Annotated in this window: 55 protein-coding genes and 1 pseudogene (1 of these 56 only partly in view); 40 read left to right on the forward strand and 16 right to left on the reverse strand. The window is 64.2% G+C overall.

Annotated features, from left to right (window positions below; genetic code table 11):
• Nucleotides 1-350 precede the first annotated feature (350 nt).
• Entirely contained in the window at nucleotides 351-1,082 is a 732-nt protein-coding gene (locus tag ABIC09_RS17385; RefSeq protein ID WP_354033885.1) for a Crp/Fnr family transcriptional regulator, read from the forward strand.
• 10 nt (nucleotides 1,083-1,092) lie between these two features.
• Here ABIC09_RS17385 and ABIC09_RS17390 read toward each other — a convergent pair whose 3' ends face one another.
• From ABIC09_RS17390 to ABIC09_RS17405, 4 genes are all read right to left on the reverse strand, one after another.
• A complete protein-coding gene (locus ABIC09_RS17390) occupies nucleotides 1,093-1,752 on the reverse strand; it encodes a flavin reductase family protein (RefSeq protein ID WP_148753180.1) in 660 nt (219 codons plus the stop codon).
• A 111-nt stretch (nucleotides 1,753-1,863) separates the two neighbouring features.
• Nucleotides 1,864-2,343, reverse strand: coding sequence for an MgtC/SapB family protein (locus ABIC09_RS17395; protein ID WP_148753115.1), 480 nt, complete (start codon nucleotides 2,341-2,343; stop codon nucleotides 1,864-1,866).
• Complete coding sequence (locus ABIC09_RS17400; RefSeq protein ID WP_148753114.1) at nucleotides 2,340-2,918, reverse strand: peroxidase-related enzyme; 579 nt, start codon at nucleotides 2,916-2,918, stop codon at nucleotides 2,340-2,342. The genes ABIC09_RS17395 and ABIC09_RS17400 overlap by 4 nt, the downstream gene beginning before the upstream one ends.
• 210 nt (nucleotides 2,919-3,128) lie before the next feature.
• The gene (locus ABIC09_RS17405) at nucleotides 3,129-4,868 is read right to left on the reverse strand and encodes an ATP-binding protein (protein WP_148753113.1); all 1,740 of its coding nucleotides are present in this window, start codon (nucleotides 4,866-4,868) and stop codon (nucleotides 3,129-3,131) included.
• A 440-nt stretch (nucleotides 4,869-5,308) separates the two neighbouring features.
• On the opposite strand from ABIC09_RS17405, the gene ABIC09_RS17410 reads away from it, so the two are divergent.
• Entirely contained in the window at nucleotides 5,309-6,277 is a 969-nt protein-coding gene (locus ABIC09_RS17410; RefSeq protein ID WP_354085359.1) for a catechol 2,3-dioxygenase, read from the forward strand.
• Here ABIC09_RS17410 and ABIC09_RS17415 read toward each other — a convergent pair.
• Both ABIC09_RS17415 and ABIC09_RS17420 read right to left on the reverse strand, forming a co-directional pair.
• Nucleotides 6,274-9,786, reverse strand: coding sequence for a molybdopterin cofactor-binding domain-containing protein (locus ABIC09_RS17415; protein ID WP_354110010.1), 3,513 nt, complete (start codon nucleotides 9,784-9,786; stop codon nucleotides 6,274-6,276). The two genes, ABIC09_RS17410 and ABIC09_RS17415, sit on opposite strands and share 4 nt — an antisense overlap.
• The gene (locus ABIC09_RS17420; RefSeq protein WP_354110011.1) at nucleotides 9,786-10,268 is read right to left on the reverse strand and encodes a (2Fe-2S)-binding protein; all 483 of its coding nucleotides are present in this window, start codon (nucleotides 10,266-10,268) and stop codon (nucleotides 9,786-9,788) included. Before ABIC09_RS17420 ends, ABIC09_RS17415 begins: the two co-directional genes overlap by 1 nt.
• Before the next feature lie 238 nt (nucleotides 10,269-10,506).
• Between ABIC09_RS17420 and ABIC09_RS17425 the strand changes: the two genes are divergently transcribed.
• From ABIC09_RS17425 to ABIC09_RS17460, 8 genes are all read left to right on the forward strand, one after another.
• Nucleotides 10,507-11,964 (forward strand): 6-hydroxynicotinate reductase, encoded by a 1,458-nt coding sequence (locus ABIC09_RS17425; RefSeq protein WP_354110012.1) that lies wholly within the window; start codon nucleotides 10,507-10,509, stop codon nucleotides 11,962-11,964.
• Nucleotides 11,961-12,857, forward strand: a complete 897-nt coding sequence (locus ABIC09_RS17430; RefSeq protein ID WP_354110013.1) for a UPF0280 family protein — start codon at nucleotides 11,961-11,963, stop codon at nucleotides 12,855-12,857. Before ABIC09_RS17425 ends, ABIC09_RS17430 begins: the two co-directional genes overlap by 4 nt.
• A 15-nt stretch (nucleotides 12,858-12,872) precedes the next feature.
• The gene (locus ABIC09_RS17435; protein ID WP_354110014.1) at nucleotides 12,873-13,457 is read left to right on the forward strand and encodes an amino acid synthesis family protein; all 585 of its coding nucleotides are present in this window, start codon (nucleotides 12,873-12,875) and stop codon (nucleotides 13,455-13,457) included.
• A gap of 25 nt (nucleotides 13,458-13,482) precedes the next feature.
• Nucleotides 13,483-14,685: an ABC transporter substrate-binding protein gene (locus ABIC09_RS17440; protein ID WP_354110015.1), complete on the forward strand. Its 1,203-nt coding sequence runs from the start codon at nucleotides 13,483-13,485 to the stop codon at nucleotides 14,683-14,685.
• Nucleotides 14,686-14,871: 186 nt separating this feature from the next.
• Nucleotides 14,872-16,761 (forward strand): ABC transporter permease, encoded by a 1,890-nt coding sequence (locus ABIC09_RS17445; protein WP_354110016.1) that lies wholly within the window; start codon nucleotides 14,872-14,874, stop codon nucleotides 16,759-16,761.
• Complete coding sequence (locus ABIC09_RS17450) at nucleotides 16,758-17,549, forward strand: ABC transporter ATP-binding protein (protein WP_354110017.1); 792 nt, start codon at nucleotides 16,758-16,760, stop codon at nucleotides 17,547-17,549. Before ABIC09_RS17445 ends, ABIC09_RS17450 begins: the two co-directional genes overlap by 4 nt.
• A complete protein-coding gene (locus ABIC09_RS17455) occupies nucleotides 17,546-18,250 on the forward strand; it encodes an ABC transporter ATP-binding protein (RefSeq protein WP_148753103.1) in 705 nt (234 codons plus the stop codon). The genes ABIC09_RS17450 and ABIC09_RS17455 overlap by 4 nt, the downstream gene beginning before the upstream one ends.
• Before the next feature lie 14 nt (nucleotides 18,251-18,264).
• Entirely contained in the window at nucleotides 18,265-18,720 is a 456-nt protein-coding gene (locus ABIC09_RS17460) for a MarR family winged helix-turn-helix transcriptional regulator (RefSeq protein WP_354033903.1), read from the forward strand.
• Between the two features lie 119 nt (nucleotides 18,721-18,839).
• On the opposite strand, the gene ABIC09_RS17465 is transcribed toward ABIC09_RS17460, so the two are convergent.
• Nucleotides 18,840-20,036 (reverse strand): amidohydrolase family protein, encoded by a 1,197-nt coding sequence (locus tag ABIC09_RS17465; RefSeq protein WP_148749359.1) that lies wholly within the window; start codon nucleotides 20,034-20,036, stop codon nucleotides 18,840-18,842.
• Between the two features lie 160 nt (nucleotides 20,037-20,196).
• Between ABIC09_RS17465 and ABIC09_RS17470 the strand changes: the two genes are divergently transcribed.
• From ABIC09_RS17470 to ABIC09_RS17510, 9 genes and pseudogenes are all read left to right on the forward strand, one after another.
• Nucleotides 20,197-20,970: a ferredoxin--NADP reductase gene (locus ABIC09_RS17470; protein ID WP_148749360.1), complete on the forward strand. Its 774-nt coding sequence runs from the start codon at nucleotides 20,197-20,199 to the stop codon at nucleotides 20,968-20,970.
• 106 nt (nucleotides 20,971-21,076) lie between these two features.
• Entirely contained in the window at nucleotides 21,077-21,403 is a 327-nt protein-coding gene (locus ABIC09_RS17475; RefSeq protein ID WP_354033908.1) for a hypothetical protein, read from the forward strand.
• Between the two features lie 124 nt (nucleotides 21,404-21,527).
• Nucleotides 21,528-22,797: pseudogene (locus ABIC09_RS17480) on the forward strand (cytochrome P450).
• 191 nt (nucleotides 22,798-22,988) lie between these two features.
• Nucleotides 22,989-23,399 carry a CBS domain-containing protein gene (locus ABIC09_RS17485; protein WP_354110018.1) on the forward strand — a complete coding sequence of 137 codons (411 nt, stop codon included), beginning with the start codon at nucleotides 22,989-22,991 and terminating at the stop codon, nucleotides 23,397-23,399.
• Nucleotides 23,400-23,449: 50 nt separating this feature from the next.
• Entirely contained in the window at nucleotides 23,450-23,635 is a 186-nt protein-coding gene (locus tag ABIC09_RS17490) for a hypothetical protein (protein ID WP_354110019.1), read from the forward strand.
• 15 nt (nucleotides 23,636-23,650) lie between these two features.
• Entirely contained in the window at nucleotides 23,651-23,851 is a 201-nt protein-coding gene (locus ABIC09_RS17495) for a hypothetical protein (RefSeq protein ID WP_148749365.1), read from the forward strand.
• A gap of 3 nt (nucleotides 23,852-23,854) precedes the next feature.
• Nucleotides 23,855-24,082 carry a hypothetical protein gene (locus tag ABIC09_RS17500; protein WP_148749366.1) on the forward strand — a complete coding sequence of 76 codons (228 nt, stop codon included), beginning with the start codon at nucleotides 23,855-23,857 and terminating at the stop codon, nucleotides 24,080-24,082.
• An 18-nt stretch (nucleotides 24,083-24,100) separates the two neighbouring features.
• Complete coding sequence (locus ABIC09_RS17505) at nucleotides 24,101-24,364, forward strand: hypothetical protein (RefSeq protein ID WP_148749475.1); 264 nt, start codon at nucleotides 24,101-24,103, stop codon at nucleotides 24,362-24,364.
• Between the two features lie 34 nt (nucleotides 24,365-24,398).
• The gene (locus ABIC09_RS17510) at nucleotides 24,399-24,653 is read left to right on the forward strand and encodes a hypothetical protein (protein WP_354110020.1); all 255 of its coding nucleotides are present in this window, start codon (nucleotides 24,399-24,401) and stop codon (nucleotides 24,651-24,653) included.
• Nucleotides 24,654-24,694: 41 nt separating this feature from the next.
• Here ABIC09_RS17510 and ABIC09_RS17515 read toward each other — a convergent pair whose 3' ends face one another.
• The 3 genes from ABIC09_RS17515 to ABIC09_RS17525 all read right to left on the reverse strand — a co-directional run bounded on the left by ABIC09_RS17515 (nucleotide 24,695) and on the right by ABIC09_RS17525 (nucleotide 27,898).
• On the reverse strand, nucleotides 24,695-25,945 hold the full coding sequence (locus ABIC09_RS17515) for a DUF763 domain-containing protein (RefSeq protein ID WP_354033919.1): 1,251 nt from the start codon (nucleotides 25,943-25,945) through the stop codon (nucleotides 24,695-24,697).
• 164 nt (nucleotides 25,946-26,109) lie between these two features.
• Nucleotides 26,110-26,904 (reverse strand): ABC transporter substrate-binding protein, encoded by a 795-nt coding sequence (locus ABIC09_RS17520; protein ID WP_354110021.1) that lies wholly within the window; start codon nucleotides 26,902-26,904, stop codon nucleotides 26,110-26,112.
• 10 nt (nucleotides 26,905-26,914) lie between these two features.
• A complete protein-coding gene (locus ABIC09_RS17525) occupies nucleotides 26,915-27,898 on the reverse strand; it encodes a tripartite tricarboxylate transporter substrate binding protein (protein WP_354033922.1) in 984 nt (327 codons plus the stop codon).
• A 115-nt stretch (nucleotides 27,899-28,013) separates the two neighbouring features.
• On the opposite strand from ABIC09_RS17525, the gene ABIC09_RS17530 reads away from it, so the two are divergent.
• From ABIC09_RS17530 to ABIC09_RS17565, 8 genes are all read left to right on the forward strand, one after another.
• On the forward strand, nucleotides 28,014-28,724 hold the full coding sequence (locus ABIC09_RS17530; protein WP_354110022.1) for a TetR/AcrR family transcriptional regulator: 711 nt from the start codon (nucleotides 28,014-28,016) through the stop codon (nucleotides 28,722-28,724).
• Between the two features lie 74 nt (nucleotides 28,725-28,798).
• A complete protein-coding gene (locus ABIC09_RS17535; protein WP_354110023.1) occupies nucleotides 28,799-29,758 on the forward strand; it encodes an amidohydrolase family protein in 960 nt (319 codons plus the stop codon).
• On the forward strand, nucleotides 29,758-30,642 hold the full coding sequence (locus ABIC09_RS17540) for an amidohydrolase family protein (protein ID WP_354110024.1): 885 nt from the start codon (nucleotides 29,758-29,760) through the stop codon (nucleotides 30,640-30,642). The genes ABIC09_RS17535 and ABIC09_RS17540 overlap by 1 nt, the downstream gene beginning before the upstream one ends.
• The gene (dctA, locus tag ABIC09_RS17545) at nucleotides 30,639-31,940 is read left to right on the forward strand and encodes a C4-dicarboxylate transporter DctA (RefSeq protein WP_354110025.1); all 1,302 of its coding nucleotides are present in this window, start codon (nucleotides 30,639-30,641) and stop codon (nucleotides 31,938-31,940) included. The genes ABIC09_RS17540 and dctA overlap by 4 nt, the downstream gene beginning before the upstream one ends.
• 66 nt (nucleotides 31,941-32,006) lie before the next feature.
• The gene (locus ABIC09_RS17550) at nucleotides 32,007-32,720 is read left to right on the forward strand and encodes a PIG-L deacetylase family protein (protein ID WP_354033929.1); all 714 of its coding nucleotides are present in this window, start codon (nucleotides 32,007-32,009) and stop codon (nucleotides 32,718-32,720) included.
• Entirely contained in the window at nucleotides 32,717-33,400 is a 684-nt protein-coding gene (locus ABIC09_RS17555; RefSeq protein WP_354110026.1) for a 4-carboxy-4-hydroxy-2-oxoadipate aldolase/oxaloacetate decarboxylase, read from the forward strand. The genes ABIC09_RS17550 and ABIC09_RS17555 overlap by 4 nt, the downstream gene beginning before the upstream one ends.
• A 27-nt stretch (nucleotides 33,401-33,427) precedes the next feature.
• The gene (locus ABIC09_RS17560) at nucleotides 33,428-34,297 is read left to right on the forward strand and encodes a substrate-binding domain-containing protein (RefSeq protein WP_354110027.1); all 870 of its coding nucleotides are present in this window, start codon (nucleotides 33,428-33,430) and stop codon (nucleotides 34,295-34,297) included.
• Nucleotides 34,294-35,211: a DUF1932 domain-containing protein gene (locus ABIC09_RS17565; RefSeq protein WP_354110155.1), complete on the forward strand. Its 918-nt coding sequence runs from the start codon at nucleotides 34,294-34,296 to the stop codon at nucleotides 35,209-35,211. The genes ABIC09_RS17560 and ABIC09_RS17565 overlap by 4 nt, the downstream gene beginning before the upstream one ends.
• Before the next feature lie 16 nt (nucleotides 35,212-35,227).
• Here ABIC09_RS17565 and ABIC09_RS17570 read toward each other — a convergent pair whose 3' ends face one another.
• The 3 genes from ABIC09_RS17570 to ABIC09_RS17580 all read right to left on the reverse strand — a co-directional run bounded on the left by ABIC09_RS17570 (nucleotide 35,228) and on the right by ABIC09_RS17580 (nucleotide 38,185).
• The gene (locus ABIC09_RS17570; protein WP_148749378.1) at nucleotides 35,228-35,545 is read right to left on the reverse strand and encodes a hypothetical protein; all 318 of its coding nucleotides are present in this window, start codon (nucleotides 35,543-35,545) and stop codon (nucleotides 35,228-35,230) included.
• 152 nt (nucleotides 35,546-35,697) lie between these two features.
• Complete coding sequence (locus ABIC09_RS17575; protein WP_354110028.1) at nucleotides 35,698-36,903, reverse strand: amidohydrolase family protein; 1,206 nt, start codon at nucleotides 36,901-36,903, stop codon at nucleotides 35,698-35,700.
• Nucleotides 36,904-36,943: 40 nt separating this feature from the next.
• Complete coding sequence (locus ABIC09_RS17580; RefSeq protein ID WP_354110029.1) at nucleotides 36,944-38,185, reverse strand: amidohydrolase family protein; 1,242 nt, start codon at nucleotides 38,183-38,185, stop codon at nucleotides 36,944-36,946.
• A gap of 236 nt (nucleotides 38,186-38,421) precedes the next feature.
• Here ABIC09_RS17580 and ABIC09_RS17585 point away from each other — a divergent pair, with 236 nt between their 5' ends.
• Genes ABIC09_RS17585 through ABIC09_RS17595 form a run of 3 tightly spaced genes read left to right on the forward strand, consistent with a single transcriptional unit; the run spans nucleotide 38,422 to nucleotide 41,539 of the window.
• Nucleotides 38,422-40,473: an FUSC family protein gene (locus ABIC09_RS17585; protein WP_354110030.1), complete on the forward strand. Its 2,052-nt coding sequence runs from the start codon at nucleotides 38,422-38,424 to the stop codon at nucleotides 40,471-40,473.
• Complete coding sequence (locus tag ABIC09_RS17590; protein ID WP_148749382.1) at nucleotides 40,470-40,676, forward strand: DUF1656 domain-containing protein; 207 nt, start codon at nucleotides 40,470-40,472, stop codon at nucleotides 40,674-40,676. The genes ABIC09_RS17585 and ABIC09_RS17590 overlap by 4 nt, the downstream gene beginning before the upstream one ends.
• On the forward strand, nucleotides 40,673-41,539 hold the full coding sequence (locus ABIC09_RS17595) for an efflux RND transporter periplasmic adaptor subunit (RefSeq protein WP_354085334.1): 867 nt from the start codon (nucleotides 40,673-40,675) through the stop codon (nucleotides 41,537-41,539). Before ABIC09_RS17590 ends, ABIC09_RS17595 begins: the two co-directional genes overlap by 4 nt.
• A 27-nt stretch (nucleotides 41,540-41,566) precedes the next feature.
• On the opposite strand, the gene ABIC09_RS17600 is transcribed toward ABIC09_RS17595, so the two are convergent.
• Nucleotides 41,567-42,685, reverse strand: coding sequence for a glycoside hydrolase family 172 protein (locus ABIC09_RS17600; RefSeq protein ID WP_354110031.1), 1,119 nt, complete (start codon nucleotides 42,683-42,685; stop codon nucleotides 41,567-41,569).
• 93 nt (nucleotides 42,686-42,778) lie between these two features.
• Nucleotides 42,779-44,404: a long-chain fatty acid--CoA ligase gene (locus ABIC09_RS17605; protein WP_354085332.1), complete on the reverse strand. Its 1,626-nt coding sequence runs from the start codon at nucleotides 44,402-44,404 to the stop codon at nucleotides 42,779-42,781.
• 225 nt (nucleotides 44,405-44,629) lie between these two features.
• On the opposite strand from ABIC09_RS17605, the gene ABIC09_RS17610 reads away from it, so the two are divergent.
• The 10 genes from ABIC09_RS17610 (at nucleotide 44,630) to ABIC09_RS17655 (ending at nucleotide 53,588) form a co-directional block, all read left to right on the forward strand.
• Entirely contained in the window at nucleotides 44,630-46,519 is a 1,890-nt protein-coding gene (locus tag ABIC09_RS17610) for a flavin-containing monooxygenase (RefSeq protein WP_354110032.1), read from the forward strand.
• 140 nt (nucleotides 46,520-46,659) lie between these two features.
• Nucleotides 46,660-47,478: a lytic murein transglycosylase gene (locus ABIC09_RS17615; protein ID WP_354110033.1), complete on the forward strand. Its 819-nt coding sequence runs from the start codon at nucleotides 46,660-46,662 to the stop codon at nucleotides 47,476-47,478.
• 111 nt (nucleotides 47,479-47,589) lie between these two features.
• Complete coding sequence (locus ABIC09_RS17620) at nucleotides 47,590-47,811, forward strand: hypothetical protein (protein ID WP_148749388.1); 222 nt, start codon at nucleotides 47,590-47,592, stop codon at nucleotides 47,809-47,811.
• A 12-nt stretch (nucleotides 47,812-47,823) separates the two neighbouring features.
• Entirely contained in the window at nucleotides 47,824-48,246 is a 423-nt protein-coding gene (locus ABIC09_RS17625) for a hypothetical protein (protein ID WP_354033948.1), read from the forward strand.
• Between the two features lie 391 nt (nucleotides 48,247-48,637).
• Nucleotides 48,638-49,084 (forward strand): MaoC family dehydratase, encoded by a 447-nt coding sequence (locus tag ABIC09_RS17630; RefSeq protein WP_354110034.1) that lies wholly within the window; start codon nucleotides 48,638-48,640, stop codon nucleotides 49,082-49,084.
• 101 nt (nucleotides 49,085-49,185) lie between these two features.
• Nucleotides 49,186-49,683: a hypothetical protein gene (locus tag ABIC09_RS17635; RefSeq protein ID WP_148749391.1), complete on the forward strand. Its 498-nt coding sequence runs from the start codon at nucleotides 49,186-49,188 to the stop codon at nucleotides 49,681-49,683.
• Between the two features lie 162 nt (nucleotides 49,684-49,845).
• Nucleotides 49,846-50,964 (forward strand): helix-turn-helix transcriptional regulator, encoded by a 1,119-nt coding sequence (locus tag ABIC09_RS17640; protein WP_354110035.1) that lies wholly within the window; start codon nucleotides 49,846-49,848, stop codon nucleotides 50,962-50,964.
• Between the two features lie 110 nt (nucleotides 50,965-51,074).
• Entirely contained in the window at nucleotides 51,075-52,196 is a 1,122-nt protein-coding gene (locus tag ABIC09_RS17645) for a helix-turn-helix transcriptional regulator (protein ID WP_354110036.1), read from the forward strand.
• 219 nt (nucleotides 52,197-52,415) lie between these two features.
• Complete coding sequence (locus tag ABIC09_RS17650) at nucleotides 52,416-52,673, forward strand: hypothetical protein (RefSeq protein WP_354033951.1); 258 nt, start codon at nucleotides 52,416-52,418, stop codon at nucleotides 52,671-52,673.
• 186 nt (nucleotides 52,674-52,859) lie between these two features.
• On the forward strand, nucleotides 52,860-53,588 hold the full coding sequence (locus tag ABIC09_RS17655; RefSeq protein ID WP_354033952.1) for a sulfite exporter TauE/SafE family protein: 729 nt from the start codon (nucleotides 52,860-52,862) through the stop codon (nucleotides 53,586-53,588).
• Here ABIC09_RS17655 and ABIC09_RS17660 read toward each other — a convergent pair.
• Nucleotides 53,585-55,485, reverse strand: the 3' portion of a protein-coding gene (locus tag ABIC09_RS17660; RefSeq protein WP_354110037.1) for an efflux RND transporter permease subunit. Its footprint extends 1,300 nt past the window's final position; 1,901 of the gene's 3,201 nt are visible here — the last part of the coding sequence; its start codon lies off the right edge, out of view — the gene reads right to left on this strand; it ends in the stop codon at nucleotides 53,585-53,587. The genes ABIC09_RS17655 and ABIC09_RS17660 overlap by 4 nt on opposite strands.

A 55,485-nucleotide genomic window follows, 5' to 3' on the forward strand; every position in this document is an offset into this window, starting at 1 on the left:
TGGTCGCATCGTCGACACCTACACGCCCGCAGAATCCACAAACTACTTCGTGGCCGCAGGGTACTTGCAACCTGATCGGCTAACGCTCTAGCGGCATCGCGTCTCGTTGCTGCAAGCAACGCCGCGGCGGAATCACTTCGGTGTTGCAGGGTGGGCGAGGACAGCAATCGCTCGATGTCGGCGGCTGCGTCGCCGTCGCGGGCCTTCTGCAGCAGCGCGTGGCGCTCGGCGCCGGCGTCCTTAACTTTTGTTGGAACCGGGGCGGTGGCTCCCGGGTTTCCCTGTGACGGCGCTATTGCGCTTTCGAAGTCCAATCCGGGTCCCATACTCACGACCGGAGCCAACCCGACGTGCCCAGCGATGAGATCCGCGCGGCGCTCATCAGGCGCCTGCGCATCTCGTCCGCGATCGCGGACGAGGACATCAAGGAGATCGAAGCCCTGCCGATCTCGGTGCGGCAGTACCCCGCCGAGACGGCGGTGGTGCGCGACGGCGAGCGCGCGACCGATTGCTGCCTGATCGCGGATGGATTCTGCGCGCGCTCCAAGACCATCGCGAGCGGCAAGCGGCAAATCCTTTCGCTGGACATCCCCGGCGAAATCCCGGACCTGATGAGCCTGTTCCTGCATGTGATGGACCATGATCTGTCGACGCTGACGCCGGCGACGCTCGGCTTCATCAGCCACGAGGCGCTGCTAAAGCTGCATCGCCGCAGGCCTGTTCTCGCCGAGATGTTCTGGCGCGACACGCTGATCGACGCGGCGATGTTCCGCGAATGGATCGTCAATGTCGGCCAGCGGCCCGCGCCCGCGCGGCTTGCGCATGTCATGGTCGAATTGCGCGAACGCCTGAGGATCATCGGGCGCGTCGACGAGGGCAGCTTCGAGATGCCGCTGACCCAGGAGCAGATCGGCGAAGCGCTGGGCATTACCGCGGTGCACGCCAATCGTGTGATCAGGCAGTTGCGCGAGGAGGGCATCGTCGAGCTGCATCGCGGACGCGTCACCGTGATCGACGAGCGGAGGTTTCTGGAATTGGCGGATTTCGACGACCGTTATCTGCACCAGTCGCCAACGCTTTGATGGATGTCCTTTACGACTCCCGCTGCCTCCAATCATCGAGGGTCGGCGTCGCCATGTCGAAACGGTCGCGAATGGTCGAGCAGGTGCTGCCGCCCAGCCTTGCAACGGCATCGAGCCGCGCCGGATCGATGTGCAGGCGCTCGGCGTCGACGACATCGGCGTGATAATGCGCGAACAGGATCTCGCCCATGATGATCTGCCGCGACTTGCCGAGCTCCAGCGTGATGTGGCGGCGGCATTCGAACGCGGCCGGCGCCTCCTTGATCCAGGGCGACGCCACGGTCTTGCCGGGCATCGCGGTCAGGCCCGCGGCCTTCAGTTCGTCATGCTCCGGCGAGAACGGCACGGCGCAGACATGCATCGCTTCGGCGATTGCGTGCGAGACGATGTTGACGGTGAACACCTCGGTCAGGCGGATGTTGAGACCGGTATCCTTGAACCGCATATCCGGATGGTTCTCGACGCCGAGCGCAAGGATCGGCGGATCGGCCGACAGGCAATTGAAGAAGCTGAACGGTGCCGCGTTGATCCGCCCGTCCGGATCGACCGTCGTCACCAGCGCGATCGGCCGCGGCACGACCGTGCCGATCAGCAGCTTGTATTTGTCGCGCGCCGACAGTTCGCGGAAGTCGAACGTCACGTCGCCGGGGTCGTGAGCACCGCTGTCCATCATGCCTCTCAGGTCCGAACGGCAATCGAACCAGCGACCACCGCGAATTTTTTCGGAACAATTATCAGCGCTTCAGACCAATATGCGAGCGGAAGATTTGAGCAAAGGCCGCTACGTTTTCCGCTGGTCCTCGTGCGGCTCGTCCTTGCCGCCAAGCGCGCGGTGGACGTGGCGCTCGATGCGCCGGCCGACCGTGAGCAGCACAAAGGCCAGCGCCAGCGCGACTGCGACGATCTTCCATTGCCCACCACCGCAGACCACGCCGAGGCAGGCGGCAAAGAAGGCGCAGGCGGCGCTGGTCAAGCCGCGGACACGAAACCGCTCGCTCTCATGGACGATGACGCCGGCACCGAGGAAGCCGATGCCGGTGAGGATGCCCTGGATGACCCGGCTCGTCGCATCGGCGGCCTTGCCGGGCTCCGCGAGTTGCAGCGCCAGCAGGACCATTGTCGCGGTGGACAGGCCGACGATGCCGAGCGTCTTCAGCCCGATCGGCTTGCCATTCAGGTCGCGGTTGAGCCCGATCGCGCTGCCGGCGAGCGTCGCGACGCCGAGGCGCAGCAGGATTTCGGACCAGTCGAGCTCCGTCATTTTTTCGGCAGACGTCCCATCAGGTAAAACTCCTCGTTCGGCCGCATGCCGGTGAAATTCGCCAGCCGGTTCGACAGCGCGAAGAAGGCGGAGATCGCGGCGATGTCCCAGATGTCGTCGTCGCTGAAGCCGTGGGGACCGAGGCTTGCGAAATCCTCCTCGGAGACGCGCTGCGCGTCCGCCGAGATCTTCATCGCGAAATCGAGCATCGCCCTCTCGCGCGCCGTAATGTCGGCCTTGCGGTAGTTGATCGCGACCTGGTCGGCGATCACAGGATTTTTGGCGCGGATGCGCAGGATCGCGCCATGGGCGATCACGCAATATTGGCACTGGTTGGCCGCCGAGGTTGCCACCACGATCATCTCACGCTCGGCCTTGGTGAGGCCGCCGTCCTTCTCCATCAGCGCGTCGTGATAGGCGAAGAACGCGCGGAACTCGTCGGGCCGGTAGGCCAGCGTCAAAAACACGTTGGGCACGAAACCGCTCTTTTCCTGCACGGCGAGGAGACGCGTGCGGATGTCGTCAGGAAGCGTGTCGAGAGCGGGTGCGGGGAAGCGTTGCGCAGGCTTTATCATGGGCATGGATTCCGGCTAGGGGCCGGCAACCATAGTCGATGCGGGAGGCGGGCTCAACGTGCCGGTCTGCGCCCCGGACGCGGCGCAGCGCTTCTTCAGCGGTGCGCTGCAGGGCCGGGGCCCATATTTCCGAGAAAGCAGTGTGTGCGGCATGGGTCCCGGCTCTGCGCAGCAACGCAAGAGCGTTGCAGCGCGTCCGGGACACGAGAGTTACCGCAGTGGCTTCTTCAGCAGCGAGAAGCGGTCCGGATCGAGGCCCATCGAGGGCTGCAGCATCGGTGTCTCGGCCGGCGCCAGCGTCTTGGCCGGCGGCGCCTGGAACACCGGGTCGTTCGGGACGTCGCGCTGCGAGGTCGCACCGCGCCAGCGCTCGAGCACGGCACCGACAAAATGCATGTCGTGACCGGAGGTGACCGACGGCACGCTCGAGATTGTGGCTTCGCCGCGCGGCAATTGATGCGGCGGCACCTCCTTGAAGCGCAGCCGTGTCGGCAGTGCGACGCCTTCGCCGAACGCCAGCACCTCGCGGGTGCCGAGCGATGGCACGAAGGACAGCAAATTCGCGGCCGCATCCGACACCGCGGCGCGCAGCAGCGCCTGGTCGCGCTCGTTGGCAAGACGCATCGTGAACAGCGTGTTGCACTGGGAGATGATGGTGGCGTCGAGCTCGGCCGGGCGCTGCGTGATCAGGCCGAGATAGACGCCGTATTTGCGGCCTTCCTTGGCGATGCGCGACACCGCCTTGCGGGTCGGGCCGAAGCCGACATTGCGGTCGGCTGAGGCATAGCGGTGCGCTTCCTCGCAGACGAACAGCATCGGCGAGACGCCGTCGCTCCACAGGCCGAAATCGAAGGCCATGCGGCAAAGAACCGAAACGACGGAATCGATGACCTCAGCCGGGAAGCCGGCGAGCTGCATCACTGTCATCGGCTTGCCGTTGGCGGGCAGGCGGAACAGATGGCTGATCACTTCGGCCATGGTGTCGCCGCCGACATTGGCGTTGTCGAACATGAAGGCGTAGCGCGGATCGTTGCGGACCGCCTCGATGCGCGAGATCAGCTTGTGATAGATGATGCGCGAAGACCGGTTTTCCAGCTTACCCATGCGCTCGTCGATCAGCGAGATCAGATCGACCAGACGGTACGGCACCGGCGTATCGACGGTGAAGCCGATCTGCTTGGGGTCGATGCGCTTCAGGCCGAGGCGATCGGTGTTCTGGTATTGCGTATAGATGCCCTTGGCGATCGGAATGACTTCGGCGAGGACGTCGAGCTCCTCGGGCACCCCGGCGCGGCCGCCGAACAGCACGTCGACGATTTCCTCGAAATTGAACAGCCAGAACGGCAGCTTCAGGTTTCGCGGGTTGAGCACCAGCGCGCGGTCGCCGAAGCAGCGGCCATATTCGTTGTGCACATCGAGCAGGAAGATGCGCAGGTTGGGCCGCGCTTTCAGGATCTCGTTGAGCAGCAGCGATACGCCGGTGGATTTACCGACGCCGGTCGACCCCAGCACCGCGAAATGCTTGGAGAGCATTTCCTCGATATCGACATAGGCGACGACGGAGCGGTCCTGCTGGAGGAAGCCGACATTGATCTGGTCCGAACCGGTCGGCGCGTAGATGGTGCGCAGCTCCTGGCTGGTGATCAGGTCGACGGAATCGCCGATGGTCGGATAGTTGGTGACGCCGCGCTGGAATTTGGCCTTGTCGGCGGCGTTGAGGATTTCGCCGAGCAGATCGACCGACGCGATCGCGATCAGATTGTCGGTGCTCGAGAGATTTTCGCAGGACACCTCGGTGATCATGGCGACGATGACCGAGCTGGCGCAGCGGATGCTGACGAAGCGGCCGACGGTGGCCCGAACCTCCGAGACCGGCATCTGGCTTGCGGCCAGAAGCCCGACCCGGGCGAGCGACCCGCGAACCGAAATCACGCGTCCAAAGGATGTCACGATGGATGAACCTGGAAAGTCCGAGGAGTTTAACCCCGACTATGCGAGGCGGGGCTGGACAAACGGTTAAACGGCAGGCGCGGGGGCTTTGTTAAATCTGCGACAATTCGGTTGGTAGGTTTGTTCCCAATGCATGCTCGTCGGCGAAATCGGCCGGGAAATGCTGCTTCGCGGGGCCTTCGGGCGCAGAAACGAATTAAGGAAGATTTTACCATTCGGGCAGTCCGTCCGCCATTCGGCGGGACGGCCGTTCACGGCGGCGACGGCGCTCGTCCCGGGCAGGGCACACCTTGGTTTGTTGACGAGACCTAATCATTTGTACATTAGTACAAATGAACCCAGCAGCCTCGGTGCCGCCCCGGCGCATGCGCCAATTGCACCTGGCGCCAGATTGCGCGATTCCGGGAGACGGATCGCAAGCCACATTTTGGAGGAACCCCATGCAGCCCGAACCGATCCTCGATCTCGCTCATCTCGGCCACATGGAGCTGCTGACGCCGAAGCCTGACGAGAGCCTGAAATTCTTCGTCGACGTCATGGGCATGACGGTGAGCGGGCAGAAGGGCGAGTCGGTCTACTTGCGCGGCTGGGACGATTACGAGCGCTATTCGCTGAAGCTGACGGCGTCGAAGACCTCAGGCATGGAGCACATGGCGCTGCGCGCGCGCAGCCAGCAGGCGCTGGAGCGTCGCGTCGCCGCGCTCAAAGGCTCGGGCTTCGACATCGGCTGGATCGACGGCGACATGGGGCAGGGGCCGACCTTTCGCTGCCGCGACCCCGACGGCCACATCGTCGAGCTCTATTACGAGACCGAATGGTATCAGGCGCCACCGGAGCTCAAACCCGCACTCAAGAACCAGGCGCAGCGCTTTCCCGCGCGCGGCGTCAATGTCCGCCGGCTCGATCATCTCAATTGCCTTGCCGTCGACATCAAGGCCAACCGCGAGTTCTTCGAGAACTATCTCGGCTGCCGCCTGACCGAGCAGATCGTGCTCAATGACGGCCGGGAAGCTGCGATGTGGCTGACCATGTCGAACAAGAGCTACGACTTCGCCTATTCGCTTGATCATTCCGGTACGCCCGGTCGCTTCCACCACGTCACTTACGCGCTCGACAGCCGCGAGGAGATTCTTCGCGCCGCGGACATCTTCCTGGAGAATGGCATCCATATCGAGACCGGCCCGCACAAGCACGCGATCCAGCAGACCTTCTTCCTCTATGTCTACGAGCCCGGCGGCAACCGCGTCGAAGTCGCCAACGCCGGCGCCCGCCTCATCCTTGCACCGGACTGGAAGCCGATCGTGTGGACCGAAGAAGAGCGCAAGAAGGGCCAGGCCTGGGGCCTGAAGACGATCGAATCCTTCCACACCCACGGCACGCCGCCGGTGGAAATGAAGAAGCACGCTTAATGCGCTGACGCACGGATTCGCGCGATCGTCTCGCGGACGCCGGTCCATGCCGGCTTGTCCGGCGCAAACTGCCCGCGCAGGAAGGTGATGAGCTCCTCGACCTGGGCGTCGCTCATGCTGCCCCTGAACGCCGGCATGTAGCCGAGGTCGCTCGATGCGGGCTCAGCGATGCCGTGCAGGATCACCTGCACGAGATTGTCCGATGTCGCACTGTGCAGATTGCTGTTGACCGCGAGCGAGGGACGGCTGCCGAACAGCGGCAGGCCGCCGACCTCGTGGCAGACGGCGCAGGCGCCCTGATAGAGCCGTGCGCCGCTGGACGAGGCGACGGTGACCTGCGTCGCGCGCTCCAGCCTCGCTGCCAGGGCGGGCGCGTCGGCCGTCGTGTCGTTGAACGAGCCGAGATAGACAGCCATCGCGCGGATGTCGGGGTCGGGCAGCGCTTTGAGATCCCTGACAACAGGCGCCATCGGCCCGGCGGCGACGCCGTGGTAGCGCGAATGGCCGGTGCGCAAATAGGCGAACAGCTCGTCCTCGCTCCATGGGATCGGCGCGTGCGAGAGCGAGGTCAGCGGCGGCGCCTCCCAGCCCTCGGCAGAGCCGCCGGCGAGATAGGCCTGGCGCTGCTCGGCGCCGAGCGCATTGCGCGGCGAATGGCAGCCGCTGCAATGGCCGAGGCTCTCGACCAGATAGGCGCCGCGATTCCACTGTTCGGATTTGGCGGGATCGGGCTTGAACTCCTTGGTCTGGTGGAACAGCGCATTCCACCCCGCGAGCAGCGGGCGCAGATTGAAGGGGAAGGCCAGATTGTTCGCCGGAGCTCTCGCGCGCGCCGCGGGCTGCGCCATCAGATAGGCGTAGAGCGCCTGCATGTCGGCATCATCAGTCTTCGAGAAGTGCGTGTACGGGAAGGCGGGATAGAGCTGCCGTCCGTCGCGATGCAGCCCGTCGCGCATCGCGCGCTCGAAAGCGGGATAGGACCAGGCGCCGATGCCGGTCTCGACGTCTGGGGTGATGTTGGTCGAATAAATCGTGCCGAACGGCGTCTCCAGTGCGCGACCGCCGGCGTTGAGCACGCCCATGAGGCTGGTGTGGCACTCCGCGCAATTGCCGAGGGCCGCAAGCTGCTGGCCGCGCGCGATTGTCGCGGCGGAATAGACTGATGCGTCGGGCCGCGCGATGGGCGCAATGGCGCGCCCGGGCAGAAGCGCCGCGCCGATGCCGATCGCGGCGGTGCAGACGGCTGCAACCGTTGCGAAAATGCCGGCGCGTTTGGCGAACGGATTTTCCCAGATGCGAGACGGCGGCGGCGTGGCGGGGGCGGGCAGGGCCTGCGGCACGGGCGATGTCTCGCCGTGCAATCCCCTGAGGATCCGCTCCGGCGTGAACGGCGGCTCGCGGAAGCGCACGCCGGTGGCATCGAAGATCGCATTCGCAATCGCCGCTGCGCTCGGGACTGAGGCGGACTCGCCGACGCCGAGCGGCGGCTGGTCCGGCCGCGGCAGCATCAGCACGTCGATCTTTGGCACGTCGGGGAAGGGCATGATCGGATAGGCGCCCCATTCCCGCGCCGCCACGGCGCCGCGCTCGAACGAAACCTCCTCCATCAGCGCGCGGCTGGTGGACTGGATGACGTTGCCGTGGATCTGGTGGCGCACGCCGTCCGGATTGATCATCAATCCGGAATCCTGACCGGCGACAACGCGGGTGACGCTGACGTCGCCGGTAGTCTTATTCACCGCGACGTCGGCGACCCACGCCGACCAGGCTGCGCCATAGCCCGGAAATTTGCTGTGAACATAGAGCGCATAGGCAAAGCCGCGCCCGTGCGCGACCTCGCCGTCTTTCTCCTCGCGGACCGGCCGCGGCGTCCAGCCCGCGCGCTCGGCTACCGCATTGACGAGATCGACGGCGCGCTGGTCTTTGAGATAGCGCAGGCGATATTCAATGGGATCGACACCGGCCTCGGTCGCGGCCTCGTCGATATAGGATTCATGCGCAAACGTGTTCGGCAGCGCCGAGACGCCGCGAAACCAGGACGCGCGCACGATCGGCGCCATGTCATGTGCGACGACGCGCATGTTGTCGTAATCATAGGGCGGGATCGCGGTGCGGTCGCCCATCTCGAGCATGGCAGGTTCAGGCGAGATTCGGCCGGTCAGCAGCAGCGCGAGCGTCGGTGCCGCGTTCGACGGATAGCGCGTGGCGAGATCGTAACCCGCGATGCCGCCGTCGGCATCGAGGCCGCCGTTGACGTCGATGAGCTGCGCGGCGCCCTTGGGCTCCCAGGCGTGCTCCTGCTCGCGCGTCAACTGCACGCGCACAGGCCGGCCGACCGCGCGGGATAGCAACAGCGCGTCGGCGCTGACGTCGTCGGCGCAATTGCGGCCGTAGCAGCCGGCGGCCTCGAGCCGGATGACCTCGACCTCACTCTCCGGCCGCTCGATGAGCAGAGCGAGGTCACTGCGCAGCAGGTGCGGATTCTGCGTGCCCGACCAGACGCGGACATTGCCATCCCGGAAATCTGCGACCGCGCAGGACGGGCCGATCGAGGCGTGCATCTGGTATGGCCAGACGTAGGTGCGCTGCATCGGCTTGGCGGCGCCTGATATCGCCGCATCGACGTCGCCCTTGTCGATCAGCGTGCGTGGCGTCGATGGATGGGCCCGTAGCGCAGTCTCGACATCGGCGAGATCGGCGAGCTCTGGCGTCGGCTTCCAGGTCACCGCGAGCTGTTCCGCCGCGCGAACAGCATTCGCCTCGCGCTCGGCGACCACGCCGACGAAATCGCCGATGCGCACGACGGCCACGAGGCCGGGGATGTCGCGCACGGAAGCTTCGTCAACCGCGATCAGGCTGGTGCCGACGAACGGGCCGGCATCGACGCCGGAGTAGGGCGGACGCACCACGCGGCCGTGCAGCATGCCGGGCAAGCGGACGTCGTGGACGAAGGTCAGCTCACCCGTGGCCTTGGCGGGAAGATCGACGCGCGGCAGCGACTGGCCGACGATAGCGTAGTCGCTGGCGGCCTTGACGGCGACGTCGTCGGCGAGTTCGAGGCGAATGGTCTCGCCGCCGATCAGCTCGCCATAGCTGACGCTGCGATTATGGCCGCGTACGAGGCCGTCTTCGATGCTGAGATCGGCAGCTGGTAGCTCCAGCCGCTCTGCCGCGCGCGCGGTCAGGAAGTGGCGCGCCTGGGCTGCGGCCTTGCGCAGCGGGACGGCAGTGATCTGGATGGTCTCGCTCGCAATCGTCGGGCCCTGGTTCGGCACGATGGCAGTGTCGCCGAGCACCACGACCACGCGCGCAAAGGAGACGTCGAGCTCTTCGGCGACGATCTGGCCGAGTGCGGTACGGATGCCGGTACCGAGATCGACATGGCCGTTATAGGCCGTGACCGACCCATCCGCGGTGATGCGGACGAAGGTTTCGGACGTAATCTCGTCCACGGTGCGGACGACGACGAGCGAACCCCGCTCAGCTCCGTTCGAGAGAGGCGAGGCCATCAGTCACCGGCCTCGGCAAGCTGGCCCGATGCGCGCATCACGGCGCGCAGGATTTCGACGTGCGTGCCGCAGCGGCAGAGATTGTAGCGCAGCGCGGCGAGCGCTTCCTGCTCGGTTGGTTGCGGGTTGATCGCAAGCAGCGCCTTGGTGGTCATGATCATGCCGTTGAGGCAGTAGCCGCATTGCGCGGCCTGCTCGGCGATGAAGGCCTGCTGCACCACATCAGGCTTGTCGCGCGTTCCGAGCCCTTCGAGCGTGACTATGTCGCGCCCGGCGCAGCCGGCCACTGGAATGACGCAAGAGCGTGCGGCCGCGCCGTCGATCAGGACAGTACAGGTGCCACATTCACCGAGGCCGCAACCATATTTTGGGCCGTTGAGGCCGAGATCATTGCGCAGCACATAGAGCAGCGGCGTCTGGCGCTCTGCCGTGACGTCGTGGATCCTGCCGTTCACGGTGAGGCGGATCGGTGTCTGCGTCATCCTCGTTCCCAAGCCCTGCGATCGCAAAAATTGTACGTCGCGACGATACCGTTTGTACACAAACGTGCAAGCGGCCATGCCGCAGTGCAGCGCAACTGCCCGCTTTGTGGACAGAGCTGGGAGGCAAATGGGGTTTTATTCGGCAGGCGCGCCTTTTCGCGCGCGGCGCCGCTTGACAGCACTCAGGACCACGCGCAACATCGTTCGTATACGAATGATAACCGCCGCTGGCTTTGACATGGTGATGGAAACAACGGGCGCTGCCACCGACAAGATCCGCTGCGATGCCTGTCCGGTGATGTGCTACATCAAGCCTGGCGCGGCGGGCGCTTGCGACCGCTATGCTAACCACGACGGCAAGCTTGTCCGCGTCGATCCGCACATCATCCTCGAACGCACGGTTTCGCAGGGCGGCAAGCTCGTGCCGTTCAGCCGCACCGAAGACTGGGACGGCAAGATCGTCCATGAGCCCTCCACCTTCGTGACCGCGATCGGCGCGGGCACGACCTATCCGGATTACAAGCCAGCGCCGTTCATCGTCTCCTCCGAGATCGACGGCGTCGACATGGTGACCGTGGTCACCGAGGGCATCTTCTCCTATTGCGGCATCAAGGTGAAGATCGACACCGATCGCTATCTCGGCCCGGAAACCGCGACCGTGCGCGCGCAGGGCGAGGCGGTCGGTCACGTCACGACCAGCGAATACGGCTCGCAGATGTTGTCGCTCGGCGGCGTGCATCATCTCACCGGCGGCTCCAAGAAGGAGGGCCGCGTCACCTGCGACACGTTGATGGACCTAGCCAATTGCAAGGCGGTGGAGCTGACCATCGACGGCGGCGCGAGCGTGGTGGTGCAGGCCGGCCAGCCGCCGATCGTCAACGGCGTGAAAGAAGAGCGCATGCGCGTCGGTTGCGGCTCGGCGACGATCGGCATGTTCGCCAAGCAATGGCACGGCAAGGTCGACGAGGTCATCGTGGTCGACGACCACATCACCGGCGTGCTCAGTGAACATCAGGCCGGCAAGCTGCTCGACATCGCCGACACCGGCATCAAGATGAAAGGCCGGCGCTCGACGCCCGGCCGCTACTTCCAGGTCGCCGATCCCGGCACCGGCTGGGGCGGCACTGACATCTCCGATCCGCTGGCGATTCTCGGCCCGTTCGATGCGAAGGGGGCCAAGCCCGGCCTCTCGATGCTGATGGTCTCCACGACCGGCGAGCATTCCTCTTACTACGTGCTCGACGAAACCTTGAAGCCGGTCGAAACGGAGATGCCTGATGACCTGAAATTCTCGGTCGAGCGCATCCAGGAGAATTGCGAGCCCGCGCTGTGCACCGTGCTGTTCATGGCCGGCGCGGGGGGGTCGTTGCGCGCCGGCGTCACCGACAATCCGGTGCGGCTGACGCGCTCGGTGAAGGACGCGTTGACGCGTGTCACCAGCGGCGGCGCGGCGGTCTATGTCTGGCCGGGCGGCGGCATCACCTACATGGTCGATGTGACGCAAATGCCGTCAGGCGCGTTCGGCTACGTGCCGACGCCGGCGGTGGTGGCGCCGATCGAGTTCACGATGAAATTGACCGACTATGCCGCGCTCGGCGGGCACATGGACTATGTGAAGCCGCTGTCCGAGGTGAGGGGCGGTGAGGATGTCCGTCAGCTGGCCTGGCAGAACCCGATCCCGGGACGGCGGGCATGACACGGCTCCCGCAAATCGCATTGCTGTCTGATGGCCGGCGGCTGCATTTGCAGGATGGACCGATTGATCTGATCGTCGAAGCGAGGGGGCGCGAGCACGAGGTGCGCGCGGCTTATGAGGCCGCAGTGCGCCGCCTCACCGGCCTGCTCGACGAGCTCTGTGCGGAATTGCCGGAACTGAGGGCTGCCGCCGAGAAGCTGACCTCGCTGAAGGGCGTGGTGGCGCGTCGGATGCACGCCGCTGTCGCGCCTCATGCCGCCGATTGTTTCATCACGCCGATGGCTGCGGTGGCAGGCAGCGTGGCCGAAGAGATTCTCGGCGCGATGCTGGACGCTGCGTCGCTCGACCGGGTCTACGTCAACAATGGCGGCGATATCGCGCTGCATCTCGGGCGGGGCGAGCATTTTTCGGTCGGGCTGATGGATCGGCCGGACCGCGACGGGGTGATGCGCACCATCAGGGTCGATGCGGATGATCCGGTGCGCGGTATCGCGACCAGCGGCCGCCACGGCCGCAGCTTTTCACTCGGCATCGCCGATGCGGTGACGGTGCTGGCGGCGACGGCGTCGCAAGCCGACGCGGCTGCGACGGTTATCGCAAATGCCGTCGATCTGCCGGGGCACCCCGCCATCATCCGGCAACCCGCAAACGAGCTTCAGCCCGACAGCGATCTCGGTGCGCGTCTCGTCACCCGTGCGGTCGGTGAATTGTCGCAGAGCGAGATCGTAGCCGCGCTCGAATCTGGCGCGGAATGTGCACGGCAGTTATTCGATCGCGGACTGATCGAGGGTGCCGTGCTGCGGCTTTGTGGTGATATGCTTGTCATCGGAACCAGGGATATGGAAGAGCAGCGACCGCGTCAGCTTGCGCTGGAGAACGCGGACTGTGCCTGAACAGGGAAGCGAAGCATGAGCGCGATCATCCGCAAGATCGTCACCGTCGTCGAAGAGACGCAGATGGAGATGGGCCGCCAGGTTTCGCCGCCGACCCGGCGCGCCGCGGCGATTGCCGTGATCGAAAATCCCTTTGCCGGAAAATATGTCGAGGACCTGTCGCCGCTGATCGCGATCGGCGAGGAACTCGGCGAGCTCCTGGCGAAACGCGCGGTCGCCGCACTCGGCATCGATGGTGCGAACGCGCAGAGCTACGGCAAGGCCGCGGCCGTCGGCGAGAACGGCGAGCTGGAGCACGCCGCCGCGATTCTCCACCCCAAGATGGGTGCGCCGGTGCGCAAGGTGCTGAGCAAGGGCGCGGCGCTGATTCCGTCGTCGAAGAAGCGCAGCGGCCCCGGCACGACGCTCGACATTCCGCTCGGCCACAAGGATGCGGCCGTCGTGCGCAGTCATTTCGACGGCATGGAAGTGCAGATCAACGACGCGCCGCGCGCCAACGAGATCATGGTCGCGGTCGCCGTCACCGACAGCGGCCGTCCGCTGCCGCGCGTCGGCGGGCTGACCGTTGCGGAGATCAAGGGCGAAGACGGTTTGCGTTAATTCTTTCAAAAAAGTGGAGGTTGGGATGCGAGCAACAAACTATTTCGTCGGGGCGGCTTTTGCGCTTCTGGCGGGCGGCATGGGTCATTCGGCCCTGGCGCAGGACATCAAGATCGGCGAGATCAACAGCTACTCGCTGCTGCCGTCCTTCACAGAACCCTATCGCAAGGGCTGGCAGCTCGCGGTCGAAGAGATCAACGCGGCCGGCGGCATCAACGGCAAGAAGCTTGTCGTCATCTCCAAGGACGACGGCGGCAAACCGGCCGATGCACAGACCGCGGCCAACGAGCTCGTCTCCAGCGAGGGCGTCGCGATGCTGACGGGCACGTTCCTGTCCAACATCGGCCTCGCGGTCAGCGATTTCGCCAACCAGAAGAAAGTATTCTTCCTCGCGGCCGAGCCGCTGACGGACGCCGTGACCTGGGCCAAGGGCAACAAGTACACCTTCCGCCTGCGTCCCTCCAACTACATGCAGGCCGCGATGCTGGTGGAAGCCGCCAGCAAGCTGCCGGCCAAGCGCTGGGCGACGATCGCGCCGAACTACGAATACGGCCAGTCGGCGGTCGCGGTGTTCAAGAAGCTGATGTCGGAGAAGCGCCCCGATATCCAGTGGGTCGACGAGCAGTGGCCGCCGCAGGGCAAGATTGACGCCGGCCCGGTGGTGCAGGCGGTGGCGCAGGCCAATCCGGAAGCCATCCTCAACGTCACTTTCGGCCCCGACCTCGTCAAGCTCGTCCGTGAAGGCAACACCCGCGGGCTCTTCAAGGGACGCGAGGTCGTGTCGTTCCTGACCGGCGAGCCTGAATATCTCGACCCGCTGAAGGAGGAGACGCCCGAGGGCTGGATCGTCACCGGCTATCCCTGGTACTCGCTCAAGACGCCCGAGCATGACGCGTTCCTGAAGGCCTACCAGACCAAGTACAACGACTATCCGCGCCTCGGCTCGATCGTCGGCTACCAGACCATCAAGGCGGCTGCCGCCATCCTCGCCAAGGCCGGCTCGACCGATACCGACAAGATGATCGCAGCGGCCGAAGGTCTTTCGATGCCGTCGCCGTTCGGTGAGATTACCTTTCGCAAGATCGACCACCAGTCGACCCTTGGCGCCTTCGTCGGCAAGACCGCGCAGAAGGACGGCAAGGGCGTGATGGTCGACTTCTCCTACAAGAAGGGCTCGGACTATCTGCCTGGTGATGCCGAAGTCGAGAAGCTGCGGCCGAAGGATTGATGATCTTCTCCCTCGCCCCGCTCTTCGCGGGGAGAGGGCTGGGGTGAGGGGCTCTCTCCACGCCCCGCGCTGGTGGAGAGAGCCCCTCACCCGGATCGCACCGGACGATGCTTCGCATCGCCGAGGGCGATCCGACCTCTCCCCGCAAGCGGGGAGAGGTGACTTCAAACCCAACCCGGACCGCCGATGGCCTTTTACGTCGTACAGTTTCTGACCGGTCTCGCCAGCGCAGCGTCGCTGTTCCTGGTGGCCTCGGGCCTGTCGATCATTTTTGGCGTGACGCGGATCGTGAATTTCGCGCATGGCGCCTTTTACATGATCGGCGCCTATATCGCGTTCACGCTGACCGAGCGCTTCTCAGGCGCGTTCGGCTTCTGGGGCGGGGTGCTCGTGGCAGCGCTCGCCGTGGCGCTGATCGGCGTCCTTGTCGAGATGGTGCTGCTCCGGCGGATCTATCATGCGCCCGAACTGTTCCAGCTGCTCGGTACATTTGGCCTGACCCTGATGGTCGAAGACCTCGTGGTGCTGATCTGGGGACCCGACGATCTCGTCGGCCGCCGCGCGCCGGGCTTCAAGGGTGCGGTCGATTTCTTCGGCCAGAACATCCCGAGCTATGATCTGTTCCTGATCGCGCTCGGGCCGGTCGTGCTCGGCATCCTCTGGCTGCTGTTCCAGCGCACGCGCTGGGGCGTGCTGGTGCGCGCGGCGACGCAGGACCGCGACATGGTCGCAGCGCTCGGCGTCAACCAGAAATGGCTGTTCACCTCAGTGTTCGCGGTCGGCGTCTTCCTGGCTGCGTTGGGCGGCGCGCTCCAGATCCCGCGCGATGCCGTGCATCACGCCATGGATTTGCGCATCATCGTCGAGGTCTTCGTCGTGGTCGTGATCGGTGGGCTTGGCAGCATCATCGGCGCCTTCGTTGCGGCCGTGCTGGTGTCCGAGCTGAACGCCTTCGGCATCCTCATCTTCCCGAAGATCTCGATCATCCTGGTCTTCCTGGTGATGGCGGTGGTGCTGATCGTTCGCCCGTGGGGCCTGTTCGGCAAGCCCGAGGCGCCCGCGCGCAAGACGCCGGGTCTCACCGTCAATCCCTGGCGGCCGCTGACGTCGAACGAGCGGCTGGCGGCGCTCGCAGCCCTCGTCATCGCGGCGACGTTGCCGCTGTTCGCCGGCAATTACGCACTCACCGTCGGGTCCGAGATCGCGATCTTCGTGATCTTCGCCGTCAGCCTGCACTTCCTGATGTCGGTCGGCGGGCTTGCGTCGTTTGGCCATGCGGCCTATTTCGGCCTCGGCGCCTATGGCGTCGCCTTCCTCGCCAAGATGGCGGGGCTGCCGATGATCGTCTGCCTGTTGCTGGGGCCGCTGCTCGGCTGCATGGGCGCTGCCGTGTTCGGCTTCTTCGCGGTGCAGCTCTCCGGCGTCTATTTCGCCATGCTGACACTCGCCTTTGCACAGATCGTGTGGTCGATCGCGTTCCAGTGGGTGAGTGTGACCGGCGGCGACAACGGTATTTTGAGCATCTGGCCGGAGAAATGGGCGGCGAGCCCGTCGCATTTCTACTGGCTGGCACTCGGTGTCGCGGCGCTCGTGACCATTGCGCTCCGGATCGCGGTGTTCTCGCCGTTCGGCTATGCGCTCCGCGCCACGCGCGACTCGGTGCTGCGCAGCGAGGCGGTCGGCATCAACGCCAAGCGCATCCAGTGGACGGCCTTCGTGATTGCGGGCACCACCGCCGGCATCGGCGGCGCGCTGTTCGCCTACCTCAAGGGCAGCGTCTTCCCGGATAATCTCGGCATCTCGCTCTCGGTCGATGCGCTGGTCATGGTGCTGCTCGGCGGCGTCGAGACGGTGTCGGGCGGGGTGATCGGCGCGATTGTTTACAAAGCACTCAATATCTGGCTGGTGAGCCAGACCGATCTGTCAAAACTGGTGCTCGGCGGCTTCATCGTGCTGATCGTCGTCGTCTTCCCCAAGGGTATTGTCGGCATGCTGGAGCTGCTGGCGCAGCGGCGCAGGAAGTCATCGCCGCCGGGATCTTCCCTGTTGGCCAAGCCGATCGAGTCCGCCGAATGAGCGTCGCACCCCCACTTCTCGCGGTCGAAGGCCTGACCAAATCCTACGGCGGCATCCACGCCGTGCGCGGCGTCTCGTTCTCGCTGCGCGCCGGCGAAATTTTGGCGCTGATCGGTCCGAACGGCGCGGGCAAGAGCACCTGCTTTGACATGCTCAACGGCCAGAACAAGCCTGATACCGGGCACGTTCGCCTGCTCGGCGAGGAAACCACCGGCAAGAGGCCGCGCGACATCTGGCGCATGGGCGTTGGACGCACCTTCCAGATCACGGCCACTTTCGCCACCATGACCGTACGCGAGAACGTCCAGGTCGCGCTGATCTCGCACGGCAAGCAGCTGTTCAATCTCTGGGGCTCGGCGCCGAATGTCGACCGCGGCGAGGCCGGGCGGCTGCTCGAGCTGGTCGGGATGAGCGGCTATGCGGATCGACCCTGCGGCGAGCTTGCCTATGGCGACCTCAAGCGGCTCGAGCTCGCGGTCGCGCTTGCCAACCAGCCGAAACTGCTCTTGATGGACGAGCCGACCGCCGGCATGGCGCCGCGCGAGCGCGTCGAGCTGATGCGGCTCACCGCGCAAATCGCGCGAGAAAAATCGATTGGCGTGCTCTTCACCGAGCACGACATGGACGTGGTGTTCGAGCATGCCGACCGCATCATCGTGCTCAATCGTGGCACGTTGATCGCCGAGGGCTCGCCGGCCGAGGTGCGCGGCAATCCGCAGGTGCAGGCGATCTATCTCGGCGAAGGCCTGCTCTACGAGGCCGGGCATCGCGAGGGGGCCTCCATATGAAGCTCACGGTGCAAGACCTCAACAGCCATTACGGCCCGGCGCATATCCTGTTCGACATTGGTTTCGAGGTCGGCGAGGGCGAGGTCGTGGCGCTGCTCGGGCGTAATGGCGCCGGCAAGTCGACCACGTTCCGCTCGATCGTCGGACTCGTCGCGCAACGCACCGGCCGCATCATGTTCGAGGGCAAGGACGTCTCGGCATGTCCGACGCATGAGATCGTGCGCGAAGGCCTCGGCTATGTGCCGGAAGAGCGGCGCATCTTCACCGATCTGACGGTGGAAGAGAATCTCGAAGTCGGTCGCCAGCCGAAGCGCCCGAATGCGCCGTACTGGACTCGCGAAAAGCTGTTCACGCTGTTTCCGAATCTCGGCGAGATGAAGGGGCGTCCCGGTGGCCGCATGAGCGGTGGCGAGCAGCAGATGCTGACGATCGCACGCACGCTGATGGGCAATCCGTCGCTGGTGCTGCTCGACGAGCCCTCGGAAGGCCTGTCTCCGAAAATCGTGGAGCAGATGGTCGATGCCATCCTGACCATGAAGAAGGAGGGCGTCAGCATCGTCGTCTCCGAGCAGAATTTGCACTTTGCGCGGTTGATTTCCGATCGCGCCTATATCATCGAGCGCGGCCGCATCTGCTTTGGCGGGACCATGGCCGAGCTCGATGCGCGTCCGGATATCCGCGACGCGCATCTGTCGTTGTGAGAGGCGGGGAGCGGATGGCGAGAAGCGTTACGGCAAAGAAGAGCCTGAAGCAGGGCAAGCCGCCTTACGTGCTCGACGAACAGGTCGGCTTCATCCTGCGCCAGGTCTGGCAGCGCCACAGCTCGATTTTCTCCCGCGACATCGGCACCAATCTGACGCCGACGCAATGGGCGGCATTGTCAAAACTCGCCGAGACCGGGCCGTGCTCGCAGAACCAGCTCGGGCGGCTGACCGCAATGGATGTTGCGACCATCAAGGGCGTGATCGATCGCCTCACGGTCCGCGGCTTGACCGAGACGAGCCAGGATCCCGAGGATGGGCGGCGCCTGCTTGTGAGCCTGACGCGCGCCGGTCAGCAGCTTGCGGAAAAGCTCGCGCCGAATGCGATTGCGATCACCCGCGAGACGCTGGCGCCGCTGGACGCGAAAGAGCGCGAGCTGCTGATGGGGCTTCTCAATAAGCTGAGGTGAAGCCAGTCTCGTAGGGTGGGCAAAGGCGCAAAGCGCCGTGCCCACCATCCTTCATCGCTTTGCAGGCGCGGTGGTGGGCACGCTTCGCTTTGCCCACCCTACTGCACCGTCTCGCCAGCCTACTTCGCCACCACCTCCGGCACTCTCCCCGCCGGCGGCGTGTTGCGGCTGCGTTGCGTGCGCACGATGCCATCGATGATGGTCATGCCGATGCCGGGGAGGTCGCCGAGCTGGACGCTCTCCAGAATGGTCTTGCCGGGCGAGTGCTGGGCCTTGTCCATGATGACGAAGTCGGCGGAGCGGCCGACCTCGATCAGGCCGCAATCGAGCTGCCGCATCCGCGCGGTGTTGCCGGTGGCCAGGCAAAACGCGATCTCGGCCGGCAGATCGCCGAGCGAGGACAGCATCGAGACCATGCGCAGAATGCCGAGCGGCTGCACGCCGGAGCCGGCCGGCGCGTCGGTGCCGAGGATGACGCGATGCAGATCGCCCATCTCGCGCGCAATGCGCAGCGTGAATAGCGCCGAGCGCTCGTTGCCGTTGTGCACGAGCTCGAGGCCGCGCTTGCAGCCTTCACAGATGCAGCGGATCTGATCATCGGGGAGCGCGGTGTGGCCGCCGTTGATATGGCCGACCACGTCGGTGTCGGCCTCCAGCACCACGTCCTTGTCGATCAGGCCGGAGCCGGGGATCGAGGGGCCGCCGGTGTGGATGGTGCTCTGGATGCCGTATTTGCGGGCCCAGCCAACCATCTTTCGCGCGGTCGGACCGTCCTTGACGCCGCCAAGGCCAACTTCGCCGAGCAGCTTGACGCCGGCCGCGGCCAGCTCCTTGAAATCCTCCTCGACCATCTCGCATTCGATCACGGGGGCACCGGCGTGAACCTTCACGCCGCCGGGCCGCAGATTCCAGAATGCGCGCTGGGCGAAGATCGCCATCGCCTTCAACCCGACGACGTCGCGCGGGCGACCGGGCATGTGAACCTCGCCGGCGGAAATCATCGTGGTGACGCCGCCGTGCAGGTTGCTGTCGATCCAGCCGATCTGGTTCTGCCGCGGCGTCCAGTCGCCCGCGACGGGGTGGACGTGGCTATCGATCAGGCCCGGCGCCACCGTGGTGCCGTTGGCCTCGACGATGGTGGTCGCATCGTCGGTATTGACGTCCTTGAAACGGCCGATCGCGGTGATCTTGCCGTTCTCGGCGACGATGGTGTCGCCATCCAGGATCGGCTTTTCCATCGCGCCGGACAGGATCAGGCCGATATTTCGGATCACGAGCTTCGAGGGTCCGGTGGCCTGGGGTGCGTCATGCGCCATGGAAGGGGCTCCTTATTCCTAACTGCAACGCTTTCGATCTTGGGCAGCCTTGACCGCGGGATCAAGTCGGATTATTCATTTGTGTACGAATGATTGTGTACTAATGACGCATAGCTGACCGGCCTCGAAAAACCGCATTGGAAGCGACAGGGAAGGTGAGATGAGCAATTTCAATCAGGAAAGCGTTTTGAGCGTCCATCACTGGACGGACACGCTGTTCTCCTTCAAGACCACCCGCAGCCCGACCTTCCGTTTCCGCAACGGCGAGTTCACCATGATCGGGCTCAAGGTCGGCGAGAAGCCGCTGCTGCGGGCCTACAGCGTCGCCAGCGCCAATTACGAGGACACCCTCGAATTCTTCTCGATCAAGGTGGCGGACGGCCCGCTGACCTCGCGGCTCCAGCACCTGAAGGAAGGCGACGAGATCATCGTCAGCCGCAAGGCGACCGGCACGCTTGTCATCGACAATCTCGAAGAGGGCCGCAATCTCTATCTCATCGGCACAGGCACGGGTCTTGCGCCGTTCCTTAGCGTGATCAAGGATCCGGAGACCTACGAGCGGTTCGAGAAGGTCGTGCTGCTGCACGGCTGCCGCCACGTCAAGGAGCTCGCCTATGGCGAGATGATCACCGAGCACCTGCCGAAGGACGAGATGCTCGGCGAGTACATCCAGAACCAGCTTATCTACTACCCGACCGTGACGCGCGATCCCTTCCGCAACCGCGGCCGCATCACCGATCTTATCACCTCGGGCAAGCTATTTGCCGATATCGGCCTGCCGGGGCTTGAGGCCGCCCATGACCGCGTCATGATCTGCGGCAGCCCGGCGCTGGTCGCCGACACCCGCATGCTGCTCGGCGAGCGCGGATTCGCCGAAGGTAACCACGGTGAGCCGGCCCAGTTCGTGGTCGAAAAGGCCTTCGCTGAGCGCTAGACGCGGAAGTTTCGCGCAATAAGACCGCATTTTCGCCGCCGCACGGGCGTTGCGGCGCCGATTCGGCGCGCGATACACTGTGGGAGCGAATCAGCGGAGTTCCCACATGGTTGCGGACAGCGACAGCAACATCGCCTGGCACCGGGTTCAGTTGAAGAAGAACCGCGCCGAGCTGAAGGCGCTCGAAACCGCGCGCTTCATGATGGGCGAGATCGCGTCCTCGAAGCGCGATGGCCAAACCCAGAAGTCGATCGCCGACCTCAAGCGCAAGATCGCGCAATCCGAACGCGTCATTGCCGACCACGACAAGCGCACGCGCCGTCCGCTCGGCACTGACGTGCAAAGCCTGAGCAATGGCAGCTGGAGCCATTGGGACGCCTATACCAACCAGCAGCAGCGCAAGGCCGGGCCGCGCTCGCCGGGGCGTGGTTAGTCCCGCTGCCCAAAAAGCCGGTTCCCGCCCTTGCGCCTGCGGCGTCGCTCACCATCTCGTTGACGCGCCACCAACCAGTTCGGTGATCCCATGTTCGGTGATCCCATATTCGTTCGGTGATCCCATGACACCGCGACTCGATTTCACCAGCGAGGCCTTCTTTCGCGATCCGCCCAAGGCCATCGCGGCCCTGCGGGCGTCCGGCCCTGTCGTCGCGACGCGCTTTCCGCTTGTCGGCGACGTCTGGATCACCACAACCCACGATGCGACCGCGCAGGTGCTGAAGGACAGCACGATCTTCACGCTGCGCAAGGAAGATGGCGACGTTGCCGGCTTGCGCTGGTGGATGCCGGGGCTGGTCAGGACCATCGCCAACAACATGCTGACGATGGACGAGCCGGATCACACACGGCTGCGCAGCATCGTGGACGAAGCCTTTCGCCGCCGCGCCATCGTTGCGATGGAGCCTCGCATACCGTGCCATCGCGGATGGCCTGGCCGATGAGCTGTTTGCGAACGGCAGCCCTGCCGATCTCGTTCAGAGCTATGCGCGCATCCTGCCGCTCTCGGTGATCTCCGAGCTGCTCGGTCTGCCGATGGCCGATCGCCCGCGCTTCATCGCCTGGGCCAATGCGATGTCCTCGCTGACGAACGTCGTCAGCTTCTTTCGTCTGCTGCTCGCGTTCCGCAAGATGCGCTTCTATCTCGAAGAGCAATTGCAGATCGCGCGCGAGCGGGGCGGCGAGGGCCTGATTGCCGAGCTGGTCCAGGTCGAGCGCGAGGGCGGTGAGATCACGCCGGACGAAATGGTCTCGATGGTGTTCCTGCTGCTCGCGGCGGGCTCGGAGACCACCACGCATCTCATCAGCGGCTCGGTTTACGAACTGCTTAGGAATCCAGGATTGCGTGACTGGCTGGAAGAGGACTGGAGCCGCGTCGGGCTCGCGGTCGAGGAATTTTTGCGTTTCGTCTCGCCGGTGCAGTTTTCAAAACCGCGCTATGTGCGGCGGGACGTTGAGCTGGAAGGCGTCCGCCTGAGCAAAGGCGATCGCGTCATGGTCATGCTCGCGGCGGCGAACATGGACCCGGCGGTGCACGACCAGCCGGCGCGGCTCGATCTCGAACGCAAGCCCAATCGCCACATGTCCTTCGGCACGGGAATCCATTTCTGTCTCGGACATCAGCTTGCGCGGATCGAGGCGGCTTGCGCGCTGGAGGCACTGTTCGTGCGATGGCCGAAATTGGGTCTGGCCGTCGATCCCGCGCAGGTCCGCTGGCGCAGGCGTCCGGGCCTTCGTGCCATTGCGCGACTTCCTGTCGCGGCAGACGGCCGTGGAACGCATGTGGCTGCCGCGCAAATGGTGCCTGAGCGTTCCCTCGCGCAAGCGGACTGACCCGAGTCTTTCGAGAAACCGCCAGACTGGCCAGTTCCACCGGTCGAGCGCGGAACCTGCGTACGACGATACAGGATTCGTCGGAGCCAAAGCGAACGTCGCACCAAGCCTGGAAACCTTCTGTAGAACGGCCGCGTTATCCATGGAGCTCGCAAGATCATAGAGGTGCAATCATGCAAGTTCGGGAAATCATGACGCCGTCGGTGCATATTGCAGATCCCAACATGACCATCCGCGAAGCCGCACGTTGGATGCGGGCCGACAACGTCGGCGCGCTTCCGGTCGGCGAAAACGATCGTCTGGTCGGCATGATCACAGATAGAGACATAGTCATGCGTGCGGTCGCTGAGGAGCGATCAGCCGGCAACACCTCGGTTCGTGAGGTGATGTCGGAGGGCGTTTGCTATTGCTTCGAGGACGACGACGTGGAAGGCGCCTCGCAACAGATGGCGACACATCAGGTCCGACGCCTGCCGGTGCTCAACCGGCAAAAGCGTCTGGTTGGCGTCGTCGCGCTGGCCGACGTCAGCAGGACTGATGACGAATGCGCGCAGGATGCGTTGAAGGACATTTCCGCGCCCACCGACATGGCGCGACTTTGAAACCAGTGCGCGAAATCAGTTTCGCCGCACCATTTTCGCAAGAGGCCGACATGACCAGCAAAATGCCACCAGTGCCAAATGCCAATCAAAGCCGAAAGGGAACCGGGGACGACAAACGGACGCACCCAGACCAGGTGCCGCACGGTCAGCAGCGCGTGCAGAATCCGAACCAGCAGGGTCAGCAGGGCAACATCAAGCAGAACACGACCAATCAGGGCTACCAGCAGGACCGCTAAGGAGGCTGCATTCCCATGTCGACATCCACCAAGACACCAAACACCATTCGTCAGGGCGGGCCCGGCGCTTCGCACGAGAACGCGAAGGCGCCGCTGGAGATCAAGAAACCACCGGCGGACGACCCGCACCGGCAGCACAGCCGGGTGTCGGGCGGCGGCGGTGAGCATGATTCCCATCACCGGCATGATCCCGCCGGCAAGGGAGGAGGCAGGTGATCCATGAGCAGCAAGCAACCGAAACTGTACACTCCAACCAGCAAAGATATGCGCGAAAATCCCCTGATCGGTGGATCGAAGGGAACGAACATGGCCGGTACTTCGCCTGACGATCTGGAAGACGCGATGGGCGAGAACACGATCGAAGGCGACGTCGAGAATGATGTCACCATTGGCGGCGGTATCGACAAGGACGTCGCGCGCAGTGGCTCACCACGTAGAGGCCGGTGAGAGGAATTGGAGATCGAGATGCAAGGCAAGAAAACCCATGAACAACAGGTCCGCATCCTCGAGCGCAAGACCGATGCACCCGATCGGCGCCAGCTCGAGCAGGCCATTGGCCACAATCCGGAGGACACGAGGGTTCATCGTCCCAGACCGGAGGCGCGGCATAGCGAGTTTGCGGTGAGTCGCGGCGGCCTCAACCAGGAGAGCGATCACAACAAGCACAACAATCCGGGGCAGAGCGGCCATAAGCCGCCCAAGCCTTCACCGCAGCAGCAGAAACACTGAGCTTCGGGGGCGAGCATTTCAAGAGGGTAAGCCGATGCCAGGTGGACGTGGCAGCAAGACGCATTTCAGAGCGGGCATGCATGGCAAGGGCGACGGTACCGGTGCCCTCGCCGATATAGCGAAGGACAAGATCGGCGACAACGAGGTCCTGTCCAATCGCGACAAGGCGCAGCATTCCGACATCAGAGGCATGGATAGCAAATTCATCCAGACCGAGCAGTATCAGGATCACGCAGCCAATCGCCTTGGACATGACCTTGGACATGACGAGGAGCGTACGAACGATTGATCCACGTGGAGAAGCGTCCTCCCGTCCAACTGCGGACCCGATCACCCGGTCCGCTTTTTTGGTGTGGCGAGGTCGCGCTCCCAGCCGAATACTGAACGACCATCGAGCTCAGGCGAAGCCGCGCGCTCGCCGGCGATGAAGGCCTCAACCGACGGCCCCTGCGCGGTGCGCTCGAGCCGCCGCGCTTGGTCGTCGAGGCGCTTGATCGCCTGCATCTCCTCCTCGCGTCCGAGCTTGGCGTTCTCGATCGCGCCCTTCAGCACGCGGATGGTCTCGTCATAGACCTTGATCGGGACGGGGTAGGGATGCCGGTCCTTGCCGCCATGAGCGAGCGAGAAGCGCGCCGGGTCCTTGAAGCGATAGGGTGCGCCGTGCACGACTTCCGCGACCATCGCCAGCGACCGCACGGTGCGCGCGCCGACACCCGGCGTCAGCAACAGCTCGGGGAAGTCGACCGGGCCGCGCTCGGCGGCAGCTGCCAGCGTGCCATGCAGGCGGCGCGCGAACACGTCCTTCGGCCTGACATCATGGTGCGCGGGCATGATCAGATGCGGCAGCATCGCCTGCGCCGGCTCGGGCTGAGTCCCGGTGAGCCGCTCGAACTCCTTGAGAATGCGATCGGGGCCGAGGTCGGTCAGCAGCTCGAGCTGCGCATGGCGCGAGACGTCGGCGCGATGGTCGGTGAGATTGACGATCTCGCCTTGCTGCGGGCCGTCGATCGCGCTGTGCGGGGCCTCGACGAAACTCTTCAGCGCTTCCGAGTGCCAGTGATAACGCCGGGCCTGGCGTTTGTCGCCGTTCATTCCCTGCTGCACGACGGTCCACTTGCCGTCGGCTGTGACGAAGAAGCCGTGGAGATAGAGATCAAAGCCGTCCTGCACGGCGGCGCTGTCGACTTTCGCCACCAGCCGGCTGGCGCGCGTGAGCTTTGCGCCGTCGAAGCCGATGCGGTCGCCGAGCTGCATCAGCTCGTCCGGTGTCTTGCGCGAATGCTGGCCGCGGCCGCCGCAGACATAGATGCCGAGCTCGTCCTGAAGCGGGCCGAGCCCGCGCTTCAGTGCACCGATCACGGAGGTGGTTATCCCTGAGGAGTGCCAGTCCATCCCCATCACGGCGCCGAACGACTGGAACCAGAACGGATGCGACAGCCGCTGCAGGAATGCATCGCGGCCGTAATGATGCACCACCGCCTGCGTGACAATCGCGCCGAGCGAGGCCATGCGGCTCGCCAGCCATGGCGGAACCCGCCCGGTGTGGAGGGGAAGATCGGCGCTGCCGGTTCGTCTGGTCATGAGTGGCCCAAGCTAGCCCAGTTCGGCGACGGTTGCATCAGGGGAATGCTGTTGCATGGGACGGGGAAGCGGAGCGAGCCGGACAGCGTTGAGCGGGCTATCCGCGACGAGATGCCGGAAGCCCTGCTGCGCGAACGCGCGCAATTGAGCGGTGCGGTCCTGCCCTATTGAGCCTTCGTCGCGCCGCGTAAGCCCGCCTGCTGCTGGATCGTATCCAAGGCGCCGGACGACTGCTCCTCTGCGACGAAGCTGTTGAGCAGCGGGAGCGCGCTCTCACGTCCCTTGGGGATCGCGATGGCCATGTGCTCGGCGCCCCAATTGCCGTCGAGGATCTTTGCGCCCGGCATCTGGTCGGACATCTCGAATAGCGTCGGCTTGTTGGTGGCGTAGAGATCGATCTCGCCGCGGCCGAACATGGCGATGGCGATCTTGACGCTCTCGGCAGGAACGATGGTTGCGTTCCTGAACTTTGCAGGCAACGTCCGCTCGGAGGTCGAGCCCTTGGTGACGCCGATCTTCACGCCCGGCTTGTCGATATCCTCGATCTTGCCGATCGGGGAATTCACTGGAACGAGATAGCCGAGCTCGATCGCCAGCACGGGCTGGCTGAAGCTGACCTCGTTGGCGCGGGCCGGGGTGGCGTTGGTCACGGTGAAATCGACCTGGCCGTCGTGGATCGCGGTGACGATGTCGGCGACACGCTGGAACCTGACATAGTCGATGGGAACGCCGAGCCGGTTCGCCAGCTCTCCGCCGAGATCGTAGGCGAGGCCGTGCGGCTTGCCGGCTGCATCTGTGACCATCGAGGTCGGGCTGCCCGGATAGATGCCGACGCGCAACGTGCCGCTCGGCGCCAGCAGTTTTGCTTCCCCGTCGGCGTGCGCGAGCGCGCCGAACATGCTGACGACTGCGATTGCGAGCACGGCGCCGCGTGCAACGTGCCCAGAAGAAGTCCTCATGTGAATGGTCTCACTGCGCGCGGATGTCGGCAGCCTTCAGCACCGGTTCCCATTTGGTCGTCTCGGCATGCATGTAGGCATCGAAATCCTTGGCGGAGGAGCCGACCGGGGCCGCGCCGATCTTGCCGAGCGTCGCCAGCACATTCGGATCCTGCAGCGCCGCCTTCAGGTCGGTCTCGAGTTTTGCGACGATCTCCGGCGGCATTTTTGCCGGTCCAAGCACGCCCCACCAGACCGAGACATCGTAGCCGGGGACGCCGGACTCGGCGACGGTCGGGACATCAGGTAGCGCCTTGGAGCGCTCGGCCGAGGTCACCGCGAGCGCGCGCACCGGGCCGCCGCCTTCGAGCTGGCCGATCGCTTCCGCGAGCGGATTGATGCTGAGCGGAATCTCGCCCGCGATCACGGCGGTCAGCGCCGGCGCCCCGCCCTTGTAGGGGATCGCGACGATCTTGGTGCCGGACATGTATTTCAGAAGCTCGCCGGCGAGATGCGCCGAGGTCCCGTTGCCGGACATGCCGTAGGAGAGCTTGTCCGGCTCCTTCCTGGCCGCGGCAAGAAGATCGCCGAGCGTCTTGTAGGGGCTGTCCTTGGCCACCACGATCGCAAGCGGCGAGGAGGCGACTTCACTGATCGCGGTAAAGTCCTTGAACGTGTCATAGGGCACGCTCGGATAGATGAACTGGTTCAGCGGATGGCCGCTGGCAACCAGGATCAGCGTGTAGCCATCGGGCGCGGCCTGTGTCAGCGCCTGCGAGGCGACGATGCCGCCGGCGCCGGGGCGGTTGTCGATCACGGGCTGCTGGCCCCAAGCTTTTGCGAGTGCCTGGCCGAGCGTCCGCGCCAGCACGTCGACCGCGCCGCCGGCGGCGTAGGGCACGAGAATGTGGACCGGCTTGCTCGGATAATTGTCGGCGGCTTGCGCGAAGCCGCCTGCGAGCAGCAGACCGGCACCGAGCATCACGGCGCCGACCTTCTTGTTCAACCCCAGCATATTCAGCACTCCTTGGGGCATTCGCGTCCGTGCGGTGGTGTTCCGAGCCGCTTCCGGACGTTGCCCGTGGTTTTTGTTGACGAGACCTGATCTTTTGTACGATAGTACAAATCACATGGTACGCAAGCACACCAACAAGGAAACGGCCCGCAAGCCGAACATGCGCGAGGCGATCCTCGCCGCGGCCGAGGAGCTGTTCGCCACCAACGGCTTCAACGCCGTCTCGGTGCGCGACATCGCACAGGCGGCCGGGGCCAATCCCGGCAGCGTGACCTATCATTTCAAGACCAAGGACGGCCTGCTGCTGGAGATCTACCGGCGCCATTGCGGGCCGATGAATTTGCGCCGCTCGGAGCTGCTCGCCGCCGCCAAGCGCGTGCGCGATCTCCAGGATCGGCTGGAAGCGGTGGTGCGGGCCTATGTGGTGCCGGCTTTCACCTCGGGCAGCGATCTCGCCGGAGGTGGCGCGCGCTTCACGCGGCTGCGCGCCGTGATGTCGGCGGAAGGCAACGAGGTCGCGCGAAAAATCATCGCGCAGACCTTTGACGACACCAGCCACGCTTTTATCGATGCGATCCACGACAGCCTGCCGCACATTCCGCGCACCGACATCGTCTGGCGCAGCCACTTCCTGCTCGGCGCACTCTATTACTCGCTGGTGACGCCGGACCGGGTCTCGCGCCTGTCGCGGGGCGAGGCCGACGGCAATGATCCCGCCAATGCCATCGAGCAACTGGTGCAGGCCACCGTCGCCGCCTTTCAGGCGCCGGCGCTCGACCAGGCCGTACCCGCGAAGCGACGGCCGGTCGTCAGCAGCAAGACTTGAAAGAAACCGCCCGAGGGGAGGCGCGTAACAGCGCTTCCGCTTGCAAGCGGACATGTGATGGGGTGTTTGAGGAAATGAACAGGCGGGAGTGCTTGCATCTCTTGACCGGACTGGCCGGCGCCGCGCTCGCGAGCCAAGTGCGTGCGCAAGGGGCCGAGCCCAAAGCGATGCCGACGATTGATCCGCCGGATCCAAATCCCAAGACGCCGTCGTTCAAGCTGCCACCGAAATCCTGCGACAGCCACACCCACATCTTCGGGCCGGCGTCCCGTTATCCCTTCTCGGAGAAGCGTCCCTACAACACCGCCGACGCGCCGCTGGAGATGTTCCGCAGTGTGCACGAGAAGATCGGCGTCGAGCGCTGCGTGATCGTCAATGCCACGGTCCACGGCACCGACAATCGCGTCGTCACCGATGCGATCGCGCAGAGCGAGGGCGCCTACAAGGGCATCGCCAATGTCAGCGACGAGATGACCGGGAAGGAGCTGGCGGCGCTCGACAAGGGCGGCATCTGCGGCTGCCGCTTCGCCTTCCTCAAGCGCCTCGGTGGCGTGGGCGACATGAACAAGTTCCAGCGCATCGTGCATCGGGTCGCCGAGCTCGGCTGGCACATCGACGTCTATTTCGAGCCCGGCACGATCGCCGAATTCGCGCCGATCCTGACCGCGCTGCCGACGCCTTACGTGATCGATCACATGGGCACGGTCCAGGCCGCGAAAGGTCTCGACGATCCCGGCTTCACTGCGCTGCTCGACCTCCAGAAGAGGGACGAGAAGTGCTGGGTCAAGATCACCGGCCTCGAGCGGGCCTCCGCCGCCGGCAAGCCGTTCCACGACGCGGTGCCGTTCGCGAAGGCGCTGATCGACAACGCGCCCGGGCGCGTCATCTGGGGCACCGACTGGCCGCACCCCAACGTCAAGGTGATGCCGAATGACGGCGATCTTGTCGATTTGATCCCGCTCTGCGCGCCCGGCAAGGCGATCCAGCAGAAGTTGCTGGTCGACAATCCCGCCCGCCTGTTCAAGTTCAGCTGATGAATATGATGTACACGCCGACCATTCCGCCGCCCGATCCAAACACGTGCACGCCGAAGTTCAGGCTGCCAAAGCTGTCCTGCGATGCGCATTGCCACATCTTCGGGCCCGGCGCGAAATATCCTTATGCGCCGGATCGTTCCTACACGCCGCCGGATGCTCCGCTCGAGGACTTCAAGGTCCTGCACGCCAAGCTCGGTGTGGAGCGCGCGGTCATCGTCAATGCCAGCGTGCATGGCATCGACAACACGGTCGCCCTCGACGCCATTGCGCAAAGCAACGGCGCCTATCGCGCAGTCGCCAATATCGACGACACCATCACCGAACGCGGGCTTCGCGTGCTGCACGAGGGCGGCTTCCGCGGCTGCCGCTTCAATTTCGTCCGCCATCTCGGCGGCGTCCCTGACAAGAGTGTGTTCAACCGCATCATCGCGATGGTCGCGCCGCTCGGCTGGCACATCGATCTGCATTTCGATGCGATCGACCTGCCCGAATATGCGGACATGCTGACAAGGCTGCCGCTGAGCTACACCATTGACCATATGGGGCGGGTGAAGGCCTCCGAGGGGCTCGACCAGCTTCCGTTCAAGATCTTGATCGAGCTGATGCAGCGTGACAAAAAATGCTGGGTCAAGATCTGCGGCTCGGAGCGGGTGTCCTCCGCCGGCCCGCCATTCACCGATGCCGTGCCGTTCGCGCGCAAGATCGTCGAGACGGCGCCCGACCGCATCATCTGGGGCACGGACTGGCCACATCCCAACGTCAAGGTGATGCCCAATGATGGCGACCTCGTCGATCTGATCCCGCTATTCGCGCCGGAGCCGGAGCTTCTGCAGAAGATCCTGGTCGATAATCCCGCGCGGCTGTTTGGATTCGACGAATGACGGCGATGGCGGTCGACAAGCCGCGCGCCCGCGCCTGGTGGAAGGAGCTCTGGATCCAGGTGCTCATTGCCATGGCGGCCGGCATCGCGCTTGGGATCGTCAGTCCCGAGGCGGGCACGAAGATGCAGCCGCTCGGGGACGCCTTCATCAAGGCGATCCGGATGCTGATCGCGCCGATCATCTTCTGCACCGTCGTCCATGGCATCGCGCATATGGCCGACATGGCGCGGGTCGGGCGGGTCGCGGTCAAGGCCATCATCTATTTCGAGGTCATGACCACGATCGCGCTGATCATCGGTCTCATCGCGGTGAATGTGCTCAAGCCAGGCGCCGGCATGAACATCGATCCCGCCAGCATCAATGCCAGCGCGGTTGAGCCTTACGTCAAGCAGACGGCGGTGATCGGCTTCGTGCCGTTCCTGACGAATATCGTGCCGGCGACATTTATCGGCGCCTTTGCCGAGGGCAACATCCTCCAGGTCCTGTTCATTTCGGTGCTGTGCGGCTTCGCGCTGGTGCAGCTCGGCGAGCGCGCCGCACCCCTGGTCAATTTGATCGACATCTCCGCCAGGATGGTGTTTGCCGTGGTCGGCTTCGTGATGTGGGCAGCTCCAATCGGCGCGTTTGGCGCGATCGCCTTTACCGTCGGCAAGTTCGGCGTCGGCTCGCTGGCCTCGCTCGGCAAGCTGCTGGGCGGGTTCTATCTCACCTGCGTGATTTTCATCATCGTGGCGCTCGGCCCGGTGGCGCGTCTCTGTGGCTTCTCGCTGCTGAAGCTGATCCGCTACATCTGGGAAGAGCTATTGATCTGCATCGCCACGACGTCGTCCGAGACGGTGCTGCCGCGGATGCTAACCAAGCTGGAGAAAGCCGGCTGCGAGAAGAGCGTGGTTGGGCTCGTGATCCCAACCGGCTATTCATTCAATCTCGACGGCACTTGTCTCTACCTTGCCGCCGCTTCCGTGTTCCTGGCGCAGGCGACCAACACCCCGTTGGGGCTCGCCGAGCAGATCGAGCTGCTGCTGATTCTGCTCGTGACCTCCAAGGGCGCGGCGGGCATCGCGGGCGCGGCCTTTGTCGTGCTGGCGGCGACGCTGTCCGCCACCGGCTCCATCCCGGTGACGAGCGTCGCGCTGGTGCTCGGCATCCATCGCCTGATGTCGCAAGGGCTGACGCCGACCAATCTGATCGGGAACGCGGTGGCGACCATCGCGATTGCCAAATGGGAAGGGGCACTCGATCGCGAGCGCCTGAAGCGCGTGCTCGACGGCGAGGAACCTACGGCTGCCGCGGCCTGATGAAATTGCTGCCGGGATGACGCAACCAGCCTATGATGTTGACGAACGAAAGAGGGGAGTAGTCCCATGAAAACAGGTCTCGTGATCACCGCCCATCCCGGCGATTTCGTCTGGCGCGCCGGTGGCGCCATCGCGCTGCATGCGAAGAAGGGCTATCGCATGAAGATCGTCTGCATGTCCTTCGGCGAGCGCGGCGAGAGCCAGTTCGCCTGGAAGGAAAAGGGCGCGACGCTGGAATCGGTCAAGGCGGGCCGCAAGGACGAGGCGGAGCGGGCGGCAAAGCTGCTCGGCGCGGAGATCGAGTTCTTCGATTGCGGCGACTATCCGCTGAAGCTGACCGAGGCGCATTTCGACCGCATGGTCGACATCTACCGCGAGCTCAATCCGAGCTTCGTGCTGACGCACGCGCTGGAAGACCCCTACAATTTCGACCATCCGAACGCGGCGCACTTCGCGCAGGAGACCCGTGTGGTCGCGCAGGCCATGGGTCACAAGCCGGGCGCTCAGTACCAATATTCGGCGCCGCCGGTGTTTCTGTTCGAACCGCACCAGCCCGAGCAGTGCAACTACAAGCCGGACCTGCTTCTGAAGATCGACGAGGTCTGGAAGGAAAAGTACGAGGCGTTCCAGATCCTCGCCGCGCAAAAGCATCTGTGGGGGTATTACGAGCGCGTCGCGCTCAACCGCGGCATCCAGGGTAGCCGCAACACCGGCATTCCCATGACCTATGGCGAGTCTTATCAGCGCCTGTTCCCGACGGTTGCGGAGGTGCTGGCATGAAGCCGGTCGTCGTTCGCAACATCAAGCGTGCCGATCCCGCTGGCATGGCGGAATATGGCGTCTCGACCGTGCACGAGGCCTATGGTCGCATCGGCCTGATGAAACCGTACTTGCGGCCGGTCTGGGCGGGCGCGTCGATCGCCGGTCCCGCCGTCACCGTGCTGGCGCAGCCAGGCGACAACTGGATGATCCATGTCGCCGTCGAGCAGTGCAGGGAGGGCGACATCCTCGTCGTCGGCTGCACCACCGACAATACCGACGGGATGTTCGGCGAGCTGCTGGCGACTTCGCTTCAGGCACGCGGTGTGCAGGGGTTGATCATCGATGCCGGCTGCCGCGACGTCAAAGCGCTGCATGAGATGAATTTTCCGGTGTGGTCGCGCGCGGTCTCGGCCAAGGGCACAGTCAAGGCCACGCTCGGCTCGGTCAACGTCCCCGTGGTCTGCGCCGGCGTCAACGTCGATCCCGGTGACATCGTCGTCGCCGATGACGACGGCGTCGTGGTGGTGCCGAAGCGCTATGCCACCGAGGTTGCCGAGAAGGCGAAGAAGCGCAACGCCGACGAGGGCGGCAAGCGCAAACGCCTCGCCTCGGGCGAATTGGGCCTCGACATGTACAGCATGCGCGAGGCGCTGGCGAAGGCCGGGCTCGTCTACGTCGACAATCCAGAGGACGTCTAAGCGGGATAAAAGAAGCGGAGCGCACCGATGGACCGTCTCAAGCTGAAGGCTGTGCTCGGCAGTCACCCCCATGTCCAGGCGGTGAAGAGCGGCGAGCTCCGCTCCGAGCTGTTCGACCTCGATTTCATCGAGTACACGCCGACCAACACGGCTTTCAAGCCGATGGTACGCGAGCAGGCATTTGACGTCTGCGAGATGGCGATCGTCACCTATCTGATGGCGAAAGCGCACGGCAAGCCGCTGGTGCTGCTGCCCGCGACCATGATGGGCCGCTTCCAGCATTCCTATGCGCTGTACAATCCCGCGCGTGGGATGCTGGGGCCATCCGATCTCGAAGGCAAGCGCGTCGGCATCCGCTCGTTCACGACGACGACGGGCGCCTGGATCAGGGGCATCCTCGCCAACGACTGTGGCGTCAATCTCGACAGGATCCGCTGGGTGACCTTCGAGGATCCGCATGTCGCCGAATATGTCGACACCACCGAGCGGGCGCCGAAGGACAAGAAGGCTCTGGAGATGCTGCTTGACGGCGGGGTCGACGCCGTTCTCGGCGAGACGTCGAACGACCCAAAGCTGAAGCCGCTATTTCCCGATCCGGCTGCTGAGGCCGCGAAATGGTTTGCCCGCCGCGGCGTGGTGCCGGTCAATCATCTCGTGGTCGTGACCGAGAGCCTCGCGAGATCGCGCCCCGACGTGGTTGCGGGCATCTATGATCTGCTCAAGCAGAACAAGGAGCAGGCGGGGCCCGCTGCGACGCCCGACTTCGTTCCGTTCGGGATCGAGGCGAACAGAAAGCCGTTGGAGCTGATCGTCGACTACGCATTCCAGCAGGGGCTGATTCCGCGCCGCTATGCAGTCGAGGAGCTCTTCGACGCGACGACACGAGGGTTGAACTGATGTCGGATCCGAGGCGATGGCAGATCGGGCTGGTTGGCTACGGCGAGGTCGGCAGGATTCTTGCTGAGGATTTGCGCCAACAGGACATCAGGGTCGCCGCCTATGACATCAAGCTCGGAGACGAGCAGGGCGCATCGCTGAAAGAGCACGCGACGAAATTCGGCGTGGCGCTCGCTGCCTCTCACACCGAGCTGACGGCGAAATCCGATTTCATCATCTCCGCCGTCACCGCGAGCCAGGCGGTGCCAGTGGCAAAAGCCTGCGCGGGTGCGATCAACCAGGGCACCTGGTTCCTCGATTTCAACTCGGCCTCGCCGGGCGCCAAGCAGCGTGCGGCGGCGCTGATCGATGGCGCCGCGGGCCGCTATGTCGAGGGTGCCGTGATGACCTCGGTGCCGCCTTATCGGATCAAGGTGCCGCTGCTGCTGGGCGGTCCCGGCGCGAAGGAGCTCGAGCCGCTGCTGAATACAATCGGCTTTGCGGCGAAGGTCGCGAGCGACAAGCTCGGTGTATCTTCAGCCGTGAAGATGTGCCGCAGTATCATGATCAAGGGCCTCGAGGCCATGGTCATCGAGAGCTTCACCACCGCGCGGGCCTATGGCGTCGAGGACGCGGTGCTGGCTTCGCTGACGGAAACCTTTCCCGCGATCGATTGGGAAAAGCAGGGCGCTTATTTCTTCCAGCGCGCGATCGAGCACGGCCGCCGCCGTGCCGAAGAGGTGCGCGAGGTCGCAGAGACCGTGCGCGAGGCGGGGCTGACGCCGTGGTCGGCGCAGGGTACGGCCGAGCGTCAGGCCTGGGTGGCCGATCTCGCCGACGAGGGCCTGTTCGGCACGAAGGGAACGAAGGAATTTGCGCGTAGCGCGGATTGGCGCACCGAGGCGGATCGCATTCTAGCGAAGATCAAGCGTTAGAGCCGAACGCACCCGCTTAGCTCGGGATACTGCCGCAGTCGCGATAGCCCGAGATCTCGTCGCGGGCGGCCTCGATCAAGTCGATGAGGCGCGTGGCTTCGCCGACGACGTCCTTGGTGCGCTCGGTCCTGAATTCGGTCAGGATCATGCGAATGCACTTGTCGGCGGTGTCGAGCGTCCGCAGCGCGCGAGCCGTGTCGTCCTGCGTTTGGATCGCCGAGATGTCGAGGCCCGACAGGACCTCACCAATGCCATTAAGCCGCTTGACGGCGGTTTCGGCGGGCGTGCTGGCCCGAAGGGACTGGTAATCAATGCTGCTGAATGCGCTGAACATATCCAAACTTCAGTAAACGCAGATGGTCAGTGCAAGGTCTTAGTAAGACGACCGGACCCTTCCCGCAACGCGTGGGGGCTACGGACCGGGATTCTACCGGACTCAGCCACCGCCCAGATCGGCGGTAAAATCGGATGGAAACGATCGGGGGATTAGCTGCGTTTTCCGACTATTTTACCGTTCGACGCAACAAGCTTGCCCTCCTTGTACACGGAGCGACCCTGCGGCACCGCCACCACAGCCTCGGGAACATGTTCCGCATTCAGCGTGACGAAATCGGCTTTGGCGCCGACGCGCAGGCCGTAGCCGTCGAGCCGCAGCGCTTTCGCGCCGGCTTCGGTGACAACATCGAATGCGATACGCAATTCCTCGTCGATGTTGAAGCCCGAGCGATAGCCGAGCGTCGTCGCCCGGCGCAGCATGTCGCCGTCGCCATAGGGCCACCAGGAATCGCGAATGTTGTCGTTGCCGCTGAACACGGTTACGCCGGCGCTACGCAGCGCCAGGATAGGCGGGAAGGCGCGGGCGCCGGGTGCATTCGTCATGATCGCGACGCCGGAGCGGGCGAGGGTGTCGGCGACTGTCTTGAGCTGATCTGCGGAAATATCGCCGAGCCCGTAAGCGTGGCTGATGGCGACCTGACCTTCCATGCCGAGCGCACGCGTGCGCGCTGCGATCTGCTCGATCTCGAATGCGCCCAGCGTGCCCATATCGTGCAGGTGAATGTCGACGTCGATGCCGTGCTTGTTGGCGACGCCAAACACCACATCCAGATGCTTCTCGACATCGCGATCGAAGCTCGCGGGATCGAGCCCACCGACGAGGTTCGCGCCGAGGCCGATGGCTTCGTCGAGCAATTGCGGCGTGCCCAGGCTTGCCAAAATGCCGCTCTGGGGAAAGGCGACGAGCTGGATGTCGATCAGGCCGCGATAGTCCTCGCGCACGCGCAAGATCGTCTCCAGCGACTTCAGGCCGACCGAGCCGTCGACCATCACGTGGCTGCGCATCTGCGTGCTGCCGTGGGCGATGCAGAGGTCGAGCTGGTTGCGCGCCCGCACGTCCATCGGCGCAGCCTCGGCCATGTTCTCGGCCTGGAAGGCCACGCGCTCATGCACGTTGAATCCATCAGTGCATGGCTTGTGCGGACGCCAGGCGTCGCCATAGAAGCTGGTGTCGAGATGGATGTGGCCTTCGACGAAGCCGGGAACGACGAGGGCGTTGCCGAGGTCGATCGTCTCGGCACCGCCGGTGGGCGTGTCAGCCGGCATGATCGCGGCGATACGCCCGTCCTTGACCGCGATGTGATGGCGAGCCCCGCCGTCGAAGCGGGCGTTCAGGAAGATCTTGTCGAAGGCCATCCGGTTGCTCCGTTGCTCGATTTGTCGTTGCGCGAGCGGTTCAGTCTTGCGGCTTAAGCAGTGTCGCTCGCTTCCGCTCAAAAGTCTGCCGCCCGCTCTTGAACCCCATCAAGATCTCCGGCAGCTCGGCGATGGCGAAGCGGCTGTCCTGCGTGTCGAGCACGACGAGATCGGCGGGCTTGCCCATCGCGATCCCGTAGTCTGTGAGGTTCATCAACCGCGCCGGCAGTTCGGTGACGAGATCGAGGCAGATGTCGAAGTCGCCGACGGCGGCGTGGGCGACATTGGCGTAAAAGTTCGCCATTCGCAGCAGCGAGGCATCGCCGAACGGCGTGAAGGGATTGAGCACGTTGTTGGTCGCGACCGAGCAGATGATGCCGTCGCCGGCGAGCTTGTGCGCAAGCGTCAGTCCGCGCGGTGCGTTGTGGGTGGCCTCGCGTCCCATCAGGTAGAGATCGGTCGCGGGTAGCACGGTGACGGCGACGCCGGCCTTCGCCAATTGCGCGATGGCCGCCTTCAGCCGTTCCGGCGGCAAGGCCGAGAGTTTTGTGGCATGTCCGATCGCGACGCGACCGCCGTAGTTGCGCTGTTCGGTCTGCCGGCAGACCTCGTCGAGATGCGACCAGGAGGGATCGAGATCGAAGTCGAGATGGAGATCAACGTCGAGGTCGAATTGCTGGGCGAGGTCGAAGATGCGCGCGAGATGCGCGTTTGGGTCGGTGTCCGTATAGGGGCAGCCGCCGATCGCCTCGGCGCCGTCGCGCAAGGCCCGGACCAGCAGCTCCTCGGCCCCGGGATCGTTGGTCAGACCCTCCTGCGGAAAGACGCAGAGCGCAAGATCGATCGCCCAGGCATAATCGCGCTTGAGGGCCTTGACCGCCTCGAAGCTGCGCAAGCCGATGCGCGGGTCAACCTCGACATGGGTGCGCATCCGCGTCGTGCCGTGGACGATGGCGCGCTCGAGCACTTTTGCGCCGCGGGCATAGACGTCGTCGACGCCGAAATCTCGCTTCATCGCCGAGACGGCACGGATGGCATCACCGAGCGTCCCGTGGATGTGCCCGCAACGCTCGAGCAGGCAGGCCTTGTCGAGATGGATGTGGGTGTCGACGAAGCCGGGCAGAGCCAGCCGTCCGCCGAGATCGACCTCCGCCGCCTCGCAGGCCAGTTTTGGTTCGATCGCGGCGATTCGTCCGCCCTTCACGCCGATATCGACGGGCGTAGGGGATGATCGCAACAGGGCGTTGCGGAAGATCAGATCGAGGGCGGTCTGGACATTCATCAGGGGAATCTTGCTGGAGAACTTATAGCGGTCGGCGAGCTGCGGTGGGCAGCAATGTAGCGGGGGACATGACGAAAATATATGCGTTCCCGGACCCCCCGGCGCACATCGAGAGCTGTGATGGCTGATCGACGCAGGCCGGTCTGGCGGAAGGCCCGCGCCTGGGCTATCAACCGTTCGATTGGCATGGATGCGCAACCCGCAGCGGCCGGTCGCGACTAAGAGGCGAAATAGCCATGCGGGCAGATGAGCCGTTCCTGGTCCGCCACGCGGACCTTATTTTCGCTTTGAAGACGTTTGCCGCGTCGATGCTGGCGCTGGTCATTGCGCTCGCCATGGATCTGCCGCGGCCGTATTGGGCGATGGCGACCGTCTACATCACCTCGCAGCCGCTCGCAGGCGCGACCAGCTCAAAGGCCTTCTTCCGCGTGATGGGCACGCTGGTGGGCGCGACCATGACGGTGGTGCTGGTACCGAACCTCATCAACGCGCCCGAACTGTTGTGCCTCGCCATCGCGCTCTGGGTCGGGCTGTGCCTGTATCTCTCGCTGCTCGACGGCACGCCGCGCAGCTACGTCTTCATGCTGGCGGGGTATACCGTCGCGCTGATCGGCTTTCCCTCGGTGTCCGAGCCCGGCGCGATTTTCGACACCGCGGTGGCAAGGCTCGAGGAAATCTCGCTCGGCATCATCTGCGCCAGCCTGGTCTCGACCATCGTGTTTCCCCGCAGCGTCGCGCCAGCGGTCGCCGGCCGTGTCGACAGCTGGCTCCTGGATGCGCGCCGCCTCAGTCAGGTCGTGCTGCTGCGTGAGGGCACCGGCGAAACCCGCCGCGGCAAGCGCCTCAAGCTCGCGACCGATATCGTCGAAATCGACACCCTCTCCGCCCACCTCGCCTATGACCGGCTGACCGATCGCAACGCGGTGACCGGCCTCGGCGAAATCCGGCTGCGCATGCTGATGCTGCTGCCTGTGATCGCTTCACTGGAGGATCGGCTGGCTGCGTTGGGGGAGGAGGCTCTGCGCCGGCAGCCGGAGCTGAAGCGATTGCTGGAGGATATCGCGCAATGGATCGTCAGCGACGTGAGCGCGCGGCAACCGGCCGAGCGGATCCGCGCTATGATCGCGGAGCGGCAGGCGGTGCTCGACGACAGCGCGTCCTGGGAGCGGATCATTATCACGAGCCTGCTGTCACGACTGCGCGACCTCGTCGATCTCTCCCGCGACTGCCGCGAGCTGACCAAGGCGATCGCCGGGAACCGGAACGTCTCGACCCTCGATCTGGCCTTCCATTCCGAAGCCGGCGCCGCGCCCGTGCGCCACCGGGATCGCGGGCTCGCGCTGTGGTCGGCGGCCGGTGCGGCCGTGGCGATCCTGATCTGCTGCGCGTTCTGGATCGGAACGGGTTGGCCCGATGGCGCCTCGGCGCCAATGATGGCGGCGGTGGCCTGCTCGTTCTTCGCAGCCCAGGACGAGCCGGCGCGCTTCATCCGCAGCTTCGGCCTGTGGTCGCTGGTCGCCATCGTGGTCGTTGCGATCTATCTGTTCGCGCTGGTGCCCGCGATCTCCCATATCGAGGTGCTGGTCGTCGCGCTGGCGCCGACCTTCCTGCTCTATGGCTTCCTGATCGCGCGGCCGGCAACGGCGGGCACCGGCATGGCGCTCGCGGCCAACACCGCGACGCTGCTTGCGCTGCAATCGACCTATATCGCGGATTTCGCCTCCTACGCCAATTCCGCCGTCGCGTTCTTCGTCGGCGTCCTGATCGCCGAGCTGGTGACGCGGATTGCGCGCGGGGTGGGCGCGGAGTGGATCGCCAATCGCCTGGTGCTGTCGAGCTGGATCACGATCGCGGTCGCCGCCGAACGGCGTGGCAAACGTGATCGCGCGGAGTTCGCGGGCCTCATGCTGCACCGGCTCGGGCTTCTGGTGCAGCGCATCGCCTTCCTGTCGGAGAGCGACCGGCGCGACGCTGACAGTCTCGTGCAGCTCCGCATCGGCATCAATATCATCGATCTGCGCCGTGCGCGCTACGGGCTTGCGGCATCGACCATCACCGTTATCGACGACATGCTCGACCAGCTCGCCATTGCCTGCCGCAGCTATGCGGGCGGGGGAATGCCGCGCGAGCTCCTGACCAGTGTCGATTTGGCTTTGGCCCAGGCGGTGAAGGATCCCAATGACAGCGCGCGCGAAGATGCGCTGATCGGCCTTGTCGGTATCAGGCGCGGCCTGTTCCCGGACGCACCGGCCTATCGGCCGCGCGCGGATGCGAGTGTGGCGGCATGAGATATGTGATCGACATCTACGGCGTGCTCGTGCCGGCGCTCTTGCTCTGGATCATCGTCGCCTATGTGCTGAGCGCGCTTCTGCGCCGGCTGATGCAGCGCTTCGACCTCTACCGGCTGGTCTGGCACCGCGCACTGTTCGATTTCGCGATTTTCGTCTGCCTTCTCGGCGGCGTCGTCTATCTCTCGGAGTATCTCTCATGAAGGGGAATTTCGCCTGGATTGCCCGGCTCGCGGTCACCGTCTTCGTGGTCGTGGCGGCGCTCGGCGTGGGCCGCGAACTGTGGGTCTATTATATGGAGTCGCCGTGGACGCGTGACGGCCGTGTGCGGGCCGACGTCGTGCAGGTCGCACCCGACGTTTCAGGTTTCGTCACCGAGGTTCTGGTCAAGGACAACCAGAAGGTCCATCGTGGCGACGTGTTGTTCAAGATCGACCGCGAACGGTTCGCGCTCGCGCTGCGGCAGGCCGATGCGTCGGTCGCCGGGCATCAGGCCACGCTGGATCAGGCCAATGCCGATCTGAAGCGCTACAGCACGCTGACAACCGATGCCGTCTCGCAACAGAAGCAGGAGCAGGTGCTTGCGACCCAGCTGCAGGCCAAGGCGGCCTTCGATGCGGCGGTTGCCGACCGCGCGGTCGCCCAGCTCAATCTCGATCGCAGCGAGGTCCGGGCTTCCGTCAACGGCGTGATTACCAACATGGATCTGCGGCCCGGCGCTTACGTCACGGCCGGCAAGGGCGTGATGGCGCTGGTCGACAGCGACACGCTGCATGTGGAGGGCTATTTCGAAGAGACAAAGCTCGCGCGCATCCGCACCGGCGACAGAGCGCAGGTCCGCCTGATGGGTGAGAAGGTCACACTATCAGGCCATGTCGAGAGCATCGCCGCCGGCATCGAGGACCGCGACCGTGCCGAAGGTGCAAGCCTGCTCGCCAACGTCAACCCGACCTTCAGCTGGGTGCGGCTCGCCCAGCGGGTGCCCGTGCGCATCAGGCTCGATCCAGTGCCCGACGGGCTGTCGCTGGTCGCCGGGCGATCAGCGACGGTGGAAGTGTTGAACTAAGCGCATGCTCCCCCTAAAGGTGTCGGGCTAGTCGATCTCGAGATATTCCGGGCCGGCCAGTTCAGGGAACGGCGCTGCCGGCAGGGTCTGGTACCAGAACGCCACGGACGCGATGTCGTCCTGCAGCGGGAGATATTTTGCCTCCTTGAAGCCCGTACGCCAGCCCAGCGCCTGGATGGTGACGCGAAGGTCGCTTTGGAAGCGAACGGGATCGGGGATGTGCCAGCGGTACATGCCGAAGCGCTGCTGCGATTTGTAGACGCCGTCGGGGCGGATCACCTGCGGCAGGCCGGCATAGGGCGTGGTGAATTCCTGATAGCGCGATTGCTGTACGAGGCCGCGGCCGGAATGCGCCACGTAGGGATCGAAATTATACGCGCCGCAGAAATAATCCTCGGTGCCCGTTCCGCAGATGGTAGGGAATTCGCCGTCGCCGTCGATGAAGAACTTGATCTCGCCTTCGCCCCACCAGCCGTTGTTGTTGACGCCCCAGGCCATGTAGGTGCCGACATACTGGCCGCGCCCGCTGACGCCATCGAGGATGGTGTAGACGTCCTTGTAGGGCAGCGGATTGGTGCGGCGGAATTGCGCATGGAAATAAGCGCAGTCCTCGGGCACGTCGGTCAGCGCAAAGTTGATCTGGTAGTAGACCGTCAGCGCTTCCTCGCTGCGGTTCTCCATCGTGAAGCGCGCGCGCTTGCGGAACGGCATTTCCCAGTAGCAGTTGAACCCACGCCCGGGATTGACGCAGACGGCGAGCGACGACACCTGCGCAAACTCCTCCCATCCGCAGGCGAAGAAATCGCCGGCCGGGCATTCGACGCTCGGCTGCTCCTGACCATCCCAGTAGACCCGCAGGATCGAATGACGCAGACGTCCGCGCGCCAACGTCATCCAGATCTGCTGGATCGCGCCCTGGCCTTCGATGTTTGCGAGCGTGAATGTCGCGCCGGGCTCAATCACGACATAGGGCGAGACCTTCCAGCCTTGCCCGAGATCGCGGGCCTGCGACGCCGCAGGCCCGTCGACGGACATGCCGCCCTTGCCCTTCTCACCGGTGAAGTTCTCGGGGCTGATCGAACGCGTCTGCGCATTCGATAGGCGGGACAGATTGCCGAGATGCAGGCCCAATCCGGAAAACGCCATAATATCCTCGATGAGGGGTTCGCGATGCCACGGATATATCGCCCCCGAATCTACCAAAAGATGAAGATGATCGCGCAATGAGAGGGGCCAAACCTACCCGACACGGTACGCCCTGAACTTCTCGCGTAGCGCCGATTTGAGCACCTTGCCGGTGCCGGTCATCGGGAATTCATCGAGGAACTCGACCGCATCCGGCATCCACCAGCTCGCGATCTTGGGACGCATGTGGTCGAGCAGGGTCTTGCCGTCGACGGTCGCGCCCTTCTTGCGGACGACCAGGAGCAGGGGGCGCTCCTGCCATTTTTCGTGTGCAATGGCGACCACGGCGGCCTGCAGCACGTCGGGATGGGACAGGGCGATGTCCTCGAGCTGGATCGAGGAGATCCATTCGCCGCCCGACTTGATCACGTCCTTGGAGCGATCGGTGAGCGTCACATGGCCGTGTTGGTCGATCACGGCCATGTCGCCGGTGATCAGCCAGCCGTCGCGATCGAGGCCTTCGTCGAGCTTCATGTAGCCGGAGGCGACCCAGGGGCCGCGGGCGCGCAGATGGCCGACAGTCTTGCCGTCACGAGGCAGCTCGCTGCCGCCGTCGTCGACGATACGCAAGGTCGTGCCGAAACAGGCGCGGCCCGAGACCTGGCGGCGATCGAATTTTTCCGCTTCGCTGAGATGCTCCGAGCCCGGCCTCAATCCCGGCATCGAGCAGCCCAGCGCTTCCGTCATGCCCCAGGCCTGAATGTAATCGACGTGGTAGTCGCGCTTGAGTTTCTCGACCATGGCGCGGGGCGGCGCCGAGCCCGATGACAGCGTCGCGCGCAGGGTCGTGAATGTGTTGCCGGTGCGGCCGAGCCAGTCGAGCAGGATCAGCCAGAAGCTCGGCACGCCCGCCGACAGCGTCACCTTCTCGCCCTCCAGCAGCTCATAGAGCTTGTCGGGCTCGTAATTGCGGCCGGGCAGCACCAGCTTCGAGCCGGTATAGGGCGCGGTGAACGGCATGTTCCAGCCGTTGCCGTGAAACAGCGGCGCCATCGGCATCATCACCTCGCGCACGCCTTCGAGATGCCCGGGAATGAAGTCGAAGTTGCAGCACGTCATGGTCTGGAGGACCGCGGCGCGGTGCGAATAGATGACGCCTTTGGGATTCCCCGTCGTGCCCGACGTGTAGCAGATGGTGGAGGCGGATTTCTCGTCGAACTCTGGCCAGGCGAAACCGGCGTCGCTCTCCTTGTCCAGGAGTTCCTCATAGCAATGCATGTTCGCAAGATTCGTCTCCGGCATGCGTTCGCGCGAGGACATGATCACGTAGGCTTCAACCGTCTTCAGCTGCGGTGCGATCGCCTCGACGATCGGCAGCGTGGCGCGGTCGACGAAGAGGATGCGGTCTTCGGCGTGGTTGATGATGTAGACCAGCTGTTCGGGGAACAGTCGCGGATTGACGGTGTGCAGCACATAGCCCATGCCGGGCGCCGCGTAGAACATCTCGAAATGACGATGCGTATTCCAGGCCAGTGTCCCGACACGATCGCCTTGCCTCATGCCGAGCCGCTCGAGCGCCAGTGCCATGCGCTTGATGCGCGGATGCGCCTGCGCATAGGTGTAGCGATGGATGTCGCCTTCGATCTCGCGCGCGACGATCTCCGCCTCGCCGTGATAATCGGCAGCATACTGGATCAGGCCACTGATCAGCAGCGGCATGTCCATCATCAATCCCTGCATTGTCCCCTCCGAAAGCCATGTCGTTTCTAAAATCATGACGTTTCTAGAATCATGACGCTTCTAAAAGCATGTCGTTGCATGACGCATTCGCGCTTGCGTTCAAGGGTAGCGGAACGCCACGCGGCGTACAGGCGAAAAATGGCGGATGTGATTGCACGCGTCACTTTTTCAGGGCTAACTGGTGGGCACTGCAGGCCGAAGCTGCGCCCGCCGTGGAGGAGATCGATGTCAGCGGAAAGACACAAGACCGGCGCAGCCGGCACACCTACCATCGACATTCAGGCCCTGCGTGCGCGCTATCGTGACGAGCGCGACCTGCGTCTTCGCTCCGAAGGCAAGGCGCAGTATGTCGAGATGGCCGCAGGCTTTGCCCGCTATCTCGACGATCCCTGGGCCGATGCCGGATTTGCCCGCGAGCCCGTCAGCGAAGAAACCGAGGTCGTCATCGTCGGCGGCGGCTTCGGCGGCTTGCTGTGTGGTGCGCGTCTGCGCGCGGCCGGCATCACTGATTTCCGCATCGTGGAAAAGGCCGCCGATTTCGGTGGCACCTGGTACTGGAATCGCTATCCCGGCGCGGCCTGCGACACCGAGAGCTACATCTATCTGCCGCTGCTGGAAGAGACCGGCTACATGCCGGTGCGCAAATATGCGCGTGCGCCGGAGATCTACGAACACTCGCGCCGCATCGGCCGTCACTTCGGCCTCTACGAACGCGCGCTGTTCCAGACCGTCATCTCACGCATGGCGTGGCAGGAGCGCGAGGGACGCTGGCTGGTCGAGACCGATCGCGGCGATCGCATCCGCGCACGCTTTGTGATCCTGGCCGGAGGTCCGTTGAGCCGGCCGAAGCTGCCGGGCATTCCCGGCATCGAAAGCTTCAAAGGCCACAGCTTCCATACCAGCCGGTGGGACTATTCCTACACTGGCGGCAGCGCCGAGGGAGGTCTCGACGGTCTTGCCGACAAGCGCGTCGGCATCATCGGCACCGGTGCGACCGCCGTCCAATGCGTGCCGCATCTCGGCCGCTCGGCGAAAGAGCTCTACGTCTTCCAGCGCACGCCATCGGCGATCGGCGTGCGCGACGACCGGCCGACGGATCATGCCTGGGCGGAAAGCTTGAAGCCCGGCTGGCAGCGCGATCGGATGGACAATTTCACCGCTGTGATTTCGGGTGAGCCGTTCGAGCAGGATCTGGTGCAGGACGGCTGGACCGGCCTGCTCGGCGAGATCTTGCTGGCGCCGCGTCGTCAGCCGCATAAGGTCGCCTCGATGGAAGAAGCGCTGAAAGTGATCGAGCAGGCCGACTATCGCAAGATGGAGGAGATCCGGGCCCGCGTCGACGCCGTGGTCAAGGACGCGACCGCAGCGGCGCTCAAGCCCTGGTACAAGGCGTTCTGCAAGCGGCCGTGCTTTCACGACGAGTATCTCGACACGTTCAATCGTCCTAACGTGCATCTCGTCGATACCGGGGGCAGGGGCGTCGAGCGCATCACCGAAAATGCGGTCGTTGCCGACGGCAAGGCCTACGAGCTCGACTGTCTGATCTATGCCAGCGGCTTTGAGGTCGGCACCGACTATGCGCGCCGCATGGGTTTTGAGGTCTATGGCCGCGACGGCGTCAGCCTGTCCGAGCGCTGGCGCGATGGCGTCAAGACGATGCACGGCTTCTACAGCCGCGGCTTCCCGAACTGCTTCCTGATCGTGACGGTGCAGGCCGGCCAGAGCGCCAACTTTCCGCACATCATCGACGAGCAATCGCAGCACATCGCCTATGTCATCGATCAGGCGCGCAAGCGCGGCGCACGGACATTGGAGCCGGCGCTTGCGGCCGAGAATGCCTGGGTCGACGAAGTCGTGAAGGCTGCGGTCGGCCGCCAGACCTACCTCGCCGAATGCACGCCCGGCTACTACAACAACGAGGGCGTGTTCGATCCGATCGCGGCGCGCAACAGCCAGTATTGGCGCGGGCCGATGGCGTTCCTGCGGTTGCTCGCCAAATGGCGGAAGGAGGGCAGCCTGGATGGATTGGAATTGACCTATGGAGCGGACGCGGAGACCGACGGGCACGAAGCCATCATGGTGGATTTCCTGCTCGGGACCGATGGCGGCCGCTAAGCGTTTGATCCATGTCAAGCGCAATGCTTGCATTGATTGCATCAGTCGGGGCTTGAGCACGCGCCGCTGACGTAGGATCATGCCCGCGCGCGAGCCGGTCGCGCAAAATCGAGAGCAAAATCGAGAGAAGGGAACGCGGAATGACCAAGGGCAGGACCGTTGCGACGGCGATGATCGGCGCGGCCGCGCTGCTGCTGTCCCTGATCTCCGCTGCCTACGCCGCGCAATGCGGCAACGGGCCCGGCGGTTTCGAGGCCTGGAAGCGCGAGTTCAGCGCGGAGGCGCAGGGTAAGGGCATCGGCCAGACTGCGATCTCGGCGCTGATGCAGACCAATTATGCCAGCGCAACCATTGGCGCCGATCGCAGCCAGCACAGCTTTTCGCTGTCGCTCGAACAGTTTCTGGCCAAGCGCGGCGCCACCACCATCGTGGCACGCGGCCGGTCGCTAAAGCAGTCGCAGGCGGCGATGTTCGCCTCGATCGAGCAGCGCTACGGCGTGCCTCCGGGGCCGTTGATCGCGATCTGGGGCATGGAGACCGGGTTCGGCAGCCAGCGCGGCAACCAGAACATGCTCTCGTCGATAGCGACACTCGCCTATGACTGCCGCCGTCCCGAATTCTTCACCGACCAGCTCTATGCCGCGTTGAAGCTGATCGACCGTGGCATGCTGTCGGGGTCAACCCGCGGCTCCATGCATGGCGAGGTCGGCCAGACCCAGTTCATGCCCAAGAACATCCTGGCCTATGGTACCGGCAATCTCGACGTTGCTGCCAACGCGCTGGGCTCGACTGCGAACTTCCTCAAAGCCAATGGCTGGCGTGCGGGAGCCGGTTACCAGCCAGGCGAGCCGAATTTCGCCGCGATCCAGGCGTGGAATGCGGCAGGGGTCTACCAGAAGGCCATCGCGCTGATGGGCCGGCAGATCGACGGGGGCGGCGGCGCGGCGGCGGCGCGCTGAGGCGCTCCGCAAGGCGTGACCTGCTTGTCAGAGAAAGTTGTTGCTTTCGGGAACCGACGGCACGAGGTTTGCTTAGATTAAGTTCAGGGCTGGGCATGAGGAGAACTCAACATGGCTACCCAGATCGTGATGGACCAGACCGGCGATAGACGCCACGAGTTTGATCCTGAAAATGCCGAAGCGTTGGCGCGGGCCGAACAACGCTTTCGGGAGCTGACCGGCGCGGGCTTTACCGCCGCGTACCGGACCGGGCCCGGCGAAGTCACGCGTATCAAATCGTTCGACCCGACCGCGCAGGAAACACTGTTCTATCCCCGCCTGGTCGGCGGTTGATCTGAACGGCCCATGGTCGCGGTCCTCAGGCTTCGCGCGCCCGCGCGAGCGCGTCTGCACGCGCTCCGCGAGCTCTACCGGCGCTTCTTCGGCGAGAACACGCCCGAGGCGCGCGGTCGCCGGCTTTTGTCCGAATGGCTGTCCGAAGAGCAGCGCGCACAATTCGAGCAGCACCGGCATTTCGACGTCATCGGTTGCGACAGCGGCAAGCGCTATCGCATTCACTACGGCACCGCCGCCAACGTCCACGAGGTCGACAATGCGGGAAATGCAACGATGGGGTGGTGCTTCGTCCCGTCAGGCTTCCTCGTGCCGGGCGACGTGATGCTGGCGCAGAAGATCGCGCTCGAGACGGACGAGAAGGGGGCCTTGGCACTCGCCAACCGGTTTCCACCGGCAACGCATTCCGAGCACTTCTACCGGCGGCCGTTCTAGCGGGCGGGCGCCGGGACCGCTGGTCAGAGGTGCGTGGTGCGATAGGCATCCAGCGCATGCGCCGCGAAGACGCCGATGCTGCAAAGGGCGAGGAGTGCTGAGATCAGCTCGATCATAGCTCGTCCTCCCCAAGCGGCTGGGCGACGAGGTGCTGGCAGCAGGCATATTCGTAAATCAGGTCGAGGAAGAATTGCATGACGCACGTCCCTGTATGATTTTGACAACCAGTTAACCGGCTATCTGTTTCAGGCGTGTTTCGTCGATTTGGGAAAGGGGTTTCGCGGGGAACCGCGGGCTGGTCTATGAGCGGTCAAAAACGCTATATTCCACTGCCGATCCATCCCTTGGTCGTGTGTCTCGCGCGCGTCGCATCACATTTCGAGGCAAAATCATGACACAGGTCGCCTGGTTCGACGATCTCACCGTCGGCATGCGTTTCAAATCTCCCGAGGTCGAGGTCACCGAGGCCGACATCAAGCGCTTTGCCGCCGAGTTTGATCCGCAGCCGATGCATCTCGACCACGAGGCCGCCAAGGCGACCTTGTTCAACGGGCTGGCTGCGTCGGGATGGCACACGGCGGCGATCGCCATGAACCTCGCGATCCAGACCCGTCCCTTCGGTCCGCACCCGCTGATTGGCGCCGGCGTCGACGGGCTGCGCTGGACCATTCCGGTGCGGCCGAATGACCGCCTGCATCTGGTCGGCGAGGTCATGAGCCTGACGCCTTCGAAGTCGAAGCCGCAGGGCATTGCGCTGGTGAAATGGACGATGTTCAACCAGAACGGCGAGGAGGTTTATACCTTCACCCCGATCGCGATCGTGCCGCGGCGCGCCTAGCTAGGGCGGGTCGCCTTTCACCATTGGCTGGACCGGGCCAGCCCTTGCGGCCTGCCGGGAGAGGTGGTCAGCTTGCTCCGGGGAAAACGCTGGAGGCTGACATGAAGCCAATCCTTCTTGCCGCTGTGCTGCTGGCCGGCGCCTTGAGTGCCGGGCCTGCGGTGGCGCAACAATCCAAAGTCGGTGACTGGACCATCGAAAAGCGCAGCCAGGACACCCATTGCAACGCCAGCCGCGGCTACAAGGACAAGGACGACGAGAACCGCGACTATGTCATCGTCATCACCTATTCCGACAAGGCCATCGTGATCGTGATGATCTACGACGGCTGGGAGTGGGACAAGCTCGGCGAGATCCTGAAGGCCGACGTCGGTACCGATGATGCCGACATCATGTCGAAGGCGAAGTGGGAGGTCATGGACAAGACCACCGTGCGCGGCATCTTCGAGTTCGATCAGTCCATCATGGACCGCCTGTCGAAAGCCAAGCGTCTCACGCTCGATTTCGAGGACGATGACGACGACAGCATCGAGATGCAGATTCCGCGCGCCGGCGAGGCGCTCGCCGCGCTGAAATTCTGCGAGGAGAACCGGAAATAAAGTGCCGGGCGCCTGAGGCGCAGCAGGGCGCCGGCGAGCTAAAGGCCAACGTCCATGCTGGCGTGATCACGTTCCAACGCACCATACTCCGATCGGATGATGAGGGTCTGCTCCTGTTGTGGTATCGTGCCCGACATTGTTCATCCAAAGCTATTCAACGCCATGCACAGACCGCGGAAACTGCCCGATCTGGTCGAGTCCATTTACGATGCCGGTCTCGATCCCTCGCTGTGGAACGACGTCGTCGTGGGCATCCGCGATTTCGTCGGTGGGCAGGCCTGCGGGCTGTTTTCCAAAGATTCGATCAGCAAGTTCGGCGTCACGCATTATTATTGCGGGGCCGATCCGCACTACATCCAGCTCTATTCGGAGACCCATTCCAAGTTCGACCCGTTGACGATCCTGCCGCCACACGGCCAGATCGTAAGCATCCCCGATCTCGTCAATTTCGACGAATATCGCCGCGGGCGCTTCTACCAGGAATGGATGCGGCCGCAGGGTTCTCACGATGCCGCCAATGTCGTGCTCGAGAAGTCGAACGCGAACTGCCCGGTGATGATGACGGTGCTGTCGGGCCGGCGCATGGTCGACGCCGGGATGAAGCACCGGATGTCGCTGATCGTGCCGCACGCCAGCCGCGCGCTGCTCGTCAACCGCGCCATCAGCGCGAAGCTGACGCTGGCCACAGCGCTCGCGGATGTCCTGGACAATCTGTCATCGGGTATCTTCCTGCTCGATTCCAGCTGCCACGTAGTCCACGCCAATGCGAGCGGCTACGCGCTGCTCGAGGCTGACGACGTGGTCCGCATCGTTGCCGGCCAGCTCGTGACCAGCGGCACCGAGGCCAATCAGACGCTGCGCGAGGCTTTTGCGGCCCGCGGCGATGCTGCCTCGCTTCTCGCAGGCGGGCACGCGATTCCGCTGCTTTCGCACAAGGGCGAACGCTACGTTGCGCATATCCTGCCGCTGTCGTCGGTGCTGCGGAACGGCAGCGAGCGGTCGTCCGATGCCGTCGGCGCGCTGCTGCTGTGCAAGGTCACGCTGGGCGGGCAGTCCTACGGCGAGCTGATTGCGCGGACCTTCGATCTGACGCCGGCGGAACTGCGGGTGTTCCTGTCGATCGTCGAGGTCGGCGGCGTTCCGGAGACCTCCATCGCGCTCGGCATCGCGGAGACGACGGTGAAGACACATCTGCATCGCGTGTTCGCCAAGACGGGCACCGCGCGCCAGGCGGATCTCGTCAAGCTTGCGGCCGGATTCTCCAATCCACTCGTCAACTAGCTGGTCAATTGGCGCGAAACCGTTGAACCTATCGGTGTCTCGGCCGACTCCATAGAAAAGCCAGAGGGCATCAACGTCTTAAATCCTCGCGCCGGACTATTGACCTTTCAATGCAGCTGACCGCAAAACACTCCGAGCTGATCGAGAGCATCTACGACGCCGGACTCAATCCTGAGTTGTGGTCCGATGTTGTCGTCATGCTCAACGGATTCTTCGGCAGCCGAGCCTGCGGCCTGATTTCAAAAGACAAGATCAGCAAGTCCGGATCGACGCACTATTATTGCGGGGTCGATCCGCACTTCATCCAGCTCTATGCCGACGAATATTCGCAGCATGACCCGCTCACCAGGCTGCCGCGCTACGGCGAGGTCCGCAACATCCCGGATCTCGTGAATTTCGACAAATATCGCCGCGGGCGCTTCTATCAGGAATGGCTGCGTCCTCAGGGATGTGCCGACGTCGCGAATGTGGTGCTGGAACAGGCGATCTCGCCGTGCCCGATGCTGATGACGGTGATCCCGGGCAGGGAGATGCTGGACGCGAAGATGCGTGCGCGCATGCAGCTCGTCGTTCCCCATGCAAGCCGCGCCTTGATGATCAACCGGACAATCGAGCGGAAGCAGCAGAAGGCAATCGCGCTTGCCGATGTCGTCGATCGATTGAGTGCCGGCGTGATCCTGCTCGATGCCGCCTGCAATATCGTCCACAGCAATCCGGCCGCCGACCTCATCCTGGACGAGGACGACGTCTTGCGGTCCGTCAACGGCCGCCTGCTGGCGAGATCGCCCGACGCGAATGCAGCACTACGCAACGTCTTTCGTGACGAAGCGGAGGTGGTCGCAGCGGCGGCAGCGGACCGTAACATTTTGCTGACATCAAGCGGTGGGTCGCATCACGTCGCCCATGTGATCGCGCTGCCCTCGCTGCTGCGGGAGGGGAGCACAGGGCGCGCCTGTGGCGCCATCGGCGCCCTGTTCGTCTGGAAGGCGAAGCTCGACGCGCGCTCTTGCGCCGGGCTGATCGACCGCACGTTCGAGCTCACGCCTGCGGAACTCAGGGTTCTACAGTCGATCGTCGACGTCGGCGGCGTGCCGCAGACGGCCGGCGCGCTCGGGATCGCAGAGACGACGGTGAAGACGCATCTGCATCGCGTGTTCGCCAAGACCGGTACGAGCCGCCAGGCCGACCTCGTCAAGCTCGCGGCAGGTTTCTCCAACCCGCTGGTGCACTGACGCTCGTCAGCGCTGAATAAAGCATCAGCGCCGCGCCTGCAATTTCATCATCAGAATGTTATCGCGCGTCATTCGTTTGGGTGACGCGATTTGCTGCGTTCTCTCCTACGAGAGATCACACGACTTGTTGTTCGCCGCGTTGGATTCCTGTGTGAAGCCGCTCACAGCGGCTGGAAGTGAATTCCATCAATTTCGCTTTCAGGTTGAGAGGAGATCGTCATGCGAACAACGGCACGGAGCCTGGTTTGGAAGTTCCACGACGTTTTCGATCGCATGATCGCAACGCTGCATCAGCAGCGTGCGATCGAGGCGCGGCGCGTATTGCAGCGCTATCGCCACCTGCTGGAAACGCAGCACGAAACATCGCGTTTGAATGAAGCCAATTTTTTCTGCAGTGAAGAGGAATTTTCAGAAAATGCCCATCAATCTGATGCGCGCGAGCGCGGAGCCAGCCACCCCAGTCTCGCGCGCGCGTAACGGCAACGTTGTCGCGATAGCGCTCACCGCCGCGCTCGTCACCCTTCAGCTGGCCGGCCTCATCATGCTGGAACGATCGCACGCGCATGCCATGCGGGTGTCGTTTCCTCGCGAGCCTGTAAGTTGTGCAGAAGGCGCCGCCGCACCGGTGACGCAGATTCCCTATGATTGATTGGAGGGCAGACTGTGCCTGACATCACGACACTGCTGCTCCTCAGCGCCGCCGTGTTCGCCGGAGCCTTCGTCTCGGGGCTCTCGGGCTTCGCATTCTCCGCCGTCGCGGGCGCGATCCTGCTGCGGGTGTTTCAGCCGCTGGAGGCCGTACCGTTGATGATGGCGTGCAGTATCGGCGTGCAGGCGACCAATTTGTGGGCGCTTCGGCGCAGCATCCGCTGGGAGGGAAGCCTGTTCCTGATCATCGGCGGGTTGATCGGCGTTCCCATTGCGGTCTCGCTGTTGCAGTCGACCGACACGCATCTGCTTCGGCGCGGCTTTGGTGTCGTCGTAGCACTCTATGCCGCCTATATGCTGCTGCGGCCGACGCTGGTGACGGCGAGTGAAGCCGTCGGCCGTCACTGGGTTGCGCTGATCGGATTCGGAGGCGGGCTGGTCGGGGGCCTCACGGCGATGCCAGGCGCGATTCCGACGATCTGGTGCGACATGCGCGGCATGCCCAAGAGCGAGCAGCGCGGCCTCGTGCAGCCGTTCATCGCCGCGATGCAGCTGTTTGCGATCATCCTGCTGGTCGGACACCAGGACCTGTCGTCAAAGGTTTTCGTCGATCTCGCGGTCAGCCTGCCGGCGCTGTTCGCGGGATCCGCGCTCGGTGTGATCGCGTTTCACCGGGTCAACGAGACGGTCTTTCGCAAGACCGTGCTCGTTCTGTTGCTGATATCGGGGATTTCCCTGATCTAGTGGCCAGCCTCATGGCCAAGACCCTGGACAGGTGCCACAGTGGAGCCGCTGCCGTGATGCACCAGCGGCTTCATGCCGGTGACAGTCCGCAGCAGCACATAGAACACCGGGGTCAGGAACAGGCCGAACACGGTGACGCCGATCATGCCCGAGAACACCGCGACGCCCATGGCGCGCCGCATCTCCGAGCCGGCGCCGGTCGAGAGCACCAGCGGCAGCACGCCCATGATGAAGGCCATTGACGTCATCAGGATCGGACGTAACCGCAGCCGGCTCGCCTCGATCGCGGCCCGGATGGGCGTGCGACCGGCGAACTCGAGCTCGCGCGCGAATTCGACGATCAGGATCGCGTTTTTGGCGGAGAGGCCGACGAGCACGATCAAGCCGATCTGGGTGAAGACGTTGTTGTCGCCCTTGGAGATCCAGACGCCGAACATCGCAGCGAGCAGACCCATCGGCACGATCATGATGATCGAGAGCGGCAGGGTCAGGCTCTCATAGAGCGCCGCCAGCACCAGGAACACCAGCAGGATCGCCAGCGGAAACACCCAGAGGCCGGAATTGCCGGCGATGAACTCCTGATAGGTCAGGTCGGTCCACTCGAAGGCAAAGCCGGGCGGCAGCGTCTCCGCCGCGATCCGCGTCGCTGCTTCCTGTGCCTGGCCGGACGAGAAGCCGGGCGCTGCGGCCGCGTTGATGTCGGAGGACAGGAAGCCGTTATAGCGGATCGCGCGTTCCGGCCCCGCGCTCTGGCGGATCGTGAGCAGCGCCGACAACGGCACCATGTCGCCCGAGGACGAACGCACCTTCAGCTGCCTGATGTCGTCGGCGCGGGCGCGGAACGGCGCATCGGCCTGGACATAGACGGAGTAGGTGCGGCCAAACTTGTTGAAGTCGTTGACGTAGTAGGAGCCCAGATAAATCTCGAGCGTGTTGAACACTTCCGTGACGGGGACGCCAAGCTGGAGCGCCTTGGTGCGGTCGATGTCGGCGAACAGCTGGGGCACGTTGACCTGGAAGCTCGAGAACACACCGGCGATCTCCGGCGCTTTCTGCATCGCCGCCATGAATGCCTTGGTCGCCTCGTTCAGCGCTTCATAGCCGAGGCCGGCACGGTCCTCAATCTGGAGCTTGAAGCCGCCGATGGTGCCGAGGCCGTTAACCGGCGGCGGCGGGAACATGGCGATGAAGGCTTCCTGGATGCCCGAGTATTTCTTGTTGAGATCGGCCGCGATGGCATTGCCGCTCAATGCCGGGCCCTTGCGCTCGTCAAAAGGCTTTAGCGTCGAGAACACGATGCCGGCGTTGGACGAGTTGGTGAAGCCGGCGATCGACAGGCCCGGAAAGGCGACTGAACTCTCGACACCGGGCTGGGTCAGCGCGATGTCGCTCATCTTGCGGATCACCTCTTCGGTGCGATCGAGCGCTGCACCGTCAGGCAGCCGCGAGAAGCCGACCAGATATTGCTTGTCCTGGCCCGGCACGAAGCCACTCGGCACCTGCTGGAACAGCAAGGCGGTTGCGCCGACCAGGACCACATAGAGCCCCATCACTGCGGCCTTGCCTGAGATCACCTTGGTGACGGTGCCGCTATAGTTCTCCGAGGAGCGCGTAAACGCCTTGTTGAAGCCGCGAAAGAACCAGCCGAGCGCTTTTTCGAGAATGATCGTCAGGCGGTCCTTCGGCTCGTTGTGGCCCTTGAGCAGCAGGGCGGAGAGGGCCGGCGACAGTGTCAGCGAGTTGACGGCCGAGATCACCGTCGAAATCGCGATCGTCAGCGCAAACTGCTTGTAGAACTGCCCGGTGAGGCCGGAGATGAAGGCCAGCGGCACGAACACGGCGATCAGCACCATCGCGATCGCGATGATCGGGCCGGAGACCTCACGCATCGCTTGAT

Origin of the sequence: Bradyrhizobium sp. S3.12.5 (assembly GCF_040548225.1) — a bacterium.
Classification (GTDB): Bacteria; Pseudomonadota; Alphaproteobacteria; order Rhizobiales; family Xanthobacteraceae; genus Bradyrhizobium; species Bradyrhizobium cytisi.

Bases quoted from the DNA above. Each gene is read 5' to 3' on its own strand.
- ABIC09_RS17390 (WP_148753180.1), bottom strand. From the start codon at position 1,752: ATGGACAGCGGTGCTCACGACCCCGGCGACGTGACGTTCGACTTCCGC.
- ABIC09_RS17430 (WP_354110013.1), top strand. From the start codon at position 11,961: ATGACACGGCTCCCGCAAATCGCATTGCTGTCTGATGGCCGGCGGCTG.
- ABIC09_RS17575 (WP_354110028.1), bottom strand. From the start codon at position 36,903: ATGGCCTTCGACAAGATCTTCCTGAACGCCCGCTTCGACGGCGGGGCT.
- ABIC09_RS17635 (WP_148749391.1), top strand. From the start codon at position 49,186: ATGAAGCCAATCCTTCTTGCCGCTGTGCTGCTGGCCGGCGCCTTGAGT.
- ABIC09_RS17490 (WP_354110019.1), top strand. From the start codon at position 23,450: ATGACCAGCAAAATGCCACCAGTGCCAAATGCCAATCAAAGCCGAAAG.
- ABIC09_RS17645 (WP_354110036.1), top strand. From the start codon at position 51,075: ATGCAGCTGACCGCAAAACACTCCGAGCTGATCGAGAGCATCTACGAC.
- ABIC09_RS17550 (WP_354033929.1), top strand. From the start codon at position 32,007: ATGAAAACAGGTCTCGTGATCACCGCCCATCCCGGCGATTTCGTCTGG.
- ABIC09_RS17425 (WP_354110012.1), top strand. From the start codon at position 10,507: ATGGTGATGGAAACAACGGGCGCTGCCACCGACAAGATCCGCTGCGAT.
- ABIC09_RS17570 (WP_148749378.1), bottom strand. From the start codon at position 35,545: ATGTTCAGCGCATTCAGCAGCATTGATTACCAGTCCCTTCGGGCCAGC.
- ABIC09_RS17535 (WP_354110023.1), top strand. From the start codon at position 28,799: ATGAACAGGCGGGAGTGCTTGCATCTCTTGACCGGACTGGCCGGCGCC.
- ABIC09_RS17465 (WP_148749359.1), bottom strand. From the start codon at position 20,036: ATGGCGCATGACGCACCCCAGGCCACCGGACCCTCGAAGCTCGTGATC.
- ABIC09_RS17455 (WP_148753103.1), top strand. From the start codon at position 17,546: ATGAAGCTCACGGTGCAAGACCTCAACAGCCATTACGGCCCGGCGCAT.
- ABIC09_RS17585 (WP_354110030.1), top strand. From the start codon at position 38,422: ATGCGGGCAGATGAGCCGTTCCTGGTCCGCCACGCGGACCTTATTTTC.
- ABIC09_RS17630 (WP_354110034.1), top strand. From the start codon at position 48,638: ATGACACAGGTCGCCTGGTTCGACGATCTCACCGTCGGCATGCGTTTC.
- ABIC09_RS17590 (WP_148749382.1), top strand. From the start codon at position 40,470: ATGAGATATGTGATCGACATCTACGGCGTGCTCGTGCCGGCGCTCTTG.
- ABIC09_RS17625 (WP_354033948.1), top strand. From the start codon at position 47,824: ATGGTCGCGGTCCTCAGGCTTCGCGCGCCCGCGCGAGCGCGTCTGCAC.
- ABIC09_RS17595 (WP_354085334.1), top strand. From the start codon at position 40,673: ATGAAGGGGAATTTCGCCTGGATTGCCCGGCTCGCGGTCACCGTCTTC.
- ABIC09_RS17410 (WP_354085359.1), top strand. From the start codon at position 5,309: ATGCAGCCCGAACCGATCCTCGATCTCGCTCATCTCGGCCACATGGAG.
- ABIC09_RS17555 (WP_354110026.1), top strand. From the start codon at position 32,717: ATGAAGCCGGTCGTCGTTCGCAACATCAAGCGTGCCGATCCCGCTGGC.
- ABIC09_RS17610 (WP_354110032.1), top strand. From the start codon at position 44,630: ATGTCAGCGGAAAGACACAAGACCGGCGCAGCCGGCACACCTACCATC.
- ABIC09_RS17485 (WP_354110018.1), top strand. From the start codon at position 22,989: ATGACGCCGTCGGTGCATATTGCAGATCCCAACATGACCATCCGCGAA.
- ABIC09_RS17395 (WP_148753115.1), bottom strand. From the start codon at position 2,343: ATGACGGAGCTCGACTGGTCCGAAATCCTGCTGCGCCTCGGCGTCGCG.
- dctA (WP_354110025.1), top strand. From the start codon at position 30,639: ATGACGGCGATGGCGGTCGACAAGCCGCGCGCCCGCGCCTGGTGGAAG.
- ABIC09_RS17520 (WP_354110021.1), bottom strand. From the start codon at position 26,904: ATGAGGACTTCTTCTGGGCACGTTGCACGCGGCGCCGTGCTCGCAATC.
- ABIC09_RS17615 (WP_354110033.1), top strand. From the start codon at position 46,660: ATGACCAAGGGCAGGACCGTTGCGACGGCGATGATCGGCGCGGCCGCG.
- ABIC09_RS17500 (WP_148749366.1), top strand. From the start codon at position 23,855: ATGAGCAGCAAGCAACCGAAACTGTACACTCCAACCAGCAAAGATATG.
- ABIC09_RS17640 (WP_354110035.1), top strand. From the start codon at position 49,846: ATGCACAGACCGCGGAAACTGCCCGATCTGGTCGAGTCCATTTACGAT.
- ABIC09_RS17515 (WP_354033919.1), bottom strand. From the start codon at position 25,945: ATGACCAGACGAACCGGCAGCGCCGATCTTCCCCTCCACACCGGGCGG.
- ABIC09_RS17445 (WP_354110016.1), top strand. From the start codon at position 14,872: ATGGCCTTTTACGTCGTACAGTTTCTGACCGGTCTCGCCAGCGCAGCG.
- ABIC09_RS17510 (WP_354110020.1), top strand. From the start codon at position 24,399: ATGCCAGGTGGACGTGGCAGCAAGACGCATTTCAGAGCGGGCATGCAT.
- ABIC09_RS17650 (WP_354033951.1), top strand. From the start codon at position 52,416: ATGCGAACAACGGCACGGAGCCTGGTTTGGAAGTTCCACGACGTTTTC.
- ABIC09_RS17440 (WP_354110015.1), top strand. From the start codon at position 13,483: ATGCGAGCAACAAACTATTTCGTCGGGGCGGCTTTTGCGCTTCTGGCG.
- ABIC09_RS17560 (WP_354110027.1), top strand. From the start codon at position 33,428: ATGGACCGTCTCAAGCTGAAGGCTGTGCTCGGCAGTCACCCCCATGTC.
- ABIC09_RS17450 (WP_354110017.1), top strand. From the start codon at position 16,758: ATGAGCGTCGCACCCCCACTTCTCGCGGTCGAAGGCCTGACCAAATCC.
- ABIC09_RS17470 (WP_148749360.1), top strand. From the start codon at position 20,197: ATGAGCAATTTCAATCAGGAAAGCGTTTTGAGCGTCCATCACTGGACG.
- ABIC09_RS17525 (WP_354033922.1), bottom strand. From the start codon at position 27,898: ATGCTGGGGTTGAACAAGAAGGTCGGCGCCGTGATGCTCGGTGCCGGT.
- ABIC09_RS17600 (WP_354110031.1), bottom strand. From the start codon at position 42,685: ATGGCGTTTTCCGGATTGGGCCTGCATCTCGGCAATCTGTCCCGCCTA.
- ABIC09_RS17495 (WP_148749365.1), top strand. From the start codon at position 23,651: ATGTCGACATCCACCAAGACACCAAACACCATTCGTCAGGGCGGGCCC.
- ABIC09_RS17460 (WP_354033903.1), top strand. From the start codon at position 18,265: ATGGCGAGAAGCGTTACGGCAAAGAAGAGCCTGAAGCAGGGCAAGCCG.
- ABIC09_RS17540 (WP_354110024.1), top strand. From the start codon at position 29,758: ATGAATATGATGTACACGCCGACCATTCCGCCGCCCGATCCAAACACG.
- ABIC09_RS17475 (WP_354033908.1), top strand. From the start codon at position 21,077: ATGGTTGCGGACAGCGACAGCAACATCGCCTGGCACCGGGTTCAGTTG.
- ABIC09_RS17530 (WP_354110022.1), top strand. From the start codon at position 28,014: ATGGTACGCAAGCACACCAACAAGGAAACGGCCCGCAAGCCGAACATG.
- ABIC09_RS17400 (WP_148753114.1), bottom strand. From the start codon at position 2,918: ATGATAAAGCCTGCGCAACGCTTCCCCGCACCCGCTCTCGACACGCTT.
- ABIC09_RS17415 (WP_354110010.1), bottom strand. From the start codon at position 9,786: ATGGCCTCGCCTCTCTCGAACGGAGCTGAGCGGGGTTCGCTCGTCGTC.
- ABIC09_RS17580 (WP_354110029.1), bottom strand. From the start codon at position 38,185: ATGAATGTCCAGACCGCCCTCGATCTGATCTTCCGCAACGCCCTGTTG.
- ABIC09_RS17605 (WP_354085332.1), bottom strand. From the start codon at position 44,404: ATGCAGGGATTGATGATGGACATGCCGCTGCTGATCAGTGGCCTGATC.
- ABIC09_RS17620 (WP_148749388.1), top strand. From the start codon at position 47,590: ATGGCTACCCAGATCGTGATGGACCAGACCGGCGATAGACGCCACGAG.
- ABIC09_RS17435 (WP_354110014.1), top strand. From the start codon at position 12,873: ATGAGCGCGATCATCCGCAAGATCGTCACCGTCGTCGAAGAGACGCAG.
- ABIC09_RS17420 (WP_354110011.1), bottom strand. From the start codon at position 10,268: ATGACGCAGACACCGATCCGCCTCACCGTGAACGGCAGGATCCACGAC.
- ABIC09_RS17505 (WP_148749475.1), top strand. From the start codon at position 24,101: ATGCAAGGCAAGAAAACCCATGAACAACAGGTCCGCATCCTCGAGCGC.